This window comes from Marinobacter segnicrescens (assembly GCF_900111555.1).
Classification (GTDB): Bacteria; Pseudomonadota; Gammaproteobacteria; order Pseudomonadales; family Oleiphilaceae; genus Marinobacter; species Marinobacter segnicrescens.
In genome coordinates this window covers 57,672-98,821 of the sequence record NZ_FOHZ01000013.1, presented here as the reverse complement: position 1 = coordinate 98,821, position 41,150 = coordinate 57,672, and the positions used below count along the sequence as shown (strand labels likewise).

Sequence of the window (41,150 nt, the reverse complement as noted above, 5' to 3'; positions counted from 1 at the left end):
CGCGTTGAACCAGGCAGTCCGTCACCGTATGACCGATCAGCCCCTCATACATCATTCGGATCGAGGCCTCCAATATTGCTCTTCTCTGTACCAAAGCGTGCTACGGAAACATCAGATTCGGCCATCGATGACCGATGGGTATGATTGCTACCAGAACGCTCTTGCTGAACGGATCAACGGCATCCTCAAGCAAGAGTTTCTTATCAACCGATGTCGAACCTTTGCCGAGTTGGGTGTACTGATCAAGGAGTCCATTGCTGCCTATAATACCTACAGGCCACACCTCAGTCTCGGCATGAAAACGCCCCAAGAGGTGCATGAAAAAGCCAGCAACCCTAGGCCGCTGGCTTCAACAAAAACCGTCAACGTATATTAGGACGGGTCACTGAATTCCTGTATTGCCCATAGCCTGGCCGATTCCAGACCTTTCCTGGCCACCCTGTCAGACCGGCCGCCAGAGCCCGAACAACCACATTCCCACCGCCACCATGGCCAGGGAACCCAGCACATGCACGGCAACGCTGGCCAGCACCACCAGCCACTTGCCCGACTGCAGGGCACCCATCAATTCCAGTGAAAACGTCGAGAAGGTGGTAAGCGCCCCGCACAGCCCGGTAATCACCAACAGCCGCCATTCGGGCGACAGCGAACTGTGGCTGAACCAGCTGATAAAGAATCCCGCCAGACCCGCTCCAGCCAGGTTAGCCAGCAGCGTCCCTCCCTGCAGCCCATGCCCCGGACCATTGAGCCAGAGACTCAGGCCCCAGCGAAGGTTGGCGCCGATCACAGCGCCAACGCTTACTGCCAGGAAGGCCCAGCCGGTCATGCCGGGTTGTGGTCAATCAGAGTGGATTTGTCCATGGCCAGGGCGTCGAACGGGAAGTCATCTACTGTCAGCATATCGAGCACGTTCTTCTCGTACTCTCGCATGAAAGTGATTTCTTCTTCGCTGAGAATCTCGGCCTGATACGCTGCCTCGAACTGCTCTTCCGGGTGCAGGGCCTGGCCTGGTAGCTCACCCTTGGCAGCGGCCTTGCCCACCTTGCGATAGATGCCTTCCGCCCGGTCATAATCCTTCAGCAGGCTGTTATAGCGCGCCACCGGGTTTTCCTTATCGTCACCCTCGGTATGCCAGACCGGCATCAGCAGTTTGGCACGCACCGGAGTGTCGGTGGATATGGCCCGGGCTACCCGGCGGGTCAGGTCGTCGTGGGGCTTGTCCCAGCGACGTCCCAGGGGCATGGTGACCATACGAAGAGCCACCGCGACCGCCCGGTTGGGCAGGTTCTGCAGCAGTTCGTCCAGGGCATTCTCGGTGCGATGAAGCAGCAGGCCCATGCTGTATTCAAGCAAGTCGGCCTCGCCTTCAACCGGCTGGGTCTCGTGCCAGTGCTTGAGCACCATGGAGGCCATGTAGAGGTTGGCCAGCATGTCACCCAGGCGGGCTGAGATCAGCTCCCGCATTTTCAATTGAGAACCCAGGGTCGTCATGGCGGCATCGGAGCACAGGCCAAAGGCCGCACTGAAGCGGGCCACGCCCTGGGCATAGCGACGGGCGGTACTGTCGAAGGGCACTTCCGCCTTGCCAAGCCCGAGAGCCTGGGTGAACGCCCGGGCGGCGTTGCCGAAGATCAAGCCGGCGTGGCTGAAGAACGCCTCGTCGAATGCCCTTTCATCATCCTTAGCCTTCGCAGCCAGCTCTTTCAGCACATAGGGATGGCAGCGGATGGCACCCTGACCGAAGATCATCAGGCTGCGGGTCATGATATTGGCACCCTCGACGGTAATGGACACCGCCGAGCCCGAGAAGCCGATCCCCAGGTAGTTACGTGGGCCAAGGGTGACCGTCTTGCCACCGTGAACATCCATGGCGTCGGTAAGCACGGCACGCTGCATCTCGGTGAGCTGATATTTCAGGATGGCCGACGGGACCGCTGGCTTTTCGCCATTATCGATCATGTTGGCGGTCTGCAAGACTGACGACTGGGCGATGTAGCACTGGCCGGCAATCCGGGCCAGGGCTTCCTGGACGCCTTCCATATCCGCAACCGGAGTATTGAACTGGCGACGCACACGGGTGAAGCCACCGGCCACACCGACCGAGGTCGCGGCGGAACCCGCCGCACCGGAAGGCAGGGTGATACAGCGCCCCACGGACAGGCATTCCACCAGCATCCGCCAGCCTTCGCCAGCCATTTCCGGACCACCGATGATAAAGTCCAGGGGAATAAATACGTCCTTGCCCACAATCGGCCCGTTCATGAAGGGACTACCAATGGGCCAGTGGCGACGGCCGATTTCCATGCCGTCGGTATCCCGGGGTATCAGCGCGCAGGTGATGCCCAGGTCTTTCTCTTCGCCCAGCAGGCCATCCGGATCGAACATACGAAAGGCCAGGCCCACAACCGTGGCAATGGGCGCCAGGGTGATCCAGCGTTTCTCGAAGTTGAGCTTCAGGCCCAGCACTTCCTTGCCGTTATATTCCCCCTTGCAGACGATGCCGGTATCCGGCAGTGACGTGGCATCCGAACCGGCACGGGGCCCGGTCAAACCAAAGCAGGGGATCTCCCGGCCATCCGCAAGGCGTGGCAGGTAGTGGTCTTTCTGCTCTTCGGTGCCATATTTGACCAGCAGTTCACCGGGGCCCAGGGAGTTGGGTACGCCCACGGATACCATCAGCACCTCATTGGCGGCCAGCTTCTGTAGCACCGCCGACTGGGCCTTGGCGGAAAAACCGAGGCCGCCGTATTCCTTCGGGATAATCATCCCCAGGAATTTCTCCTTCTTGATGTACTCCCACAATTCCGCCGGCAGGTCAGCGCGCTCTACGGCAACATCCCAGGCGTTACACATGGACACGGCCTTCACACACTGATTGTCCACGAAAGCCTGCTCTTCCTCCGTCAGACCGGTGTTCCGGTTAATCAGCAGGTTGTGCCAGTCGGGGCGCCCGGTGAAGAGCTCGCCGTCCCAGCCCACGGTGCCGGCATCCAGGGCCACCTGCTCGGTGTCTGAAACCTTGGGGGCCACCTTCTTGAACATGGCGAACACCCGCGGCGTCAACCAGCTGCGACGGAATTGCGGCAAGCCGGCGGCGGCGGTTGCCACGGCACCCGCAAACAGCAGCAGGGTGAGCCAGCCGGAAGCAAAGATCCATGACAGCAAGCCGAACACAACCATCACAATGATGGCGGGTTTGGCGCCGGCCTCGCGGCGCATCACCATCAGCAGTGCGGTGAGGGCCAGTACAAACAGTATCAGGGTCATCATAGGCGCTCTCTTTCATCCTCCGGAACGGGAAACCGGCGATGTCAGGTCGCGGCGGTTCCGTGGTTCAAATTGAGTGTGTGAGGCCTGCTCGGCCATCCTTGCTTGTTTTCGGATACCTCTACGCGGCGCGCGTTCAGGCTAAGCACGCTGCCAGGACTTGCGGCAGGCTCCACCACAAAAGCCCCGGCCTTGCATGATCTTACGCCCAAATTACCGGAACGGATGGTACCTGGCCAGCCCCGTCATGCAGTAACCACCACCCGGATCCCCTCCAGTGACAGCTCGGCACGTGAGATGGCGGTTTCCGCCGCATCAAGTTGATCCCGGAAAAAGGTTATTTCCTCCTCACGGATGGCCGGGTTATGACGACGCAATGCCTCAAGGCGCTGAATCTCCGGTTGCAGAAGCTCCCTTACCCGACTCAGGGCGGCATCCCGGCCCGGCTCGAACTCCGGTTCCGCCAGCGCCCGGGCATGGTCCACCATGGTTTCAACCTCTGCCCGGATCCGTGGCACCACCGATTGCGCCGTACGGCGGGGAATATTGGCACACAGGCCGTTGAGACGGTCATGGGGCAGCACGGCTGAAAGGTCACGGCCGTTGACGTCCACCAGCACCCGCACCGGAGATAATGGCAGGTACCGGGACAACTGCAGCCGCTCCGGCGCCGGACAATGCACGATGAAGACGGCCTCCAGCATGACCGTGCCGGGCTGCAACCCCTTTACCGACATGGTCGCGAGCGCCGCCTTGCCCAGCCCGGAACCCAATACCGAGTCCATGACACCGGTAACCAGGGGATGCTCCCAGCTCATGAACGCCATATCTTCCCGGCTCAGTGCCTTTTCGCGGCTGTAGGTGACAGTAACGCCGTCATCGGGCACCAACTCCAGCTGCCCGGAGTGCCGCTGCTCGCTGGGCTTGAGGATCTCCGCGCCCTCAGAGTGCTCTTCCACATCCACTCCGAAAATGTCGCAGGCGGTGTGCACATAGTCCTGCAGGCGGGCATCCGCCTCTTCCTCCTCGATTGCCTCGATCAGTGCGTCCGCACGGTCACGGCGACAGGAGTTGAGTTCAATCAGGGCATCCCGACCTTTTTCCAGGCGTTCTCGCAGCTCCGCCGCAAGCCTCGATGTATGGGCAACCAGGTCACGTAACCCGGCCGTATCGCCGGCCATAACCGCCTGCCACTGTTCGCGAACCTCGTCGAACACCGCTACGCCAATGGCACAACTCTGTTCGAAGGCATTGAGCCCTTCGTGGAACCACTGCCACTGTACATCGCCACTGGTGCCTTCCAGGTAGGGCACGTGGATGTCGATAGACTCGCCCTGTCCGATCCGGTCGAGCCGACCGATACGCTGCTCCAGCAGGTCCGGGTTAGCGGGCAGGTCCAGCAGCACCAGGTGGCGGGCAAACTGGAAATTCCGGCCCTCGCTGCCAATTTCAGAGCAGATCAGTGCCTGGGCACCCTGCTCATCCTCGGCGAAATAGGCGGCAGCCCGGTCCCGCTCGATCAGGCTCAGGTGTTCGTGGAAGGCAGCACTGCGAATGCCCGCCCGTAACTGGAGGTACTCTTCAAGGGCCATGGCTGTTTCGGCGTGGGCGCAAATCACCACCACTTTCTCCCGTTTCAGGCCTTTCAGGGTCTGCTCCAGCCAGGCCACTCGCGGATCTTCCGCCAGCCAACGTTCGTCCGTAAAGCCGACTTCCGGGGTCAGTCCCGCCTCGCCGGTAACATCCCCCTCCTTCCGGTACAGCTCGGGACATGGCAGAGGGTAAGTATGCAGCTGCCGCCGGGGGAAACCCTTGACCGAAGCACGGGTGTTGCGAAACAACACGCGGCCGGTGCCGTGGCGATCCAGCAAGGCATCGACAATGGCCTGCACTGGATCACCGGCCGCCAGCAACCCCTCCAGGTCATCCCCGAGCCACTGCCGCAAGATGGCCTGTCGGTCAGGGCCAGGCACTTCACCTGACTCAAGCAGTGCCCGAACCACGTCATTGACCTGTTGATAATCGGCTTCCTGCTTGCGGAAGGCTTCCAGGTCATGGAAGCGAGCGGGATCCAGCAACCTGAGGCGGGCAAAGTGGCTTTCTTCACCGGCCTGCTCCGGTGTGGCGGTGAGCAGCAAAAGGCCCCGGGTTTCCTCGGCGAGGCTTTCCACCGTAGAGTACTCCCGGCTCGGGCGGCCCGGCTGCCAGCCAAGGTGATGGGCCTCGTCCACAACCATCAGATCCCAGCCTGCCGCCAGTGCGTCACGCTGGGCCAGGGTATGGCTGGTCAGGAAGTCCAGCGAACACAACACCAGCTGGCTCTCTTCAAAGGGGTTGGCCTGGGCCACCTCCTCTTCCAGCTCCGGGTCCGGTTCTGACAAGGCCTCATAGCGGGAGTGATCCACGATGGAGAAACGCAGGTTGAAGCGGCGCAGCATTTCCACCAGCCATTGATGGATCAGCGAGTCCGGCACCACGATCAACACCCGCCGGGCCAGGCCGGCATGGAGCTGATAATGCAGGATCAGCCCGGCCTCAATGGTCTTGCCCAGCCCCACTTCATCCGCCAGCAGCACCCGTGGGGCGAACCGCCGGGCCACTTCGTTGGCAATATAGAGCTGGTGGGGCAGGTGCTGGGTACGTGTCCCGAGCAGTCCCTGAACCGGTGACCGGGACAGCCGGTCCTGGTGCTCCAGGGTGGCCAGGCGCAGCCGGAACGCACCATTGCGATCAAACTGGCCGGCGAACAGTCGTTGGTGGGGCGCAGAAAAGCTGACCTGGCTGGCGAGCCGTACCTCGGAGATTTCCTGCAGGTCACCATTACCATCGGCAGCGTGGTAAACCAGAACCCCGCCGACCTCTTCCACCGCCTGTACGGTCAGTACCTGGCCATCAAAGGTCTCGATCTCTTCCCCCATGTGGAAAGCAATCCGGGACAAGGGGGCACTATCGATCGCGTAGGTGCGTTCTTCATCCGCCGCCGGGAAACCGAGGGTAACCGTTCGGCCAGACACATCGGTGACTATACCCATGCCCAGTGACGCATCGGAGTGACTGACCCAGCGTTGGCCAACCGCAAAAGCAGGTGCTTCCAAGAATCCTCCAGAACTTCAGATTTTAATGATCAGTTACGTGCGAGTGATCCTGGTGGGATCAGGCTCGCGTATCCAGAACGCCGTGGCCCCGCAAACCGCTGCGGGCACGACAAAGAGGTTCACCACCGGCACCATGGCCAGCAACGCCACCGGCAGACCAAAGCCCAGGGCGCTCAGCCGTCGTGCGGCCAGGCGCTGACGCAGGGCGCCAAAACTGACCCGATGGTTGTCCGCCGGATAGTCCACGTATTGCAGGGACATCATCCAGGCATTGAAGGCAAACCAGAGCACCGCCGCAACCAGGTTGACTACCGGAATCAACCCGATAATGACTAACAGCAAGGCCCGCGGAATATAGTAGACAATCTTGTGAACCTCCCGGCCCAGCGCCCGGGGGATGTCCTTTAAAATCTGGACCCAGCCGCCATCTTCACTGACCTCCTGGCCAGTGAGGTATTTTTCGGTCTGCTCCGAAAGGAACCCATAGAACGGGGAACCGATCAGGTTGGCCATGATCACAAAGCCATAGGCAAACATCAGCAGAATGACGATGCCGTACAGCAGCCAGAACAACCAGTCGATGGCCTGCAACCAGGCCCAGTCAGGCAACCAGGCCATGACGGTGGCAATCATCACCGCAAAGCCCTCCGCCATCAGCCAGACCAGAGCGATAAACAACAGCAGATTGAGGATCAGCGGCACAACGACAAACAGCCTCAGCCCTGGCTGCCGGATCAGGCCGAAGCCCTCGCCCAGATAACCCAGACCCCGGAAAAAATTACCTTGCAACATGCTTGCAGCCTCATGACACATGGCAGTGAAGGGGCGCAAAGCATATCATGATGCCAGTAACACCACAGCCGGACCCGGTATGCGACTTCCACAACCCCTTCACAAACTGCTCGCGTTGCAAACCCTCTGGCGCGCCCTGTTCTGCATGGCATTGATTGCCATCACATGGCTGGGTTTCACCAGCGAGCCCTACCCCATCCCCTCCGCTGCCAGCGACAAGGCAAACCACTTGCTGGCGTTTATGGTGCTGGCAATACTGGCCCGGCTGGGGTGGCCGTCGATCGGCTTGATGGTGCCCCTTGTGGTACTCGCCAGCTATGGCATTGCCCTGGAACTGGGACAGGCGATCACTCCCTGGCGGGATTTTGCGGTACTGGACGTAATGGCGGATGTGGCTGGCATACTCATTGGCTATGCGTTGCTTGCCCTGATTGTAAGACTGACCGGCTCCCGACTGGAAACCTGAGCACTTGTCCAATCAAGCGGCGGATTGGTTGACGCAGTTTGCGCCATAACCAGGAATATCCGTAGAGCTCCGATAAACAGCCTTGAGAGATTAACCCGATTCCGTGTGCGATATTTCCTACATTGACGTAGGAAACTGCCGGAACTTCTGGTGGGCAAAAAAGCCAAAACCCCGATCAATAATCGTATGTCATTGTTTAAAAAGTGTTAAATATTCCTGATACCGTTTTGTGAAAGAACCATCATGGTTTGGTCATACGCTGTAAATTTTTGTAGGGGTATAGTGGGAACCGTCAAGGATGACAAGGAAGAGGAAGACTTATTGGATGTCCCTCGCAAGGAGTTTGAGGGGAAGCACGGATTCAACGGATAGCAGGCTTAAGGGAAAACCTAACACGGATCGCCGGCCCGGATGCTGGCGCCAAGGAGATGGCCAGGGAAAGATTTGCAACCGGATTGTTGCGAAAGAGCATGGAAGCCACGACCTGTTCCGACGAGGGCAACCCAGATGGGTTGCCCTTTTCTTTTTCAGCCATCACTCCCGGATCGGTACAATCGCACCTGGTTGAACTCTTCAAACTCATTCAGATCCGGCCAGGTAGTCGCGGCCACCATATCCAATACCTCATAGCCTGGCTCCACCAGGTCCTTAACCCTGGAGTCCGCCAACAGCACCTCACCTGCCGCTTCGCGAAACATCTGCAGGAACGGACGATTGTCCCGGTCATAAAGCACATCCGCCGCCGTAATCAGGTCCAGCCCCGCAGGGCGCCGGTGCCAGTCATCACAAAGCGTTACCCTTACCCCGTTGAGGGCGGCATTGGCCTCGGTGGCGGCCAGGGCATCCGGGTCCAGGTCACAGGCGATGGCCTCGTCAGCGCCTGCCTTGGCAGCGGCCACCGCAACGATGCCTGAGCCAGAGCCGAAGTCCAGTACCCGGCGCCCACGAACCTGCTCCGGATGGTCCAGAATCCACTGGGCCAGCACCTGGCCACTAGCCCAGCAGAATGACCAATAAGCCGGCTCCGCTACCACCGCCTGGGCCTCGTCGTGGCTCAGCGGGCCTTGCAGCACCTGCGGGTCAAACAGGTATAAAGCCAGTGATGGGCAGCCCGCCGGGCGCGATACCGCCAGCCGGCCCCGGGGCAGGGTCCGGCGGATGGCCCCGACCAGACCGGCAGGAATGGTGTAATCATCGATATCCATGACAGTTCCTCTGTGGCTCAGAAGCGGCATTTTACACGGCCAACGCCGGTTTTCAGCCCGGGAGGCGCTCACGACAGGACCGCACCCGATCCGTTATACTTGCGCTTTTATGACCACTACGGACGACGTCTTCCAGGCATGAGCACCCGACCAGATACCGACCAGTACCGCGAACTTTTCCTCAACGACATTCCCCTGATGGATGTGCGCGCACCGGTGGAATTCGCCCGGGGTAGTTTCCCCAATACTGTGAACGCCCCCCTGATGAACGACGAGGAGCGCCACCGGATTGGTATCTGCTACAAGGAAAAAGGCCAGGATGAAGCCATCCGGCTCGGCCACCAACTGGTTGCCGGCGATATCAAGGCAGAGCGGATCGCCGCCTGGAAGCGGTTTGCGCTTGAACATCCGGAGGGCTATCTGTTCTGTTTCCGGGGTGGCCTGCGCTCACGCCTGACCCAGCAGTGGATGCGGGAAGCCGGTATTGAATACCCGCTGGTAAAGGGCGGCTACAAGGCCCTGCGCCGTTTCCTTATCGATACCCTGGACGATATCGTCCGCTCGGGTACTTTCCATATCATCAGTGGCCGTACCGGTACCGGCAAGACACGGGTGCTGCACGAGATGCCCAACCCGATAGACCTGGAAGGCCTGGCCAATCACCGGGGCTCCAGCTTCGGCCGCCAGGTGACACCCCAACCGTCACAGATAGACTTCGAAAACGCCCTGGCGGTCGCCATGCTCAAGGCCTCCGAAAAAGGCGGCCCCATCTACCTGGAGGATGAAAGCCGCCTGGTTGGCCGCTGCGCCCTGCCCCTGGACCTGCGTGAGCGCATGTCCTCAGCACCCCTGCTGATTCTGGAACGCCCCCTTAACGAGCGTATCGACATTATCCGCGAGGACTACGTGGAAGATATGGTCAAGGCGTTCCGCGAGCGAGACGGGGAAGCAGCTGGCTGGGAAAACTTCCGGGATTACCTGCTCAGCGCCCTGGACCGAATCCACAAGCGCCTGGGCGGCGACCGGCATCAGCACCTGCGCCAGGTGATGGAACAAGCCCTTACCGAACAGGCAGCGACAGGAGACCCCACCGGTCACAATGATTGGATAAAGTCGCTTCTTACAGACTATTATGATCCTATGTATGACTACCAGCTCAGCCAGAAGTCAGGTCGCATTGTGACAGCTGGCGGCCCACGGGACCTGGTGGACTGGGCTGCACTGGCGGAAACCGCTTAGGGAATGTAGTCGGGGGAGCTGATCCGCCTCAACGGATTCACCGCCGGATTCCGTCCTACACGTTCGAACACACAGAAAAACCGGGAGACAATAATGGAAGACCTGTTTGGCGAAAACGGCAAGGCCGGTGAATGGCTGGATATGGCCGTCGAAATGATCATGCTGTACGCCCCCAAGGTGATACTGGCGATCATCACATTGGTGGTAGGCCTGTGGCTGATCAACCGGCTGGTCAATGTGCTCGACGCACGCCTCAAGGCCAAGGATCCCAGCCTCAACAAGTTCCTCTGCGGCCTGGTCGGTATCGTACTCAAAATCCTGCTGCTGATTTCCGTGGCTTCCATGGTGGGCATCGCGACCACCTCGTTCATCGCCATTATTGGTGCCGCCGGCCTGGCCATCGGTCTTGCCCTGCAGGGCAGCCTGGCCAACTTCGCTGGCGGGGTGCTGATCCTGATCTTCAAGCCATTCAAGGTGGGTGACACCATTGAAGCTCAAGGCTTCCTGGGTGCAGTGGATGAAATCAACATTCTCTATACCATCATCAACACCTTCGATAATCGCCGTATCATCGTGCCCAACGGAGCCCTGGCCAACGCCTCACTGGTGAACGTCAGCTACTACGATACCCGTCGTTGCGATATGACCTTCGGCATTGGCTACGGGGATGATATCGACAAGGCGAAGGAGATCATCAAGCGCTGTCTCGAGTCCGACGACCGGGTGCTGAAAGACCCCGCACCCACCATTGCCGTTGGCTCCCTGGGCGACAACTCTGTGAACATCATCGCCCGCCCATGGACCAAGACCGACGACCTGTGGCCGGTGTACTGGGCCATGCATGAGAAGATCAAGAAAACCTTTGACCAGGAAGGCATATCCATACCCTTCCCTCAACGGGATGTCCACGTCTACCAGCACAGCGCCAAAAACGCCGACTGACCTGGTCTTCGGCCGCCCCTCCCCGGGGCGGCTGGTTTGCCCCTTGCAGGCGTACTCCATCACACTCCGTAGATTCCGAAGCTCGCAATCCGCGCACACTCCGCTAAGCTAGCCAATAACGAAGCTGGCCGGTGCATACTCTGTATCCGGCCAAAACCGTCGCTCTGGCAGGAGGTTCACGATGCCGGGAAAACAACTGAAAGCCTTCCTTGATCAATCCGGGGCAGATTACATCGCCCTCAGACACCCCCCCGCCTATACCGCCCAGCAACTTGCCCACCATGGCCGCATCGCCGGTGACCGGGTGGCCAAGACCGTGATCATCGAGCTTGATGGCAAGATGGCCATGCTGGTCATGCCCGCCACCTGGCGCATTCACTGGGAACGACTCAGTGACGTCCTGGAAACCGACTTTGTCGAACTGGCGGACGAAATGGAATTCAAGGACCGTTTTCCCGACTGCGAAGTGGGGGCCATGCCCCCCTTCGGTAACCTGTTCGATATGCCGGTGTACTGCAGCGAAGCCCTGACCCGTCAGCCGGATATTGCATTTGCCGCTGGCTCCCACGAAGAGTCCATCCACATGAAAACGGCGGACTTCCTGGCCCTGGTAAACCCGGTAGTGATAGAGAAAGGCTTTATCCGGCCGGGCGCCCGCAAGCCAGCGTGGATGCAAAGGCGCCAGAAAGCAGAGCCCATGCCTTCAGAGGACCAGATAGAGCGATGGGAGCTGGCCGGCTACTGAACCGCTGACACCAGCGCCGGACCTTTCCGGGCAGCCATCGCTTGCCAGTGCCGGCAAGGTCCGTAAACTGGGGGTCTGACCAGGGACTTCTATATGACTCAGACCTTCGACTTCATCGTGGTCGGCGCCGGCATGGTTGGCGCCGCCATTGCCAATGGCCTGGCGGCCCAAGGCCACCAGATCGCCCTTGTTGACCATGGCGCAGCCCCGCAGTTCTCGGCAGAGGATGACCCGGATATCCGGGTTTCCGCCCTGAGTGCAGGCAGTGAACGTTACCTGCGAGAGCTGGGAGCCTGGGACGACATCCTCGCCATGGCTGCCACCCCCTATCGCCGACTGGCCGTTTGGGAGGCCGCCGAGCACCCGGTCGCACGACTGATGCCCGTCAGCCCCCCCAGAACCACCTTCTCTGCCCGGGACCTCAAGACGTCCCACCTGGGCCATATCGTGGAAAACCGGGTGACCCAGAAGGCGCTCTGGGACCGGGCCAGCCGCCAGCCGACGGTTACGTTCTACAGCGGCGCCGGCATTCAGTCACTGGCCGACACCGGGGAGCAGATCACCGCAACCCTGGATAATGGGCAGACCGTCACCGGGCGCCTGTTGATCGGTGCGGACGGGGCCGGCTCCCGGGTACGCCAGTTGGCCGGAATCGGCGTCAGCCGCGACCAGTACGCGCAACAGGCACTGGTGGCCAGCGTGCGCTACCGGGGCACACCTGCGGATATCACCTGGCAGGCCTTCCAGAGTAGCGGCCCCCGTGCATTCCTGCCCCTGCACAGCGCAGGCCCGGCCCACCCGGGAGAAAGCTGGGCATCCCTGGTCTGGTACGACGACCCCGCAGCTCTGAGTGAGCTCAAGGCCCTCAACGAACAGGACTTCATTGCCCGGGTCCGGGCGGGATTCCCGGAAGAACTTCCTGATCTGACCGCAGTAGCCGCCCGTGCCAGCTTTCCGATAGCCCGCCAGCATGCCCATACCTATTTCCACGACCGTGTGGTGCTGGTAGGTGACGCAGCCCATACCATCAACCCGCTGGCCGGCCAGGGAGTAAACCTTGGCTTCCAGGATGCCCGCTGCCTCCAGGCGCTGCTGGACGAGGCCCGCCGACAGGGCCAGGACCCCGGCAACCCACAGTTACTGGCTCAGTATGAAGCCGAGCGGCGGCCTGCCAACCGGCGCATGATGCTGACCATGGATGCCTTCTACCACCTGTTCAGCAATCGCCGGACTCCGCTGTGGGCCGTGCGCAACCTCGGGCTGGGACTGGCCCAGGGCCTGCCCTTTGCCCGCAACCGGGTGGCTCGATACGCCATGGGCATCGACGAAGGACTGCCCTTGCCAGCGCGGGCACTACTGGAACGCCTGCCTTCCCCCTGGCGAGCCGCCGGGTAACGGGCTCTCCGGAGTTATCAGCATTACCCCGACAAGCATTCACAACGACCAGAACATCAGCAAACAAAAAGGACCCAGACATGGCAGAAACCATCTTCAGCAAGATCATCAACCGGGAAATTCCGGCCGACATTGTCTACGAGGACGACATCAGTCTCGCGTTCCGGGATATCAACCCGCAGGCGCCGGTACACCTGTTGATCATTCCCAAGAAGGACATTGCCACCATCAATGATATTGGCAAGGACGACCGGGAACTGGTAGGCCACCTCTACTGGGTGGCAGGGGAACTGGCCCGGGAAATGGGCTTTGCGGATCACGGCTACCGTACGGTGATGAACTGCGGTGAAAACTCCGGACAGACGGTGTTCCACATCCACCTGCACCTGCTGGCAGGCAAGCCCCTTGGCTGGCCCCCCTATACCGACAAGATGAAACAGGCCTGACCCCAGGCGCGGGGCGCTCATTCGCCCCGCTCCCACCCAGCACAAGCAGGCACCCGTCCACCAGATTACAGCACGCCCTTGGTCCACAACCTCCCGATCTGCAATCATTGGACCCTGTGCTGCCGGGAACAACGCTGTGAAAAACGACTGTCATTACCACCCCCTGGAACCCGCCAAGTGGGTGTGCGGTGAATGCCTGATCCACTATTGCTCCGGCTGCATGCCCGATGCCGACCCCCGTCGTCAGCATGGGCTTTGCCCTCACTGCGGTCGCACTCTGCGATACCTTGGGGCTGCTACCGAGGCGGTACCTTTCTGGCAAAGACTCTCGGCTTTCTTCCGTTACCCGTTTCACCGGGATCCGCTGATGGTAGTCGCGTTCTGCACACTCGTGCCCATCTTCCTGGGCCAGGGTATCCTGGGCTGGGTCACCTACGTATTGCTGGCCCTGGTGCTGTTCAAGTACACCTACGCGGTGATTCGCCATACCGCCGAAGGCCATATGAAGCCGCCACCGGTGTCCGCCGCCTGGTCCGGTGAAGGCCTCGCCATCGGCCTGCAACAGATGGTGGTGTTTGTCGCCATGGCCATGCTGGTGGGCTTCGCCACGGCCATGCTGGGACCGATTCCCGGCCTGGTGATTGGCGCCCTGGTGATTCTGGCCCTGCCTGCCTCGATCATGGTACTGGCGATGGAAAATTCGGTGTTTGCCGCGCTGAACCCGCTGAACCTCACTACCCTGATCACCGCCATTGGCTGGCCCTATTTCCTGCTGTACGGCTTTCTGATCCTTATGACCATGGCGTCCGGTGCGGCCCAGGACTTTGCCGTCAGCCACCTGGACCCGTTGCTTGCCCAGCCATTGACAGGCTTTCTCAACAGCACCTACATGCTGATCCTGTTCCACATGCTTGGATACCTGCTATTCCAGTACCAGCAGGAACTGGGCTTCGCCAGTGACTACCAGGAAGGCGAGGCTTCGGCAGACCCGCAGCGGGACCGCAGTCGCCGTATCGATGCGGATATCGACATGAACCTCAAGGAAGGAAACTACGACCGGGTAACCGGCATCCTGGAAGAATCCCTGAAAAGGGATCCGGCCAACCCGAACCGGCTCGCGCAGGTTTACCGGCTCGCCCTCGCCCGCAATGACCGGGCAACCCTGAGCCGTCATCACGGCAAGCTGCTGCGATGGATGGTGACCCTGCGCCGTCACCGGGAGATGAAAACACTGCTGACCCTTCTGCGCCAGCAGGATCCGCAGTTCCAGCCCGGGGACCCTGAACTGGCGGTCGCCTGTGCTGACCTGCTGTTCATGCAACACGAGCCAAAAGCGGCCCTGCAACTGCTGAGGGACTTCCACAAACGCTTTCCGGACAGCGACCAGATTGCGCCGGCCTATATCCTGGTGGCACGCATACTGGCCAATGGTTTCGGGCAGTGGAACAAGGCGGAGACTTTCCTCCAGTTTGCGGCGCGGCACACCTCTGACCCCGAACTCAAAGGGGACATTGCCAGCTATCTGGACCAGGCTCGGCACCAGGACCCTCTGAAGGAGCCCAGGGCGACATTCAAACCGGCGACTGACTAACCCGGTAACCAGCTACAAAAAAAGACGACAGGACCGGAACGGGCCTGTCGTCTTTTTTATTCCTTCAGGTGTCTGCGCCATGGCAACCGCCACAGCCACTTGGAGGAGCCCCAGGGATCAGAAGCCCTTCAGGCTCGCCACCCGGTCGGCATGGTAGCGGAAGTCACCCAGTAACAGCTGTGCCGGACGGGCACGCTTCATGAACAGACCGATATCGAACTCGTCGGTCATACCCATACCACCATGCAGCTGGACGCCCTCGTTGGTGACCAGTTCAGCCACCTGGCTGGCCTTGGCCTTGGCGGCGCTGGCCAGCATGGAGGCCTGGTCATCGTTGGCATCCAGGGCCATAAAGGCCTTGAGCACCATGGACTTCAGCTGTTCCAGCTCGCTCCACATATGGGCAGCGCGATGCTGCAACGCCTGGAAGGAGGAGATGTACACGCCAAACTGCTTGCGCTCCTTCATGTAGGCCACGGTACGATCGAACGCCTCGCTGGACAGCCCCAGCAGCTCCGCCGCCAGGTGGGCGTTGCCGATGTCCAGCAGCCTCTGCAGCGGGCCGGCAGCCTGGTCCTTGTCACCCAGCACCGCATCGGCACCGACAGCGACGTTTTCCAGGGTCACTTTCGCGTAGTTGCGGCCGTCCGGGAAAATGGTGCGCTCAACACTCACACCTTCCGCCTTCGGGTCAACGAGGAACAGGGTGATACCGGACTCATCACGTTCACCGCCGCTGGTGCGGGCAGAAACGATCAGGGTATTGGCGATATGGCCATCTACCACAAAGGTCTTGCTGCCATTCAGTACAAAGCTGTCGCCCTGGGCCTCCGCCTTCGTGGCTACCCGCAGGGGCTGGTGACGGCCGGCTTCGTCGATGGCCAGGGCCACCAGGTGGCTGCCGTCGGCGATGCCTTTCAGGATGTCTTTCTGGCTGTCGTTGCCGGCCAGCATCAGGGCGCAGGCGCCCAGCACACCGGAGGCAAACAACGGCGAAGCTGCCAGGGTACGACCACCCTCTTCCATCACCTGTCCCATGCCCACGTGGCCAAACTCGGAACCGCCGTGGCTTTCCGGGATCAGGGTGCCCGCCAGGCCCAGTTCAACGGCCTGGTTCCAGAATTCCGGTACGTAGCCCATCGGGTCTTTCTCGTCCCGCAATTTGCGCAACTGGGACACCGGGGCCTGCTCGCTGAACAGGCCTCGGGCGGCGTCCTTCAGCATCTGTTGTTCTTCAGTCAGTACAAGCTTTTGCATGATTGTCTCCGCCCTTAGCCCAGTCCGAGAATGTTTTTGGCGATGATGTTGAGCTGAACCTCGGTGGTGCCCCCTTCAATGGAGTTACCCTTGGTGCGCAGCCACTGCTGCGGCAGCGCCCCGGCCGGCCGCTCGTCACCTTCCCACAGCAGACCTTCGCTGCCATAGGCGGCCACCAGCAGCTCGTAGCGGCGCTTGTTCAGCTCGGTGCCGGCGTACTTGAGCATCGCAGACACGTTGCCCACACCCTGACCTGACTTGGCCTCGTCCCGGGCCCGCTCAGCGGTCAGCTCGTAGCCGATGGAGTCGATTACCCAGGAGGCAACTTCAGTACGCAGCATGGAGTCGGCAAGCTTGCCATCTTCCAGGCCAATTGCGTCCACCGCCAGGTCTGACAGCGTCTTCTGGCCCGCAGCGGTGCTGCCCATGTTACCGATCATGCTGCGCTCGTGGGTCAGCAGGTACTTGGCGATGGTCCAGCCCTTGTCCACTTCACCTACGACCTGGTCCTTCTCAACACGGACGTTGTCCAGGAAGGTTTCACAGAACGGCGACTCACCCGAGATCAGCTTGATGGGACGAGTGGATACCCCCGGGGTTTCCATATCGAACAGGACAAGGCTGATGCCTTCCTGCTTTTTCACGTCCGGGTTGGTGCGAACCAGGGCGAACATCCAGTCGGCCTTGTCGGCGTAGGAGGTCCAGATTTTCTGACCGTTGACGATGAAATGGTCGCCTTTGTCCTCGGCCTTGGTCTGCAGGCCCGCCAGGTCGGAACCGGCACCCGGCTCGGAATAGCCCTGACACCAGCGGATCTCACCACGCACGATGGGCGGCAGGTGTTGCTGCTTGAGGGCCTCGGAACCGAATTTCAGAATGGCCGGGCCAATCATCCAGATACCGAAGCTGTTCAGGGGCGGCCGGGCCTGGATACGGGCCATCTCTTCCAGCAGGACCTTGTGCTCGTCGCGGCTCAGGCCGCCACCGCCGTACTCGGTGGGCCAGTCAGGCGCGGTCCAGCCCTTCTCTGCCATGCGTTCCAGCCACAGGCGCTGGTCTTCACTCTGGAACTGGAATTTGCGGCCACCCCAGCAAGCGTCCTTGTCGCTCTTGAAGGGGGATCGCATGCTCTGCGGGCAGTTTTCTTCAAGCCATGCCCGGGTTTCCTGACGGAAGGTTTCCAGATCAGTCATGCTTGTTCTCCTTGGGGCAGCACGCGGGCGGCCTCGAAACGGGCCAGGAGTATTTTCGGGCGTAGCTGCCGATGTCACGTTGGAATTCTGTTCCGCTCAGCAAAAACCGGGAGCGGATAACCGACCGAATAATGCCTTATCCAGAGCCGGCCTGTCATGCCCCTGTACGCAAAGATTTTGGCGGATTTTCTATAAATACATATAAAACAAAAGATTAGAAATTATATTTTCAATACACAACTGTACGGCCCGTGAAATCCAGGCGGGGAGTCGCAAGGGTACGCAGGAACTCAGAGAGACCGGACCAGCAGACGGTATTCGTCGGCCTTGGGCGCCATCCGGCGCTTGGTGAACTCGTCGGCCAGCAGCTGTCCCGCCTCCCTCACCTGGTCCAGCGGACCCCGTTCACGGAGTTTGGCAAAGGCTTTTTCTGCGACCTTGAGGTCATCCCCACGCAGGGCGGCAAACAGCACCCGGTTATGGTCCTCCGGGTCAAGGGGCTGAAGGCTCTCTCCAAGGTCCAGGTATTCCTGCCAGGTTTTCACCAGGTGCTCCAGCTGCTGCAGGCGCAGGTAGGTATGTAGCAAATCCACGGTGCGCTCCCGGAAATCTGGCAGGTCCGGTCGCAGCTTGGCCAACTGGTAAAGATGCTCCAGCGCCACAGGCCGGTCCGGGTTCGCCTGCCACAGGGCTTCGAAGCGCTTGCGGGCAGTGACGAAATCCATCCGGGCAACCGCATCCAGGGCGCGGGCGTAGTCCGCAGAGAAAGCCTCATCCCGGTCCTCCTGCTCAGGCTCGTAGAAGTCCTCACGGGCCTGGAACCAGCCTCTGCCCAGCAAAAGCACCAGGGCGGCACCAGCCACCAGTCCACCGGCATGGGCCAGGTACGCAACACCGGTAGCGCCAGCCATGACGTAGTCGTAGATTTCCTTGGCCAGCCAGACGGGAAGGATCACCAGGGCCGGTGCCCGGAAGTAGTTGAAATACACCCCGATGAAATAGAAAAAGCGGATTCGCTGCAGGCCGTAGAAAGCCACGTACATGCCCATCAGCCCGGAAATGGAGCCGGACGCTCCCACCAGCGCCACGGGCTCGTTCCAGTGGAACAGCCCGTGCACGCCCCCTGCAACGGCTCCGCACAGCAGATAGGCCAGCAGATACCGGCCCGGCCCAAGGGCTTTCTCCACGGTGTAACCCAACAGGAACAGGAAGACCAGGTTACCGATCAGGTGCCCCCAGCCGCCGTGAAGGAACTGGTAGGTGATAAACCGGTAGAGGGAAGGCTCTGCGGGAATCAGGCCTGCCTCGTTGGCGCTCAGCCGGTCGATGAAGCGCGCCTGGATAGGAGGCCGGTGCTCAGCCCAGTAACGACGTTCAACGCTGTTCATGACCAGCTCCCGGTCATCCACCAGGTAATCCATGAACGCCCGGTCACTCAGAATCGCGGCCGCCAGCCCGGCCCGCTGGCCCTCGCCTTGAAGGAACCTGAGGTATTCCAGCCGGTCTCCAGCCTCCGCCTCTCCCCGCAACTGCTGACGCTCCAGGTAATCCAGGTAAAGGGGGAGCTCCAGCTCATCCAGGTTTGCATCCAGGTAAGTTCCGATGGCCTGCCCCATAAGACGGGGATCCTTGGCCTGGTAGAACAGGAACACCAACAGACAGGCGAGCATCAGTCCCAGGGTCATCCACGGCGGATGCTTCCAGTCCAGTTTCCGTTCAGCGGGCAGGATAATCATCGACGGCCACTTTTCATCACAATTTGTCGTTGGTCAGACCGGTTTCTACCATAGCGGCGCCAGTATTTCCCGGTGTAATAGCAAGACATGGCAACAAACCGGACGAAACTTCAGCGTCCAAACCAGAAGGAGGAGACCCATGTCATACCGATGTCACAACAATGTCATTCAATCAGGTGAAACGAACCGGGTGAATGGCCACAAGGTATTGCCAAGCCCCCGGATACCAACGATAGTATGCGGGAATAAGAACAATAGCCTGACCCAATGAGATAAGGACTACGACATGACCGTACTCGTACTGGATAGCCCGGAGCTGATTGCACGCGCCGCAGCTCTCGAAGCAGCCCAGGCCAGAACACAGGTCCCGGCGGAGCAGGCCAGGGTCGTACATGGGGAGGCAGACATCCGGACTGCGGACTTGCCGTACTACCCCCGGCAGGAGGAGAGCCAGCCCGAGCGAGGGGCCGAAGCCCTCGCGTGCGTTATCTGAGACACACCAGCGCCCGGTCCTCCAGGGTTTACGGGCGCTTTACGTTTAACCTGGCAGTACTTCCCTCAGGGTTGAACCTGAATCACATTCCACACCAGCAGGATGGCCATCACCGCCATGCTGAGCCAGGTTAGCAGGATACCGACCAGGCGGGCCTTGTGTGGACCACCATGGCCATTGAACATGCCAAAGGCATGCAGGATGCGCCCGCCAACAAACGCCATACCCACCCAGTAAATCCAATGGGCACTGACGCCATTGAGTTCGCCCACCCCCATCAGTATGAGCGCGAGGGGCGCATACTCCACCAGGTTGGCCTGGGCCCGGTCAGCCACCTGGAATTCAACATCGTCGTTGATGCCAAGTCCCTGCCGGTATTTGAGCCGGTATTTTGAAACCTGGAAAGAAAGGAACAACAGCAGCAAGGCTGTCACTGCGGCATAGACAGCCGTTACAGGCATCAGCATGGATCAGGCCTTCTTGATTGCGCTGACCACCGCCAGCAGGAGTACCGCACCGACGGTAGCAGTGACCAGTTCGCCAATGCGCCCCGACGGCGATAACTGAAGCATACGGAACAGGAAGCCACCAATAAATGAGCCCACGATACCGATGCCGATGTTCGCCAGCACACCGAACCCCCGGCCCTTCATGATCAGGCCCGCCAGCCAGCCGGCCACACCACCGATTACCAGAAACAGAATCAGGTTCATCCGTGCCACTCTCCGGTTCAGGGTCCCCCGGATATGCCCGTTGAGGGCAATCAGACTCCGTCGGGATTCCATTGCACACCAAACAACAGCCAGCCCGTCTCAGGGTCTGGCTGTCCGCTTATCAGTGCATCGAGATTGCCCTGATTTTCAATCGCATGCAAGCCTCAGGCGCCGGTGGGCTGCACCTGTCCGGGCCACGGCAGGTCCCGGGTCGCTTCCACCACGAACCGCAGTGGTCCGTTGGCATCAAGGGAATCGAAGGGGTAGCAGGTAACCAGCACCAGGGAGTTCTGGTCATAGCGGTTCAATTCAATCTGCTCCTGGCGACTGTCAACAACCCGTACCGTGGCCACCCGATACCTGCGCCAGGCACCGTCAGCGAATTGCAGGCGAACCTCCTCACCGGGGCGAATACCCTTCAGGGGCCGAAAGTGGGTGTCCCGATGGCCGGCAATCACGACCGGAGTCGAGGGCCGCTCGCCGGGTTCCGGGCCGGTGACCTGGCCGGGACCGAAGGCCAGGCTTTCGCCATGCCCGCCTGACAGGACCACCAGGGCAGACGACTCCCCTGGCAGTTGCAGCTGTGCTACCGGCCAGGTATCTGCCCAGGGCCAGGGCGGGCTTTGCTGCTGGGCCGCCTGGGTGCGGGCCCACGCCAGGCTGAGCAACTCCTGGGCCATTACCGCCTTAAGCGGAATCCACAGCCCCGCCAACAGCAGGCCGGCGGAAAGCGTAACCAACATCAACAACATACGCCCCATGGTCAGGCCCTCCGAAAGCGCTGGCCAAGGGTCAGCAAGCCGGCCAACAACAGCCCGGCGAGGCCGGAGACCATCAGCAGCGGCGCAGGGGTGGCCGTCTGTGGGTAACCGATGCCTTGCCCGGCACTGCCGACCGGCATCAGCGAGGGCACAGCGGTGCGCCCCAGCGCTTCATTCACGGGCCTGGCGGGATTACGGTCAATGGCAACAAAGCTGGTGAAAGGCGTCACCAGCTGGTGAGCCAGGCCCAGGGCCAGCACCTGCTCCCGGGTCGCGCCCTCGGCCTCACCGGACAATCGCTCATCCAGCAACCGGTCCACCTGACCCCGCGCCCAGAGGCGGTGGATACCCGCGCCAGGCGCCGCCTGGTCCAATGCAAGGCTCCTTTGCCAGGCCTGGTCGCCAGGCAGCGCCCCCCTGACAACCAGGTTGCCCCCCGGTTCTGCGCCACGAGCCACCAGCATCATGGGCTCGCCCAGATACAGATCGCCCAGCCTCGCTGGAACCTGCGTACCGGCATCAAAGCCATTCGGCCAGGTCGCCCGGATACCGGTCAGCGCCGGCGCCTGCATCTTGTCAAACAGCCGGGTGAGCTGACGGCTGACTTCAGACAGATCCCCGATCGCCGTATAGGTCCCCCGCCCGAACCGGGCCGCCTGACGCATAAAGTGCATATTCGGCGCCGAACCGATGGCAACCGTGAACAGGCGACTGTCGCGCAGCTGTTGACGGATCTGCCGGAACAGCGCCTGCTCGTTACCGACCGCGCCATCGGTGACAAAAACCACCTGCCGCAGATCAGCCTGTCGGGAAGCCTCCCCTTGCAGCAGCGCAGCTTCAATGGCGGGGGCCATCTCGGTTCCACCATCGGCGTCCAGATTCCGGACGTAACGGCGGGCACGGGCCAGGTAGTCACCGGTCGCTGCCACGGCCTCCGGAAAAAGCCGGCGGGTATGGCTGTTGAACTCAACGATGTTGAACGAATCCTCCGGCGACAGGGTATCCAGCGCCGCCAGGAGGGCTTGCCGCGCCTGCCGGATCGAGTCCCCGGCCATGGAGCCGGAGGTGTCAATCACCAGGATCAGCTCTCGCGTCATTGCCTGCCGGCCCTGCTCGCCGGGCACCAGCATGGCCAGCACATAGTCTTCACCCTGCCAGCGCTCATGGAACACTGCCGCCGCTGGCTCACGCCCCCGCTGGGGCTGCCATCGCAAACGGAAGTCCCGATCCATGGCTATGGCACCTGTGACGGGACGAACGCTTACGGTGCCACCGTCGCGCACTTCGGCAATATCATGGCTGGGGCTCTCGACCCGCTCGACCGGCACCCCCGTTCGCAACTCGATGGCGACAGTTGCCTGGTGACTGCCGGCAGCGACGCCGCCGGCATAAACCTGGGCCGGAGTAATCCGGTGCGCGTCTGCCACCTCACTGGTGGGCATGGCCCAGCCGCCAGTCCATTCAGCTTGCGTCGACGCCTGCGGCAGACCCGGGATATAGCGGGGTGTGAGGGTGGTAGGTAGTCGCAGCCGGAACCCTCCACTGTCGTAGGCAACCAGCTGTTGAAAACGCAACTCGACGGTAACGGACTCGCCGGGGGGAATATTGGCCAGTCGAGTGGTGAACAGGTTGGGACGTTGCTGATCCACCCGAGCGGCCTGTCGCCCCTCTTGCCTGGCAGCCTCATACTCACGCCGTGCTTGTTCCCGTTCGCGGATTTCGCCCACCACGACCCGCTCCCCGGTGGTCATGGTCATTGCGTGGACCGAGGCATTTTCCGGCAGTGGAAAGGTATAGATTCCCTCCTGCCACTGGTCAGACTCATTACCGAACCGTTGCTGCAGGCGGATTTCTGCCACCAGGCCAGTGACCGTCACCTGGTAGTCAGTCGTCAACACCGGCGCGGGCTGGCGACCGGTTTCATTCAGGAAGTGAAACTGACCACTGCCCTGGGCCACCTGCTGTTCCGAGGCTTCCACAAACAGCGGCTGCACGAACAGCAGCATCAGCATGGCCAGCCAGAGACTGGCACCTTCCATACGTCGTAATTGTCTGCGGGTCAGGCGGCGTGGTCGATCAGGTCGGCGGTAGCCAGGTAAGGGTTGCACAGGCAGCATGGTACGGTTCCTTCTGTGTGGTTGTTGCGATGCCTCCATTAAAACGTCGGGGAACGACGAATCCGTGCTGTAATCTGGCGGGGAACCGTGCAGAAAATGATGAATTGTGGCAGACACCACCGGCGCGCTTGTCCGCCTTCGGCGGGACCGTTACATTTGGACCACGCTTTCAGAGAAGTGACCGAAAACCATGAAGAAACAGATCGTGCTGGTGGAGGACGAACCGGCCATACGGGAGAACTATCGGGATGCCTTCGAACGGCGGGGCTACCAGGTGGCGATATACGGCGACCGCGGCCATGCCTGGCAGGCCCTGAAAACCCGCCTGCCTGACCTGGCCGTTATCGACGTCGGGCTGGGCGATGAGCCAGAGGGCGGGTTCGATCTTTGCCAGGACCTGCGCCGGCTGTCCGCGACGGTGCCGATCATCTTCCTGACCGCCCGTGACAGCGATATCGACTCGGTGCACGGCCTGCGCCTGGGGGCCGACGACTACGTGACCAAGGACATGAGCCTGGATCACCTGCTGGCACGCATCACCGCCCTGCTGCGGCGGGCAGACGCCTGGGCCGAGGCACTGCAGCAACCCGATGAAGTCTTGCAGCGAGGCCACCTGAGCATCAACGTAGACCGCATGACCGTCGCCTGGAATGGCCAGCCGGTAGACCTCACCGTAACCGAGTTCTGGATGCTCCACGCACTGGCCCGCCACCCCGGCCATGTGCGCAACCGGGACCAGCTGATGCAGGCGGCCAGCACCGTCCTGGACGACAACACCGTGACGTCCCATATCAAGCGCATTCGCCGCAAGTTCCAGCAGGTTGACCCGGCATTCGACGGCATCCAGACCGCCTACGGCATGGGCTACCGCTGGCATGCCCGTGAGGTGTAGCGCTTGACCCTGAAACGGCAACTCTTCCTGGCCAGCCTGCTGATGCTGATTATCCCCTGGGCGGGCCTGCAGTTCGTGCTGGAACTGGACCAGGCCCTGCGGGACCAGGCACAGGACCAGCTCCAGGGACAGGCTCTGCGAATGGCGGATGTGGCTGCCGCAGAGCTGGGCGACCAGCCACCGCTTATGGCGCAGGAGGATGCCGTTTTAATGCACCGGGCGGACAGTCCGATTCACCCGGATGGCTACGGTCATGAATGGCCGGGATTCCAGGACGGCAATCAGTCCTGGCAAAGCCTGGACGGACAACCGGTGATTCGGTGGCAGGCGGCCTCCCATGGCCGCTATTCCTACCTGCTGGTAAATGTTCGCCGCCCCGACCCTGCCTACCTTGACCCCGCAGCCCCGGAAAAACCCCATGAATTCCTGCGACTACGGTGGCGTACCGATACGCTGGTGACCGAGCGGATCATTCATACCCCCACACCGGGCAAGGTGGTGGGTCGCTACCCCTTCAACCTCTCCCGCAGGGATCACCAGGTATCCGGAGAGTGGCATTCCGTCAACGGTGGCTACCAGGTTGAGCTACGACTGCCCCGGCTCACACCAGGCGACCAGCTTGGGTTCGAGGTGGCCTGGCCAGACCCGGCACAACCAGGCATGTACCTGACCGCCGGCACCCGGCTGGACCCCATTCCCCTGATCACCGGGCGAGATCCATCACTGGAGGCCCGGCTGGCCACCTTGTTGTCCCCGGGGCAGCAGGTGTTCGTCACCGAACCCGCTGGCTGGCTGATCGCCCGGGGCGAGGCACCCGTGCAGGCAGCGGGCCGTCATTTCGAACAACTGTCGCCCCTGGAGATTATTGAGCAGATCACCCTCACCGGCCTGCGGGCACTGGTAAGGCTCTACCAGCCCGAACCTCGCCCCATCTCTGATAATCAGGTCCATATGCTGGAACCGGGTACCGTCGGGCTGGTGCAGCGCGACGACACGGTTTCCCTGATGGCAGCGACCTCCGTCGGTAATGGCCGGCACCTCGTGCTGACCCAGTCCCTTGACCAGATCCTGGCCCTGTCCGGCAATACCCTGGGATCGGTCATTGCCCGCAGTGTGCTGCTGATCATCGGCCTGATGCTGGTGCTGCTGGGCTATGCCAGCTGGCTCTCCTGGCGCATTGCCCGACTGCAAAGGGCCGTCAACGCCAGTGTAGACCCCGACGGCCGCATACTGGGACGCATTCCTCCCAGCCGGGCCGCCGACGAGTTGGGTGAGCTGAACCGGCAATTCAGCCATATGGTCGACCGGCTGCAGGGCTACACGGATTACCTGGAGAGCTTCTCCCGCCGCCTCTCCCACGAGCTGAAAACCCCGGTGGCGGTCATCCGCTCGTCCCTGGACAACCTGGAACACGCCCGCACCGATGATGAACGTGCTGGCTACCGGGACCGGGCCCGCCAGGCCACCGACCGCCTCAGCCAGATCCTGCAGGGCATGAGCGAAGCGGCGCGGCTCGAACAGAGCTTTGACCAGGCCGACCGTGAGCCGTTCGACCTGGCCGAGGTCATCTCTGAAGCCACTGCGGCCTACCAGGGCCTGGACCCGGATCACCATATTCGCTATGAAGGTCCCGAGACGGGCTGCCGGATGACTGGTTCACCAGAGCTGATGGTGCAGTTACTGGACAAGCTGGTGGACAACGCCAGGGACTTCACCCCGGCCGGGGGGCTGATTCTGGTCACCCTCACCCGATCAGGCGATCACCTGCGGTTATCGGTCTTCAACGAAGGATCAAGCCTGCCCCGGGATCTCTCCGGGGAGATTTTCAATCCGTTTGTATCCGTGCGGAAAGGCAGTGGCGAGGGCCATCTGGGACAGGGGCTGCTCATCGTCCGCCTGATTGCTGAACACCATGATGGACAGGTTCAGGCCGGCAACCAGGTGCACAACAGCGTGCCCGGAGTACGCTTTGACGTGGACCTGCCGGCGCCTTGAATGGACCCCGGCGGGCAGGCTCAGTCAAAGTCGCCGCTGAACTGGCGGTAGAACTGCTGGGCCGTCCGCCCGCTGCGACCGCCCCGACTGGTAGCGAAGCGAATCGCATGCATGTGTAGGGTCTCCCGGTCCGCCACGCTGGGGAACAGGGCATCCACCGCCTGCAGGTAGATATCTTTCGGGAAGGGATAGAACGACAGTTGCAACCCGAAACGGTCCGCCAGCGATACCTGCTCCTCGATGGCCTCTGCCGGATGCAGTTCGCCGCCTCTTACCTCACTCTGCAGGTTATCGGCCATGAATTCCGGCATCAGGTGGCGCCGGTTGGAGGTGGCATAGACCCGCACATTCTCCGGCGGCAGTTCCAGGGAGCCTTCCAGCACACTCTTCAGGGCCTTGTAGCCGGACTCACCCGCCTCGAAGGACAGGTCATCGCAGTAGATGACAAAGCGCCAGGGCTGCTCGCTGATATCATCGACAATTTCCGTCAGGTTCACCAGGTCATCCTTGTCCACCTCAATCATTCGCAGGCCCTGTTCGCCGTAGCGGTTCAGGGCAGCCTTGATCAGGGATGACTTGCCGGTACCGCGGGAGCCCCAGAGCAATGCGTTGTTGGAGGGCAGGCCTGCCAGGAAGCGCTCGGTGTTGCGGGCCAGGGCCTGCTGCTGGCGCTCAATACCCTGTAGCTGGCCCCAGTCGATCGGGTCCAACCGGCGTATCGGGCGCAATCCCTGGCGATGCCGGCGCCAGACCGCTGCCAGGTCGCGGGACCAGTCAACCGTGTGTTCAGTCATGGTCAGGCTCCCCCTGCTGCCCGGGCCAGGTAGACCGTATTGGTCGCTTCGCGATTCTGGAACGGGTTGAAGAAGGACACAACCCTGGCCTCCGGCGCCACGAACACCGCTTCCAGCACCGCCAGGAAGTCCTCGTCCGGCGGCTCGTTGGACCACATGCCGAACATGCCGCCGGGCTTGAGCTGCCGGGCCATGCGACCAAGGGATTCGGCATTGTAGAAGGTGGCGTTGGACTCGTTCAGCAGCGCCCTCGGCGAATGGTCGATATCCAGCAGGATGGCATCGAACCGGCGCCCGGGCTGCTCAGGGTCGAAGCCCTTGTCCGGATCCGCCAGTTCGAAGAAGCTGCCGTGAATGTAGCGACAGCGCGGATCCTCGTTCAGCACCCGGCCCAGGGGGACCTTCTCCTGTTGGTGCCAGCGAATTACCGTGCCCAGTGCATCCACCACCAACAGCTCGCCTACCCGGTCGTTGCGCAGGGCCGCGTCGGCGGTATATCCCAGCCCGAGGCCGCCGACCACCACAGACAGGTCGTCGCCCTGCGTGACCTCCAGGGTCAGGTCCGCCAGCGCTACTTCCGCATCCACGAACATGCTGGACATGAGGAACTCCTCGCCCAGTTTGACCTCGTAGATGTCGCGGTCACCCAGCGCCGGAATCCGGCGGCGGCGCAGGGTAATCTCACCCAGGGGGGATGGCTGGCTGTCGATCTGTTCAAACAGAAGGCCCATGGTCCGACTCCAAGTCAAAAAACGGCATCTTACCACTTGCGGCAAACCACCACATGGTCGCGGGTGGCCGTCACTTGAATCCGCGGGAGCTGCCCCCCATCTCTCTTCAAACCCAGACGGAGATTCAACCATGAGCGACATCAAGCATGTGGTCTGCCCCCACTGCCAGAAAGCCAACCGGGTACCAGCCGATCGCCTGCAGGACCGACCCAACTGCGGCGCCTGCAAGCGGCCCCTGGTCAACGGTGATATTGCGGAACTGACCGACGGCGGCATGGCCGGTTTTGTGGGCAAGTCCGACCTGCCGGTGCTGGTGGACTTCTGGGCCAGCTGGTGCGGTCCCTGCAAGGCCATGGCGCCGAGCTTCGAAGCCGCAGCACAGCAATGGGCCGGCAAGGTGGCTTTCGCCAAGCTCAACACGGAACAGGCCCAGCAGGCCGCCGGCCAGTATGGCATCCGGAGCATTCCCACCCTGATCCTGTTCCGGGGTGGCCGGGAGGTGGCCCGTCAGAGTGGCGCCATGCAGGCCAGCCAGCTCAACGCCTGGCTGCAGCAACAGCTATAGCGGGACCGAGAAACTACCAGCTGCCGGAATTCTCCATACTGGCCCATGGTTCCTTTATCGGCAGGGATTCACCTTTCTGGAGGAGTTCGACGGAGATGCCGTCCGGGGAGCGAACAAAGGCCATGCGACCGTCCCGGGGCGGGCGGTTGATGGTAACGCCGTGGTCCTGCAGGTGCTGGCACAGGTGATAGATATCATCCACCTCATAGGCCAGGTGCCCGAAATTGCGACCGCCGGTGTACTCCTCAGGGTCCCAGTTCCAGGTCAGTTCGACCATGGGGGCCTGCTCGTCCCGGGCCCGGTGCTCGTCATCCGGGGCAGCCAGGAAGACCAGGGTGAAGCGCCCCTTTTCCACATCCTTGCGCCGAACCTGCCTGAGACCCAGCAGGTTGCAGTAAAAATGCAGCGACTCATCCAGGTCTCTGACCCGGACCATGGTGTGCAGATATCTCATGGCTGGCTCCGTTCATTGTTCAGGGCCACCAGTTTAGCCGGTCCGGAAGCCCTGACAGAAGCCTTTGCAACGTCATAGGGCATGGTTTTTCAAAAAGGGATCTTACAAGTTGGTAAATTGCCAACCCTTCGGTGTCGCCGCTTTCACCGGCCCCACATCATGGCCATAGGAGTCTGCGCAACGTAAGCACGGAGTCCTCCGCTGGCTCACAGACCACTACCGACAATCGATACGGAGATCCCATGACTATCCCGCGTCTACTGATGCTCTGCCTGCTGGCCCTGCCGGTCACCCAGGCACCCGCACATTCCACGCTCAGCGATATCACCAGCGGTGGCGAAGAAAAGGTCACCCTGCCGGTGGTGCCGGAGAGCAAGTTGCTGATCCACGCCACCCGGGGCATCGATGTCAGTTCCGGTGACGGTCCAGTACAGAGCCTGCCGCTGGCCGTATTCCTGACCCGCCAGACACCGCAAGAGGTGGTCGAGTGGTACCGGGAGGCCTTGCCGGAATACGAGGTACTGACGGACAAGAGCGGCCAACAGGTCCAGATCCTCCGGGAAACCGGTCCGGACACCACCGTGGACAGCCCGGATACCTATCGCATTCCCAATATCCGCATACGCCCCACAGACGCCCGCATGGCAACCCATATGAAGGGCGCCAAAACCATGCTGCAGGTGTACTACTTACCGGCCTACGGCAAAACGGAGAGCGACGGCGACTCCTGAACATCAGTGGATTTGATGGTGGGTGTCGAAATATTCCGATTTCAGGGTCTGGCGGGCTGAACTAGAGTAGTCGGCATATTGAAACCCCCAACCGGAACGGACTGAAAGGAGCTGCCCCATGGCAAAGGTACTGGTGCTTTACTATTCAATGTACGGACATATGGAAACCATGGCCAAGGCCGTGGCCGAAGGCGCACAGGGTGTTTCCGGCGCGGAAGTCACCGTCAAGCGAATTCCCGAGACCATGGACGCTGAAGCCTTCGCCAATGCTGGCGGCAAGGTTGACCAGCCGTACCAGGAGGCCTCTCCGGGTGAACTGGCGGACTACGACGCCATCCTGGTGGGAACGCCGACCCGCTTCGGCAATATGTCCGGCCAGGTACGCACTTTCTTTGACCAGACCGGCGGCCTCTGGGCCCAGGGCAAGCTGTTTGGCAAGCTGGCCAGTGTATTCACCTCCACCGGCACCGGTGGCGGCGAGGAACAGACCATAACCACCACCTGGGTGACCCTGGCCCACCATGGCATGACCCTGGTACCCATCGGCTACGGCACCCCGGAACTCTTCGATATTTCGAAGGTCAGTGGTGGTACGCCCTACGGTGCTTCCACCTACGCCGGGGGCGATGGCTCCCGTCAGCCGGACGATCGCGAGCTGGCCATTGCCCGCTTCCAGGGCAAACACGTGGCAGAGCTGGCGGTGAAACTGTTCAGCTGAACCCATGTCTGGCAGCCGGAGCACTCCGGCTGTTCCTGGCCGGAGGTTCCCATGACGCACCAATGGTCACGACGCCGGCGGCGCCTGCTTCAGGCACTCGCCGCCGGCACTGCACTGACTGCCCTTCCCGTTTCCTGGGGCCGGGCATCACCCTCTCCCATTACCCGTCGCTCGCCCACAGGCGGCAGCGGCATACCCGCCGTCGGGCTGGGCACCTGGATTACCTTCAATGTCGGCGACAACCAGCGCCTGCTGGACAGCTGCGCCAACGTGATGAAAGCCTTTTTCGACGGCGGCGGTACGGTGATCGACTCCTCCCCCATGTACGGTTCATCCCAGAATACCGTGGGCTATGGCCTGGACAAGCTGGACGCCCGTGATCGGGTATTCGCCGCCGACAAGGTCTGGACCCGGGACGGCGACGCCACCCGGCGCCAGCAACGTGAATCAGCGGATCTTTGGCGGGTGAAGCAGTTCGACCTGCTGCAGGTGCACAACCTGGTGAGCTGGCGGGAACACCTGGATACGCTCAAGGCCATGAAGGAAGAGGGTGCCGTAGGCAGCATTGGTATCACCACCTCCCACGGACGCCGGCACCGGGAGCTGGAACAGATTATGGCTTCCGAACCCATCGACTTTGTCCAGCTGACCTACAACCCGGTGGACCGGGAAGCGGAGGAGCGGTTGCTGCCACTGGCCCGGGAGAAAGGCATCGGTGTGATCGTCAATCGCCCGTTTCGCCAGGGTGCCCTGACCGAGCGACTGGCCAAAGAACCGCTCCCGGACTGGGCAGCAGATGTGGGCGCGAACTCGTGGGCCCAGCTCATTCTCAAGTTCATCCTCGCCCACCCGGCGGTTACCTGCGCCATTCCCGCCACCACCCGGGTGGACCACGTGCGGGAAAACCTGGCCGCCGCCCAGGCGCCACTGCCAGACGACGACTTGCGGGAACGGATTAGCGACACCATACGGTCTCTCTGATGGAGACGCTGTTCAGCTACCACCCGCGGGACCTGTTGCTGTTCTCGCCCCGGGTCTACTGGACCCTGGTGGCCGGCAATAACGAGGTCTACTGGCCCCTTGCCTTGCTGGCACCCGTGGTTGGCCTGTGGCTGATGTGGACACTGGCCAAACTGGGCCAGGCCAGGCAAAGGACAGGCCTCGCCGTCCTGGGAGCTGCCTGGCTGTTTGTGACCTGGTCCTTCCTGTGGGCCGAGTACCGCTCCATTAACTGGGCGATCACCTGGGCCATCGGGCCGTTTGTACTGCAGGGATGCCTGCTACTGGTGCTGGCCGGAACGGCCGGTTCGACCTCGATACCGGCACGCCATCGCTACCTGATCGCCATGATGCTTGTCGCCTGGGGCACCCTGATACATCCTCTCGGGTTTCTCCTGGACGATCGGCCCCTGGGCGAGGCCGACAGCTGGCTGCTGTTCCCGGATCCCCTGTCAATCACCACGCTGGGCGTTGTGCTGGCAATCGCCCGTGGCCGCTGGCTGGCGCTTTCGCTACCGATACCGCTGCTGTGGAGCCTGGTCGGGGGCACTACCCTGCTGGGACTGGGTTCGCCGATCGGTTGGGGAATGTTGGCAGGTGCCGGCCTGGCACTGGCAGCTTGGCTACCATTGACCCGTTGACGTTACAGCCAGCGCGGCACCTGTTGACGGTAATGGGTGTAGGGCTCGCCATAAAGTTCCGCGAGGGCTGCTTCCTCTGCCAGTGCCTGGCGACGAATAACCCAGGCACCAACCAGCAGGCAGACCAGTGAGAACAGGCTTGGCAGGGCCAGGAAGAAACCCAGCTGACCCAGCATGACCGACAGGAACAGCGGGTTGCGGGTGCGGGCGTAGGGGCCGGAGGTAATCAGCACCGGCTTCTGCTCCCGGTCAATGCCGGAACGCCAGTCGGCGTGCATATAGGCCTGAAGATAACTGGCCAGGCCAAAGGACGCCAGCAGCACCAACACCCCCGTCAGCAACACCGGCGGCTGGTACAGCCAGCCAATCACCCCAAGCCAGGGATCAATGGGCCAGGCCATGCGTGCCAGGCACACCAGCAGGATAGCCGCCCGGAAGACATTGAACAGTTGCCGGTTCCACCAGGTGGCCGTGCCGGACTTGCCGTAATTGATATGGCTGAACCCCAGCCGGGCATAGAGCCCGAGGGCGCGGCAGGCAAACAGAATACCGATCAGCAGGAAGAAACTGCCCAGGAAGTGTCGTGTAAAGAGGTCTACTGCCATGAAAGCCGCAAGGTCCGGTCGCACTCGGAAAGAACCCAAGGGTACCGGACCGCTGCCCTGTGGAAAAGTCCGTCAGTCGGCTGCCTGCAGCGCGGCTGACAGACCCGGGCCCTGGTTCAGCGCAGTCCCATACAGTTGGCGTAGTAGGTGGTGGTGGCAGGCCAGTCAGAGAACACACCGATCACGCCTACGTCCTGTGCCAGCACATCCAGTACTGTCAGCATGTCGCCGTCGTTGTTGATGGCGTCGTTCACGGTCTGGTAGTACCAGCCACCGCCGTTGGCCAGGGGACCGCTGCGCTCCAGACTCCAGGCAATCAGGTCGAGGCCGGCAACGCGGGCATTCTCCGCGTACTCGGAGGGAACGATCTCCTGGTGGCCATTGAGGGCCAGCATCTTCCAGATCGCCGGTGCCAGCACGTTCACACCCTGGGCACGAAGGTTTTCCATATAGGCCAGGGAGGCGGTTTCCGGGGTTATGGGTGACTCATCCAGGAATACCGCCTGGCGACCAAATCGCGGAGTCTCGTTGACCCAGAACAGCACATCCTCCAGCTGGAACGACTGGGGCCAGACATTTTTCGGGTTCACACCCGCATCCACGTAGTCCTGGATCATCTGGCGGGCGTAGTCCTGCTGGCTGTAATCCCCTTCATAGGGCATGTCCACCACCGGGGTTTTCAGCTCCGGCGTCATCTTCACACCCAGGGCCTTGAACAACTCGATGCTTTCCCGGTGGCTGAGCAGGGTACCCCGGCTTGCATAGAGATCCGTGCGCCAGTCAGCGGTGCCGCCTACGTATTCTTCCGGCGTGGTCGCCATGGGGTCGAATGCGTCCATCTTGCCTTCGAGGGACTTGAACTCTTCAAGGGTGATGTCGCTGGTACGACATTCGGCCTGGGCCGGTGTGCCGCTGGCTGGATCCGCCGGCACAAAAGGCTGGGTACACTTGGCGTTCAGTTCCGGGATGGTGACAATATTGGTGGTGGTATGCAGGTCATTCTGGGCGTGTCGGCACACCAGCTCGCGGTCGGCGGTAAAGGCCACGTCACACTCCAGGATGCCGGCACCCATCTTCGCGGCTGCCACGTAGGATTCCATGGTGTGCTCCGGGAACTGCAAGGGCGCGCCCCGGTGACCGATCGAAAAGTCCGTGCGACCCATGGGCTTGTTGTCACACTGCTGCAGACGGTCCTTGAGCGGGCCGTCATCCATATCATTCACCAGCCAGTCGGGGCGCGGCCCCACCTGGATGCCGGCATGGCGATGTTTCATGTCCTTCTTGAGCTTGTCGAACCTGTCCTGCAGCCTTTCCAGCCCGGGAGGCAACGACTCCCCGTGCTGCCAGCCCCTGGCGGATGCCGTATCAGGCAGGTTGAAAGCCGCTACCATCAGCGACACGGCCAGTGTCATTGAACCTGTTACTGTGCGTTTCATAACCACTCCTTAGTCAGCGTCAGACCAGTACTACAGTGCCCTCCTGGTCACAGATAAATCGGTCAGAAAGAAGCCGGGCACGAGGTGAGTGTCCATGGATCCGGTGACAGTGGTTTGACGCTCCGGTGACACTGGCTAACCACCCCTTGTGGGCCTTCCGTGACCCGATGGCACAGCTGGCCATAAGCACGCTATGCTGTAGCCGCCCCACAATCGGCTTCCAAGTGATTCCAGGAGTTTTCCATGCCTGTCAGGTTCCGGCATAGCATTTTTCTCACCAGTCTGATTCTCGCAGGGTGTGCCTCATCCACGGCGCCCGAACCGCCAGCCAACGCGCAATCAACGACGGACAGCCGCGCCCTGCCCTGGCCCATGGAAACCCTGCGCTATACCTGTGAGGACGGGGTGGAGCTGCAGGTGGCCTACTACCAGCCGGCGGAGGGGGATGACCTGGCGGCCATGCTCCATGACGGTACGCTTCACCTGCTGCGACCCTGGCCGGCGGCGTCCGGCTCCCGCTATATCTCCTTTGATGAACAGGTGGGGCTGCGCTGGCACATAAAGGGGCGCGAAGGCATCCTGCAGCGACTGGCACCGGACCACACTGCCGAGGTGGAAACATTGCTGGACAACTGCATCGGCCGGCCGGGACCGTAACGCCCCGGCCCGACAATCAGCCTTCGGGGCGGCGATCACCGTTGACAAAGTTCGCCACGAACACGGCCTGGCCGTACTGCTCGAACGCCCACTTCATGGTGTCGGACAGCACCCGCATGACCTGGTCGTACTCGCCGAACACCTGGGTGCTCATGCGGTTGGCGTAGACATCAAGGCCACTGCGCTGCAGGCGATCGATCACATCCTTGATGGGCGGTTTGTGGTTGTCAGTGAAGGGATAGAAGCTAAGTTGCACGGACAGTTCCATGGCAGTCTCCTCCTGTAAGGGGCTTGTGCTCCTCCATTGAGACTAGCACTCCAGGGTGCGCTCCCGGAAGCCGTCATCCGGGTCCAGGAAACGCACCCGGGCGGTGTTGAAGTTGAGATCAACGAACAGGTGGCAGTAATAATCCCCGTGGCGCCAGGCCATGGCCACACTGGAGTTGTTGGAATAGTTCAGCTCGAACCGGCCATCGAACGCGGGATACTGGCTTCGGAACTGCATCAGGGTGAGCAGCCGCCGTATAACCGGTTGCGCCATGGCCTCGTCGGCTTCTTCCAGAGAGTAGAAGTGGCGGTTGATGTCCCGCAGCTCCCCGGTCTGCTCCATCAATTGCTGGTCATTACACCCGGCCATCAATCCCACGTAATAGACCTGGGGAATACCCGGCGTGAAGAACTGGATAGCCCGGGCGGCAATGTAGGCATCGTCATTCTGCATCAGCGCGTCATAGAAGGTACAGGTGAGCTGATAGATTGAGCCGACACTGTGCACATTCGCCGCAGAACGACGCAGGATGGGATCGGCACTGCGGGCCTCGATATTGTCGATCAGGTCCTGGATGGCCTGGTCCGGCAGCACCCCCTCCACATCCGGAATGCAGATGCCATCATGGGTGTCCAGTACCGTGACCTGGTTGCGGGGGCACATGCGCAACCAGTGCTTGAGGTGAACGCTGTTTGCCGCCAGCAGCGAATAGAGCACCAATGGCGGCAGCGCAAAGCCGTAGGGGTGCATATTCCGCCGCGCGATGGCGTACTGGTAACTGGTGTGGTCATGCACCTCCGGCAGGCATTCGGCCCCGTAACGATGGGCCACTTCGTTGACCCACTCGAGGATACGGTAGACCTCCGGCTCCACCAGGAAACAACTGGTGCCGATGCGCTTGGTGGTGTAACCGAAGGCATCCAGCCGCAGCAGCTTGATACCCTTGCCGGTCAGGAAGCGGATGTAGTGCTCCATCAGCGCATAGGTTTTGTCCGACTCGTAGTTCAGATCGATCTGCCGTTCGGTGAACGTGCACCAGACCTGGCCTTTGCTGCCGTCGGCAAAGGTCACCTCCCGGAAAGGCTCTTTTTCCTTGCGGATATGGATCTTTGCCAGGTCATCCGGGCTGATATTGCCAAAACGATGCACATGCACAAACAGGTCGGCGTACTCGGACTGATAGCCGTGGCGAACGAAATCCCGGAACTCCGGCGACTCGTCGGAAATATGGTTCACCGTGAGATCAGCGCAGATATCGTAGCGACTCGCCAGCCGTTCAATATCCGCCCAGGTGCCCACGGCCGGATCCACCTCGGTATGGGTCAGGGGCGAGAAGCCACCGTCCGCATTGGATGGGTAGAATGGCAGGATATGGGCGCCACCAATGGCATCCGCAAGGTGCCGGTCGATAAACGTCCCCAGATCCGCCAGGTTGCGGCCGATGCGATTGGGATAGCACATCAGCTGGACAGCATTGCGAAGGCTCATGGTTACTCCCGGATGAACGTGGGCTCCTTGAGTGTCAGGCTACCGAGGTCAGTGGCTTCAACCGTTTTCCCGCCCTGGCCAGCCGCTGCTTTCGACGACGGCCTACTGCCTCCAGGAACTCCCGGCCCCAGGATTCAATGTCATGGTAGCTGACCACTTCGTATCCTTTCTGCAGCCGGTCTTTGGCCTCTTCCTTCCCCATGGCAAGGGCCAGGTAACAGGTACGCGCCATTTCCCCAGGGTCGTGGGGGTTGGTGAGCAGTGCGCCCCGTAACTCCGCTGCCGCGCCGGCAAACTCTGACAGCACCAGTACGCCGCGCCCGTCGGTCATGCCCTGGGTGGCCACATACTCCTTGGCTACCAGGTTGAGACCATCCCGCAGCGGGGTGATCCACATGACATCCGCCATGGCATACCAGGCCACCAGCTCCTCGAACGGGAACCCCCGGAAGAAAAACTGGATCGGCGCCCAGCCAACCGTCGCATACTGGCCGTTGATCCGGCCCACCGCCTGCTCGATATCCTGCTGCAGCTGCTGGTAGACGGTCATTTCCCGGGCGGCCGGTACGCAAACCACCATCAGGGTGACCTTGCCCACCAGCTCCGGGTGCTCCGCCAGCAACTGCTCGAACGCCTCCAGTTTTTGCAGGATACCCTTGGTGTAGTCGAGTCGCTCCACAGACAGCACCAGGCGCGTAGTACCCAGCTCGCTACGCAGCTCCTCCATCCGCTGCCGGACATCCTGCTGCTCCAGCGCGGCGGCCACCCGGTTGAGATCCAGCCCCACCGGGTGGGCGCCCAGACCAATCTCCCGGTCATTGACGGAAATGGTGGTGGTCATCTCATCGAGCCCCACCGCGCAGCCATAGGTGAGGAATCGGGGCGCACAGCCGGTGCGGTCCACCACGTCCAGCGGGGTGACGCCCCGGGCCACGTCCACGAAGTTCTCCGCCTGGCGAGGGATGTGGAAGCCGATGTAGTCGCACTGCAGCAGGCTACCCACAATCTCCCGCCGCCAGGGCAGCACGTTGAACACGTCCGCCGAGGGAAAATAGGTATGGTGGAAGAAGGCGATGGTCAGGTCCGGGCGTAGCTCCCGCAGGAAGGCAGGCACCATCCAAAGGTTGTAGTCGTGGATCCATACCACCGCATTCTCAGCCGCCTCCGCCGCCGTGCGCTCAGCGAACAGTCGGTTTACCTTCAGGAACACCTGCCAGTGATCTTCCCGGAACGAGGCCCGCTCCCAGAAGGTATGCAGGGTGGGCCAGAAGGCCTCCTTGGAAAACCGCTTGTAGAAGATATCCACATCGTGCTTCGTTAGCTGGACCCTCGCCGCCCGCAGCCTTGCATAGCGGCTGGTATCCACCTCGGTATGGGTCTCGAAGGCACCCAGGGCGGGGTCGTGCACCGACCAGGCCACCCAGGAGCCGGCCTTGCCGTCGGCAAAGAAGCTCAGCAGCGTGGGAATGATGCCATTGGGTGAGGTGGGGCGGCGGCGCACCTGGGTGCCATTTTCCACCACTTCCTCGTAGGGCAGCCGGTGGTACACGATGACCAGGTCGGACTTGCCGGGCTTGAGGATGTCCCGGGCCTCCGCGTCCATCCCATTGGGGCCGAGAAACCCGAAATGGCCGATGGCCTCCAGAATCCCGCCACAGCCGGAAAGGGTGGCATGGTAGACCCGGGCACGGCTTTCAGTGGCGTCCAGCAGACCGGGCTCGGACTCCCCCACGCAGACCCCGATAAAACCCTGCTCGAACATCGACAGGTCGTTGAGGGTGTCACCCGCCACCAGCACGTTTTCCGGATCAGCGTCCAGGTGCTCCACCAGGCGCCGCAAGGTACGGCCCTTGTTCACCCCCGGCGGCAACACATCCAGGTACTGGCCAGCGGAATACAGCAGGTCACAGGCCAGCGCATCCACTGCCGCAACCACGTGATCGGTCACCGCTTCGGGTTCGCACAAAAAGGAGCAACGCCTTTCCTGGGGTACTTCCTGGCGGCGCAGTCCGGCAAAACCCGCCAATGCATCTTCCACTGCGTGTTCGCCGGGCCAGTACTGCTCGATCTCCGCCTGGATCCCACCCACTGGCTGCTGGCTGCCGCCATCGACCACCGTGCAGCCCACATCACAGATAATATAATCCGGCTGCGGCAGGGTGGGATCAGACAGCAGGGGCAGTACCGACTCCAGCCCGCGGCCGGTGACGAAGACCAGGGTCATGTCGGGGTGGGTGGAGATCAACTGGTAGAGTTTCAGGCGATTCTCCGGATCGCCGGCGAGGAAGGTTCCATCAAGGTCTGTGGCAAGTATCACGGTCACTCCTGGCCCGGGGCCTCAGGTGCATGTTGCTTGCAGAGGTCGGTGCAGGTTCTGTGCCGGCGGGTGTTTTTCTGACCGGAAATCAGGGGGCTCGGGTTTATTACCCCAGTTCCGGAGAGACGTTTCAGCGAGGCAAACGTTATTTTGCACCATCACGGTGCATCAACATCCCTGCCGGGGCCAGTTCTCAGGGACGACGAAGACCCGTTCCACCTCGATCCACTGGCCGGAGGCCGCGTCCTCGCTGAGGACAGCGAACAGTCGGGGGCGGGCATGCTCAGCTACGGTATCCATTACCCGCGCAGCCAGCTCGGGATCCGGTCTGTCTGGCTGGGACCATGGGCCCAGCCAGTGGGGCTTGTGCAGGGGTACCCAGGCAGCCATATCCTGGTCGGCAAGATCATGACGGTACAGCCACGTTCCCCTGAGGTGATCCGCCGGTACGAAATCCGGCACGGTCAACGGGGTATCCGGCGGATAAAAAAGGTAGCCAGGCATGAAGATCCTGGAGGTCACGGGCCCGGGAATACCCAGGTCTGTCATGGCCTTCCGGGCCTCTGGCCGCTCGGTCAGGCGACTCTGGTGCTCCAGCAACCGTCGCACTTTCCGGTCCAGCCGATCCCGGCTGTTGGGGCCGTACCACAGAGTATCGTTCCCATCCTGTTGATAGCCCAGATAGAACTTTACCGCGATCTCATGGTGCTCGACCTCATTGGTCACCGGGTTCCGCAACAGGAAATCCAGTTCGCCCAGGGTGCGTCCTGATCCGTCCCTGACCTGCAGATTTTTCGCCAGCAACTGCCAACCCAGCAGATGGGTCATAACGCACTCATAGAGACGTTCAAAGTAGTAGCCGAGGCGAGGGTTCGCAGGCTCATTCAGGACAGCCGGGCGACTGCCCGGATCCGCAGCCCACCGGGCCAGGCGGGCATCCAGGTCAGACGGCAGTTGATCCTGCAGGACAAGGGACTGCTCACAGTGAAGTAGCTGCGGTGCACGGCACAGCCAGTCGAGGTGCCCTGCCGTTCGCCACTGGTATTGCATGAAAGCCGCTCCTCAGCCTCTGTTCAGGCGTTGTTCCCTTCACTCACCGGCCCCAGCCAGCCGCAGCGGGCAAAGGTGTAATACAGCAGGGGTACAACCACCACCGTGAGCAGGGTTGAAAGCGCCAGCCCAAACACCAGCGAGATGGCCAGGCCGTTGAAGATCGGGTCACTGAGAATGAACCAGGCGCCCACCATGGCCGAAATGGCGGTCAATGCAATGGGCTTGATACGCACGGCACCGGCAGATACCACTGCCTCTTCAAGTGCCATGCCCTCATCCAGCAACTGACGGATAAACACCACCAAAAGGATGGAGTTGCGCACGATGATGCCCGCCAGGGCGATCATCCCGATCATGCTGGTGGCGGTAAACTCCCGCCCCAGCAGCGCGTGGCCCGGCATGATACCAATCAACGTCAGGGGAATCGGGGCCATCACCACCAGCGGCAGCAGGTAGGACCGGAACTGGGCCACCAGCAGCACGAAAATGGCAAACACGCCCACGCTGTAGGCCGCCCCCATGTCCCGGAAGGTTTCATAGGTAATCTGCCACTCCCCATCCCATTTCAGGGTACCTCGCTCGGGCAGGTCCGGCTGGCGGATGTAATACTGCTCCGGCGCATCGTCCTGGTCCTCCAGCCAACTGACCATGCGGAACATGCCATACAGCGGCGAGTCGGTATCGCCGGCCATATCCGCCGTCACATAGGTCACCGGCAGCAGGTCCTTGTGATAACGTGCCCCGGCCCAGTCGGCCTCATGGATTTCGGCAATGCTGGCCAGCGGCACCAGGTGACCGTCACGGCTGCGCACGGCCAACGACAGCAGGGTGGCCTGCTGGGATTTGTCGCCTTCATCCAGGATCACCCGGATGGGCACAGGGTACTTGGCGTTGTCGTCATGCAGGTAACTGACCCCGGCACCGCCCAGGGCAGTCTGCAGCGTGGACACCACCTGTGCCTGGGAAACCCCGAGCCGGGCGGCACGGTCCCGGTCCACCACCACTTCCCACTGGCGGGTCGGCGCCTCAATGGTGGTGTCGATATCCACCAGTCCGTCGATCTCCTTCATACCGGCCACCAGCCGTTCAGCGAGCTCCCGCCGGCGCCACTCATCCGCGGCATAGACTTCCGCCACCACCGGTGAGAGCACCGGAGGACCGGGGGGCACTTCAACGATTTTGACACTGGCGCCGTGGCGCTCGCCGATAGCCCGAAGGGGCTCCCTCAGGGACAGGGCAATATCGTGGGACTGGCGACTGCGCTGCTCCTCATCCGCCAGATTGACCTGCAGGTCGCCCTGCCAGGGTTCGCTGCGCAGGTAGTACTGACGCACCAGTCCGTTGAAGTTGATC

The 41,150-nt window shown here is 61.6% G+C and carries 39 protein-coding genes (1 of these 39 only partly in view); 17 read left to right on the top strand and 22 right to left on the bottom strand.

What is annotated here, in order from left to right:
* Nucleotides 1-376 (top strand): integrase core domain-containing protein (locus BM036_RS13255; RefSeq protein WP_143066614.1); only part of this gene is annotated, 376 nt, incomplete at its 5' end.
* 66 nt (nt 377-442) lie between these two features.
* Here BM036_RS13255 and crcB read toward each other — a convergent pair.
* The 4 genes from crcB to cysZ form a co-directional block, all read right to left on the bottom strand.
* The gene (gene crcB, locus BM036_RS13250; RefSeq protein WP_091853110.1) at nt 443-826 is read right to left on the bottom strand and encodes a fluoride efflux transporter CrcB; all 384 of its coding nucleotides are present in this window, start codon (nt 824-826) and stop codon (nt 443-445) included.
* On the bottom strand, nt 823-3,270 hold the full coding sequence (locus BM036_RS13245) for an acyl-CoA dehydrogenase (RefSeq protein WP_091853107.1): 2,448 nt from the start codon (nt 3,268-3,270) through the stop codon (nt 823-825). Before BM036_RS13245 ends, crcB begins: the two co-directional genes overlap by 4 nt.
* A 242-nt stretch (nt 3,271-3,512) precedes the next feature.
* Entirely contained in the window at nt 3,513-6,362 is a 2,850-nt protein-coding gene (gene rapA, locus BM036_RS13240) for an RNA polymerase-associated protein RapA (RefSeq protein ID WP_091853105.1), read from the bottom strand.
* Between the two features lie 33 nt (nt 6,363-6,395).
* Nucleotides 6,396-7,154, bottom strand: a complete 759-nt coding sequence (cysZ, locus tag BM036_RS13235; RefSeq protein ID WP_091853102.1) for a sulfate transporter CysZ — start codon at nt 7,152-7,154, stop codon at nt 6,396-6,398.
* A gap of 79 nt (nt 7,155-7,233) precedes the next feature.
* Between cysZ and BM036_RS13230 the strand changes: the two genes are divergently transcribed.
* Nucleotides 7,234-7,620 carry a VanZ family protein gene (locus BM036_RS13230; RefSeq protein ID WP_091853100.1) on the top strand — a complete coding sequence of 129 codons (387 nt, stop codon included), beginning with the start codon at nt 7,234-7,236 and terminating at the stop codon, nt 7,618-7,620.
* A 527-nt stretch (nt 7,621-8,147) separates the two neighbouring features.
* On the opposite strand, the gene BM036_RS13225 is transcribed toward BM036_RS13230, so the two are convergent.
* A complete protein-coding gene (locus BM036_RS13225; RefSeq protein WP_091853097.1) occupies nt 8,148-8,825 on the bottom strand; it encodes a class I SAM-dependent methyltransferase in 678 nt (225 codons plus the stop codon).
* Between the two features lie 138 nt (nt 8,826-8,963).
* Here BM036_RS13225 and mnmH point away from each other — a divergent pair, with 138 nt between their 5' ends.
* The 6 genes from mnmH to BM036_RS13195 all read left to right on the top strand — a co-directional run bounded on the left by mnmH (nt 8,964) and on the right by BM036_RS13195 (nt 15,183).
* Nucleotides 8,964-10,064: a tRNA 2-selenouridine(34) synthase MnmH gene (gene mnmH, locus BM036_RS13220; protein ID WP_091853094.1), complete on the top strand. Its 1,101-nt coding sequence runs from the start codon at nt 8,964-8,966 to the stop codon at nt 10,062-10,064.
* 93 nt (nt 10,065-10,157) lie between these two features.
* Complete coding sequence (locus BM036_RS13215) at nt 10,158-11,006, top strand: mechanosensitive ion channel family protein (RefSeq protein ID WP_091853092.1); 849 nt, start codon at nt 10,158-10,160, stop codon at nt 11,004-11,006.
* A gap of 181 nt (nt 11,007-11,187) precedes the next feature.
* The gene (locus BM036_RS13210; RefSeq protein ID WP_091853090.1) at nt 11,188-11,751 is read left to right on the top strand and encodes an aminoacyl-tRNA deacylase; all 564 of its coding nucleotides are present in this window, start codon (nt 11,188-11,190) and stop codon (nt 11,749-11,751) included.
* Nucleotides 11,752-11,844: 93 nt separating this feature from the next.
* Nucleotides 11,845-13,146, top strand: coding sequence for an FAD-dependent monooxygenase (locus BM036_RS13205; protein ID WP_091853087.1), 1,302 nt, complete (start codon nt 11,845-11,847; stop codon nt 13,144-13,146).
* Between the two features lie 80 nt (nt 13,147-13,226).
* Nucleotides 13,227-13,592: a histidine triad nucleotide-binding protein gene (locus tag BM036_RS13200; protein ID WP_091853084.1), complete on the top strand. Its 366-nt coding sequence runs from the start codon at nt 13,227-13,229 to the stop codon at nt 13,590-13,592.
* 136 nt (nt 13,593-13,728) lie between these two features.
* Nucleotides 13,729-15,183 (top strand): hypothetical protein, encoded by a 1,455-nt coding sequence (locus BM036_RS13195; RefSeq protein ID WP_091853080.1) that lies wholly within the window; start codon nt 13,729-13,731, stop codon nt 15,181-15,183.
* Nucleotides 15,184-15,300: 117 nt separating this feature from the next.
* On the opposite strand, the gene BM036_RS13190 is transcribed toward BM036_RS13195, so the two are convergent.
* The 3 genes from BM036_RS13190 to BM036_RS13180 form a co-directional block, all read right to left on the bottom strand.
* Entirely contained in the window at nt 15,301-16,440 is a 1,140-nt protein-coding gene (locus BM036_RS13190) for an acyl-CoA dehydrogenase family protein (protein ID WP_091853078.1), read from the bottom strand.
* A 14-nt stretch (nt 16,441-16,454) separates the two neighbouring features.
* A complete protein-coding gene (locus BM036_RS13185; protein ID WP_091853075.1) occupies nt 16,455-17,633 on the bottom strand; it encodes an acyl-CoA dehydrogenase family protein in 1,179 nt (392 codons plus the stop codon).
* Between the two features lie 290 nt (nt 17,634-17,923).
* Nucleotides 17,924-19,369, bottom strand: a complete 1,446-nt coding sequence (locus BM036_RS13180; protein ID WP_091853072.1) for a rhomboid family intramembrane serine protease — start codon at nt 19,367-19,369, stop codon at nt 17,924-17,926.
* A 286-nt stretch (nt 19,370-19,655) separates the two neighbouring features.
* On the opposite strand from BM036_RS13180, the gene BM036_RS13175 reads away from it, so the two are divergent.
* Nucleotides 19,656-19,862 carry a hypothetical protein gene (locus BM036_RS13175; protein WP_091853068.1) on the top strand — a complete coding sequence of 69 codons (207 nt, stop codon included), beginning with the start codon at nt 19,656-19,658 and terminating at the stop codon, nt 19,860-19,862.
* Between the two features lie 65 nt (nt 19,863-19,927).
* Here the strand turns inward: BM036_RS13175 and BM036_RS13170 are convergent, their stop codons facing one another.
* The 4 genes from BM036_RS13170 to BM036_RS13155 all read right to left on the bottom strand — a co-directional run bounded on the left by BM036_RS13170 (nt 19,928) and on the right by BM036_RS13155 (nt 23,453).
* Nucleotides 19,928-20,329 (bottom strand): MAPEG family protein, encoded by a 402-nt coding sequence (locus BM036_RS13170; protein ID WP_091853065.1) that lies wholly within the window; start codon nt 20,327-20,329, stop codon nt 19,928-19,930.
* Nucleotides 20,330-20,332: 3 nt separating this feature from the next.
* Nucleotides 20,333-20,575 (bottom strand): GlsB/YeaQ/YmgE family stress response membrane protein, encoded by a 243-nt coding sequence (locus BM036_RS13165; protein ID WP_091853063.1) that lies wholly within the window; start codon nt 20,573-20,575, stop codon nt 20,333-20,335.
* Nucleotides 20,576-20,739: 164 nt separating this feature from the next.
* On the bottom strand, nt 20,740-21,336 hold the full coding sequence (locus BM036_RS13160; RefSeq protein ID WP_091853060.1) for a class GN sortase: 597 nt from the start codon (nt 21,334-21,336) through the stop codon (nt 20,740-20,742).
* Nucleotides 21,337-21,338: 2 nt separating this feature from the next.
* Complete coding sequence (locus tag BM036_RS13155) at nt 21,339-23,453, bottom strand: marine proteobacterial sortase target protein (RefSeq protein ID WP_245742625.1); 2,115 nt, start codon at nt 23,451-23,453, stop codon at nt 21,339-21,341.
* Nucleotides 23,454-23,643: 190 nt separating this feature from the next.
* On the opposite strand from BM036_RS13155, the gene pdsR reads away from it, so the two are divergent.
* Nucleotides 23,644-24,345, top strand: a complete 702-nt coding sequence (pdsR, locus tag BM036_RS13150; protein WP_091853057.1) for a proteobacterial dedicated sortase system response regulator — start codon at nt 23,644-23,646, stop codon at nt 24,343-24,345.
* A 3-nt stretch (nt 24,346-24,348) separates the two neighbouring features.
* Complete coding sequence (locus BM036_RS13145) at nt 24,349-26,340, top strand: ATP-binding protein (protein ID WP_091853055.1); 1,992 nt, start codon at nt 24,349-24,351, stop codon at nt 26,338-26,340.
* A 20-nt stretch (nt 26,341-26,360) separates the two neighbouring features.
* Here BM036_RS13145 and BM036_RS13140 read toward each other — a convergent pair whose 3' ends face one another.
* Both BM036_RS13140 and BM036_RS13135 read right to left on the bottom strand, forming a co-directional pair.
* Nucleotides 26,361-27,134, bottom strand: coding sequence for an ATP-binding protein (locus BM036_RS13140; protein WP_091853052.1), 774 nt, complete (start codon nt 27,132-27,134; stop codon nt 26,361-26,363).
* Between the two features lie 2 nt (nt 27,135-27,136).
* On the bottom strand, nt 27,137-27,865 hold the full coding sequence (locus BM036_RS13135) for a polyamine aminopropyltransferase (protein WP_091853050.1): 729 nt from the start codon (nt 27,863-27,865) through the stop codon (nt 27,137-27,139).
* A 130-nt stretch (nt 27,866-27,995) separates the two neighbouring features.
* Here BM036_RS13135 and trxC point away from each other — a divergent pair, with 130 nt between their 5' ends.
* Entirely contained in the window at nt 27,996-28,430 is a 435-nt protein-coding gene (gene trxC, locus BM036_RS13130; protein WP_091853047.1) for a thioredoxin TrxC, read from the top strand.
* A 13-nt stretch (nt 28,431-28,443) separates the two neighbouring features.
* On the opposite strand, the gene gloA is transcribed toward trxC, so the two are convergent.
* On the bottom strand, nt 28,444-28,884 hold the full coding sequence (gene gloA / locus BM036_RS13125) for a lactoylglutathione lyase (protein ID WP_091853043.1): 441 nt from the start codon (nt 28,882-28,884) through the stop codon (nt 28,444-28,446).
* Nucleotides 28,885-29,126: 242 nt separating this feature from the next.
* Here gloA and BM036_RS13120 point away from each other — a divergent pair, with 242 nt between their 5' ends.
* The 4 genes from BM036_RS13120 to BM036_RS13105 all read left to right on the top strand — a co-directional run bounded on the left by BM036_RS13120 (nt 29,127) and on the right by BM036_RS13105 (nt 31,973).
* On the top strand, nt 29,127-29,615 hold the full coding sequence (locus BM036_RS13120) for a hypothetical protein (RefSeq protein WP_091853041.1): 489 nt from the start codon (nt 29,127-29,129) through the stop codon (nt 29,613-29,615).
* A 118-nt stretch (nt 29,616-29,733) separates the two neighbouring features.
* The gene (wrbA, locus tag BM036_RS13115; RefSeq protein WP_091853038.1) at nt 29,734-30,333 is read left to right on the top strand and encodes an NAD(P)H:quinone oxidoreductase; all 600 of its coding nucleotides are present in this window, start codon (nt 29,734-29,736) and stop codon (nt 30,331-30,333) included.
* A gap of 51 nt (nt 30,334-30,384) precedes the next feature.
* Nucleotides 30,385-31,314 carry an aldo/keto reductase gene (locus BM036_RS13110; RefSeq protein ID WP_091853035.1) on the top strand — a complete coding sequence of 310 codons (930 nt, stop codon included), beginning with the start codon at nt 30,385-30,387 and terminating at the stop codon, nt 31,312-31,314.
* Nucleotides 31,314-31,973: a DUF6064 family protein gene (locus BM036_RS13105; protein WP_091853032.1), complete on the top strand. Its 660-nt coding sequence runs from the start codon at nt 31,314-31,316 to the stop codon at nt 31,971-31,973. The genes BM036_RS13110 and BM036_RS13105 overlap by 1 nt, the downstream gene beginning before the upstream one ends.
* 2 nt (nt 31,974-31,975) lie before the next feature.
* On the opposite strand, the gene BM036_RS13100 is transcribed toward BM036_RS13105, so the two are convergent.
* Both BM036_RS13100 and BM036_RS13095 read right to left on the bottom strand, forming a co-directional pair.
* Nucleotides 31,976-32,578: a methyltransferase family protein gene (locus BM036_RS13100; RefSeq protein WP_091853029.1), complete on the bottom strand. Its 603-nt coding sequence runs from the start codon at nt 32,576-32,578 to the stop codon at nt 31,976-31,978.
* A gap of 116 nt (nt 32,579-32,694) precedes the next feature.
* Entirely contained in the window at nt 32,695-34,014 is a 1,320-nt protein-coding gene (locus tag BM036_RS13095; protein ID WP_245742624.1) for a glycerophosphodiester phosphodiesterase family protein, read from the bottom strand.
* A 243-nt stretch (nt 34,015-34,257) separates the two neighbouring features.
* Here BM036_RS13095 and BM036_RS13090 point away from each other — a divergent pair, with 243 nt between their 5' ends.
* Nucleotides 34,258-34,671: an MliC family protein gene (locus tag BM036_RS13090; protein WP_091853026.1), complete on the top strand. Its 414-nt coding sequence runs from the start codon at nt 34,258-34,260 to the stop codon at nt 34,669-34,671.
* 16 nt (nt 34,672-34,687) lie between these two features.
* On the opposite strand, the gene BM036_RS13085 is transcribed toward BM036_RS13090, so the two are convergent.
* The 5 genes from BM036_RS13085 to BM036_RS13065 all read right to left on the bottom strand — a co-directional run.
* Nucleotides 34,688-34,939 carry a thiamine-binding protein gene (locus BM036_RS13085; RefSeq protein ID WP_091853023.1) on the bottom strand — a complete coding sequence of 84 codons (252 nt, stop codon included), beginning with the start codon at nt 34,937-34,939 and terminating at the stop codon, nt 34,688-34,690.
* Nucleotides 34,940-34,981: 42 nt separating this feature from the next.
* On the bottom strand, nt 34,982-36,427 hold the full coding sequence (gene gtfA, locus BM036_RS13080) for a sucrose phosphorylase (RefSeq protein ID WP_091853020.1): 1,446 nt from the start codon (nt 36,425-36,427) through the stop codon (nt 34,982-34,984).
* A gap of 34 nt (nt 36,428-36,461) precedes the next feature.
* A complete protein-coding gene (gene ggpS / locus BM036_RS13075) occupies nt 36,462-38,744 on the bottom strand; it encodes a glucosylglycerol-phosphate synthase (protein WP_091853017.1) in 2,283 nt (760 codons plus the stop codon).
* Between the two features lie 168 nt (nt 38,745-38,912).
* The gene (locus tag BM036_RS13070; RefSeq protein ID WP_091853015.1) at nt 38,913-39,794 is read right to left on the bottom strand and encodes a DUF1853 family protein; all 882 of its coding nucleotides are present in this window, start codon (nt 39,792-39,794) and stop codon (nt 38,913-38,915) included.
* Nucleotides 39,795-39,817: 23 nt separating this feature from the next.
* A protein-coding gene (locus tag BM036_RS13065) for an efflux RND transporter permease subunit (RefSeq protein ID WP_091853012.1) crosses the window boundary here: on the bottom strand, nt 39,818-41,150 show its final stretch. It continues 1,940 nt past the right edge of the window; only the last 1,333 of its 3,273 coding nucleotides appear in the window; the start codon falls outside the window, past its right edge — the gene reads right to left on this strand; it ends in the stop codon at nt 39,818-39,820.

Excerpts from the sequence above, each read along its gene's own strand:
- crcB (WP_091853110.1), bottom strand. The coding sequence starts at position 826 with ATGACCGGCTGGGCCTTCCTGGCAGTAAGCGTTGGCGCTGTGATCGGC.
- BM036_RS13245 (WP_091853107.1), bottom strand. The coding sequence starts at position 3,270 with ATGATGACCCTGATACTGTTTGTACTGGCCCTCACCGCACTGCTGATG.
- cysZ (WP_091853102.1), bottom strand. The coding sequence starts at position 7,154 with ATGTTGCAAGGTAATTTTTTCCGGGGTCTGGGTTATCTGGGCGAGGGC.
- BM036_RS13230 (WP_091853100.1), top strand. The coding sequence starts at position 7,234 with ATGCGACTTCCACAACCCCTTCACAAACTGCTCGCGTTGCAAACCCTC.
- BM036_RS13225 (WP_091853097.1), bottom strand. The coding sequence starts at position 8,825 with ATGGATATCGATGATTACACCATTCCTGCCGGTCTGGTCGGGGCCATC.
- mnmH (WP_091853094.1), top strand. The coding sequence starts at position 8,964 with ATGAGCACCCGACCAGATACCGACCAGTACCGCGAACTTTTCCTCAAC.
- BM036_RS13215 (WP_091853092.1), top strand. The coding sequence starts at position 10,158 with ATGGAAGACCTGTTTGGCGAAAACGGCAAGGCCGGTGAATGGCTGGAT.
- BM036_RS13210 (WP_091853090.1), top strand. The coding sequence starts at position 11,188 with ATGCCGGGAAAACAACTGAAAGCCTTCCTTGATCAATCCGGGGCAGAT.
- BM036_RS13205 (WP_091853087.1), top strand. The coding sequence starts at position 11,845 with ATGACTCAGACCTTCGACTTCATCGTGGTCGGCGCCGGCATGGTTGGC.
- BM036_RS13200 (WP_091853084.1), top strand. The coding sequence starts at position 13,227 with ATGGCAGAAACCATCTTCAGCAAGATCATCAACCGGGAAATTCCGGCC.
- BM036_RS13190 (WP_091853078.1), bottom strand. The coding sequence starts at position 16,440 with ATGCAAAAGCTTGTACTGACTGAAGAACAACAGATGCTGAAGGACGCC.
- BM036_RS13185 (WP_091853075.1), bottom strand. The coding sequence starts at position 17,633 with ATGACTGATCTGGAAACCTTCCGTCAGGAAACCCGGGCATGGCTTGAA.
- BM036_RS13180 (WP_091853072.1), bottom strand. The coding sequence starts at position 19,369 with ATGATTATCCTGCCCGCTGAACGGAAACTGGACTGGAAGCATCCGCCG.
- BM036_RS13175 (WP_091853068.1), top strand. The coding sequence starts at position 19,656 with ATGACCGTACTCGTACTGGATAGCCCGGAGCTGATTGCACGCGCCGCA.
- BM036_RS13170 (WP_091853065.1), bottom strand. The coding sequence starts at position 20,329 with ATGCTGATGCCTGTAACGGCTGTCTATGCCGCAGTGACAGCCTTGCTG.
- BM036_RS13165 (WP_091853063.1), bottom strand. The coding sequence starts at position 20,575 with ATGAACCTGATTCTGTTTCTGGTAATCGGTGGTGTGGCCGGCTGGCTG.
- BM036_RS13160 (WP_091853060.1), bottom strand. The coding sequence starts at position 21,336 with ATGGGGCGTATGTTGTTGATGTTGGTTACGCTTTCCGCCGGCCTGCTG.
- BM036_RS13155 (WP_245742625.1), bottom strand. The coding sequence starts at position 23,453 with ATGCTGCCTGTGCAACCCTTACCTGGCTACCGCCGACCTGATCGACCA.
- pdsR (WP_091853057.1), top strand. The coding sequence starts at position 23,644 with ATGAAGAAACAGATCGTGCTGGTGGAGGACGAACCGGCCATACGGGAG.
- BM036_RS13140 (WP_091853052.1), bottom strand. The coding sequence starts at position 27,134 with ATGACTGAACACACGGTTGACTGGTCCCGCGACCTGGCAGCGGTCTGG.
- BM036_RS13135 (WP_091853050.1), bottom strand. The coding sequence starts at position 27,865 with ATGGGCCTTCTGTTTGAACAGATCGACAGCCAGCCATCCCCCCTGGGT.
- trxC (WP_091853047.1), top strand. The coding sequence starts at position 27,996 with ATGAGCGACATCAAGCATGTGGTCTGCCCCCACTGCCAGAAAGCCAAC.
- gloA (WP_091853043.1), bottom strand. The coding sequence starts at position 28,884 with ATGAGATATCTGCACACCATGGTCCGGGTCAGAGACCTGGATGAGTCG.
- BM036_RS13120 (WP_091853041.1), top strand. The coding sequence starts at position 29,127 with ATGACTATCCCGCGTCTACTGATGCTCTGCCTGCTGGCCCTGCCGGTC.
- wrbA (WP_091853038.1), top strand. The coding sequence starts at position 29,734 with ATGGCAAAGGTACTGGTGCTTTACTATTCAATGTACGGACATATGGAA.
- BM036_RS13110 (WP_091853035.1), top strand. The coding sequence starts at position 30,385 with ATGACGCACCAATGGTCACGACGCCGGCGGCGCCTGCTTCAGGCACTC.
- BM036_RS13105 (WP_091853032.1), top strand. The coding sequence starts at position 31,314 with ATGGAGACGCTGTTCAGCTACCACCCGCGGGACCTGTTGCTGTTCTCG.
- BM036_RS13100 (WP_091853029.1), bottom strand. The coding sequence starts at position 32,578 with ATGGCAGTAGACCTCTTTACACGACACTTCCTGGGCAGTTTCTTCCTG.
- BM036_RS13095 (WP_245742624.1), bottom strand. The coding sequence starts at position 34,014 with ATGAAACGCACAGTAACAGGTTCAATGACACTGGCCGTGTCGCTGATG.
- BM036_RS13090 (WP_091853026.1), top strand. The coding sequence starts at position 34,258 with ATGCCTGTCAGGTTCCGGCATAGCATTTTTCTCACCAGTCTGATTCTC.
- BM036_RS13085 (WP_091853023.1), bottom strand. The coding sequence starts at position 34,939 with ATGGAACTGTCCGTGCAACTTAGCTTCTATCCCTTCACTGACAACCAC.
- gtfA (WP_091853020.1), bottom strand. The coding sequence starts at position 36,427 with ATGAGCCTTCGCAATGCTGTCCAGCTGATGTGCTATCCCAATCGCATC.
- BM036_RS13070 (WP_091853015.1), bottom strand. The coding sequence starts at position 39,794 with ATGCAATACCAGTGGCGAACGGCAGGGCACCTCGACTGGCTGTGCCGT.